Annotated in this window: 58 protein-coding genes (1 of these 58 running past the window's edge); 31 read left to right on the forward strand and 27 right to left on the reverse strand. The window is 50.1% G+C overall.

Features of this window, described 5'->3' with window-relative positions:
* The 5 genes from DEALK_RS00005 to DEALK_RS00025 all read left to right on the forward strand — a co-directional run.
* Window positions 1-514 (forward strand): tyrosine-type recombinase/integrase (locus DEALK_RS00005; RefSeq protein WP_058437515.1); only part of this gene is annotated, 514 nt, incomplete at its 5' end.
* Window positions 507-812 (forward strand): hypothetical protein, encoded by a 306-nt coding sequence (locus DEALK_RS00010; RefSeq protein ID WP_058437518.1) that lies wholly within the window; start codon window positions 507-509, stop codon window positions 810-812. The genes DEALK_RS00005 and DEALK_RS00010, both read left to right, overlap by 8 nt.
* Window positions 812-2,287, forward strand: coding sequence for an ArdC-like ssDNA-binding domain-containing protein (locus tag DEALK_RS00015; RefSeq protein WP_058437521.1), 1,476 nt, complete (start codon window positions 812-814; stop codon window positions 2,285-2,287). The genes DEALK_RS00010 and DEALK_RS00015 overlap by 1 nt, the downstream gene beginning before the upstream one ends.
* 15 nt (window positions 2,288-2,302) lie before the next feature.
* Window positions 2,303-2,830 (forward strand): hypothetical protein, encoded by a 528-nt coding sequence (locus DEALK_RS00020; protein WP_225973756.1) that lies wholly within the window; start codon window positions 2,303-2,305, stop codon window positions 2,828-2,830.
* Entirely contained in the window at window positions 2,827-3,531 is a 705-nt protein-coding gene (locus DEALK_RS00025) for a tyrosine-type recombinase/integrase (protein ID WP_058437524.1), read from the forward strand. Before DEALK_RS00020 ends, DEALK_RS00025 begins: the two co-directional genes overlap by 4 nt.
* Before the next feature lie 325 nt (window positions 3,532-3,856).
* Here DEALK_RS00025 and DEALK_RS10385 read toward each other — a convergent pair whose 3' ends face one another.
* The 19 genes from DEALK_RS10385 to DEALK_RS09675 form a co-directional block, all read right to left on the reverse strand.
* Entirely contained in the window at window positions 3,857-4,207 is a 351-nt protein-coding gene (locus tag DEALK_RS10385; RefSeq protein ID WP_083496287.1) for a DOMON domain-containing protein, read from the reverse strand.
* Window positions 4,208-4,400: 193 nt separating this feature from the next.
* On the reverse strand, window positions 4,401-5,174 hold the full coding sequence (locus DEALK_RS00030; protein WP_065128646.1) for a carbon-nitrogen hydrolase family protein: 774 nt from the start codon (window positions 5,172-5,174) through the stop codon (window positions 4,401-4,403).
* Window positions 5,168-5,617 (reverse strand): cob(I)yrinic acid a,c-diamide adenosyltransferase, encoded by a 450-nt coding sequence (locus DEALK_RS00035; protein WP_076004829.1) that lies wholly within the window; start codon window positions 5,615-5,617, stop codon window positions 5,168-5,170. The genes DEALK_RS00030 and DEALK_RS00035 overlap by 7 nt, the downstream gene beginning before the upstream one ends.
* 22 nt (window positions 5,618-5,639) lie before the next feature.
* Window positions 5,640-6,335 carry a precorrin-6y C5,15-methyltransferase (decarboxylating) subunit CbiE gene (gene cbiE, locus DEALK_RS10185; RefSeq protein WP_225973681.1) on the reverse strand — a complete coding sequence of 232 codons (696 nt, stop codon included), beginning with the start codon at window positions 6,333-6,335 and terminating at the stop codon, window positions 5,640-5,642.
* Window positions 6,328-7,215, reverse strand: a complete 888-nt coding sequence (locus DEALK_RS10190) for an ABC transporter substrate-binding protein (protein WP_225973682.1) — start codon at window positions 7,213-7,215, stop codon at window positions 6,328-6,330. Before DEALK_RS10190 ends, cbiE begins: the two co-directional genes overlap by 8 nt.
* Window positions 7,215-8,030 carry an adenosylcobinamide amidohydrolase gene (locus DEALK_RS00045; RefSeq protein WP_225973683.1) on the reverse strand — a complete coding sequence of 272 codons (816 nt, stop codon included), beginning with the start codon at window positions 8,028-8,030 and terminating at the stop codon, window positions 7,215-7,217. Before DEALK_RS00045 ends, DEALK_RS10190 begins: the two co-directional genes overlap by 1 nt.
* On the reverse strand, window positions 8,024-9,181 hold the full coding sequence (locus DEALK_RS00050) for a cysteine desulfurase family protein (RefSeq protein WP_225973684.1): 1,158 nt from the start codon (window positions 9,179-9,181) through the stop codon (window positions 8,024-8,026). The genes DEALK_RS00045 and DEALK_RS00050 overlap by 7 nt, the downstream gene beginning before the upstream one ends.
* 48 nt (window positions 9,182-9,229) lie before the next feature.
* Window positions 9,230-9,481 (reverse strand): hypothetical protein, encoded by a 252-nt coding sequence (locus DEALK_RS00055; protein WP_058437531.1) that lies wholly within the window; start codon window positions 9,479-9,481, stop codon window positions 9,230-9,232.
* A gap of 17 nt (window positions 9,482-9,498) precedes the next feature.
* Window positions 9,499-10,449: an adenosylcobinamide-phosphate synthase CbiB gene (gene cbiB / locus DEALK_RS00060; RefSeq protein ID WP_058437533.1), complete on the reverse strand. Its 951-nt coding sequence runs from the start codon at window positions 10,447-10,449 to the stop codon at window positions 9,499-9,501.
* 25 nt (window positions 10,450-10,474) lie between these two features.
* The gene (locus DEALK_RS00065) at window positions 10,475-11,008 is read right to left on the reverse strand and encodes a cob(I)yrinic acid a,c-diamide adenosyltransferase (protein ID WP_058437535.1); all 534 of its coding nucleotides are present in this window, start codon (window positions 11,006-11,008) and stop codon (window positions 10,475-10,477) included.
* Window positions 11,008-12,771 (reverse strand): adenosylcobalamin-dependent ribonucleoside-diphosphate reductase, encoded by a 1,764-nt coding sequence (locus tag DEALK_RS00070; RefSeq protein ID WP_058437537.1) that lies wholly within the window; start codon window positions 12,769-12,771, stop codon window positions 11,008-11,010. Before DEALK_RS00070 ends, DEALK_RS00065 begins: the two co-directional genes overlap by 1 nt.
* Before the next feature lie 3 nt (window positions 12,772-12,774).
* Window positions 12,775-13,515, reverse strand: a complete 741-nt coding sequence (locus DEALK_RS09885) for a radical SAM protein (protein ID WP_058437538.1) — start codon at window positions 13,513-13,515, stop codon at window positions 12,775-12,777.
* 5 nt (window positions 13,516-13,520) lie between these two features.
* Window positions 13,521-14,294, reverse strand: a complete 774-nt coding sequence (locus tag DEALK_RS00080) for an adenosylcobinamide amidohydrolase (RefSeq protein ID WP_058437540.1) — start codon at window positions 14,292-14,294, stop codon at window positions 13,521-13,523.
* 11 nt (window positions 14,295-14,305) lie between these two features.
* Window positions 14,306-15,118, reverse strand: a complete 813-nt coding sequence (locus DEALK_RS00085) for a radical SAM protein (protein WP_058437545.1) — start codon at window positions 15,116-15,118, stop codon at window positions 14,306-14,308.
* 202 nt (window positions 15,119-15,320) lie between these two features.
* Complete coding sequence (locus DEALK_RS00090) at window positions 15,321-16,061, reverse strand: cobalt-precorrin-7 (C(5))-methyltransferase (protein WP_058437548.1); 741 nt, start codon at window positions 16,059-16,061, stop codon at window positions 15,321-15,323.
* The gene (locus DEALK_RS00095; RefSeq protein WP_058437551.1) at window positions 16,039-16,779 is read right to left on the reverse strand and encodes a radical SAM protein; all 741 of its coding nucleotides are present in this window, start codon (window positions 16,777-16,779) and stop codon (window positions 16,039-16,041) included. Before DEALK_RS00095 ends, DEALK_RS00090 begins: the two co-directional genes overlap by 23 nt.
* Before the next feature lie 2 nt (window positions 16,780-16,781).
* The gene (locus DEALK_RS00100) at window positions 16,782-17,540 is read right to left on the reverse strand and encodes a Dph6-related ATP pyrophosphatase (RefSeq protein WP_225973685.1); all 759 of its coding nucleotides are present in this window, start codon (window positions 17,538-17,540) and stop codon (window positions 16,782-16,784) included.
* 264 nt (window positions 17,541-17,804) lie between these two features.
* Window positions 17,805-18,221, reverse strand: a complete 417-nt coding sequence (locus DEALK_RS00105; RefSeq protein WP_058437556.1) for a pyridoxamine 5'-phosphate oxidase family protein — start codon at window positions 18,219-18,221, stop codon at window positions 17,805-17,807.
* Between the two features lie 100 nt (window positions 18,222-18,321).
* On the reverse strand, window positions 18,322-18,846 hold the full coding sequence (locus DEALK_RS09675) for a hypothetical protein (protein ID WP_076004830.1): 525 nt from the start codon (window positions 18,844-18,846) through the stop codon (window positions 18,322-18,324).
* A 607-nt stretch (window positions 18,847-19,453) separates the two neighbouring features.
* Between DEALK_RS09675 and DEALK_RS00120 the strand changes: the two genes are divergently transcribed.
* Window positions 19,454-20,568, forward strand: a protein-coding gene (locus DEALK_RS00120) for an IS3 family transposase (protein WP_099092355.1) whose coding sequence is annotated in 2 segments (ribosomal slippage) — window positions 19,454-19,718 and window positions 19,718-20,568 — 1,116 coding nt in all. Because the reading frame shifts where the segments join, the coding sequence is not laid out codon by codon here.
* Here the strand turns inward: DEALK_RS00120 and DEALK_RS09680 are convergent.
* The 4 genes from DEALK_RS09680 to DEALK_RS00135 all read right to left on the reverse strand — a co-directional run bounded on the left by DEALK_RS09680 (window position 20,561) and on the right by DEALK_RS00135 (window position 23,968).
* A complete protein-coding gene (locus DEALK_RS09680; protein ID WP_076004831.1) occupies window positions 20,561-21,172 on the reverse strand; it encodes a DUF1638 domain-containing protein in 612 nt (203 codons plus the stop codon). The genes DEALK_RS00120 and DEALK_RS09680 overlap by 8 nt on opposite strands.
* A complete protein-coding gene (locus DEALK_RS00130) occupies window positions 21,169-21,753 on the reverse strand; it encodes a hypothetical protein (RefSeq protein ID WP_058437567.1) in 585 nt (194 codons plus the stop codon). Before DEALK_RS00130 ends, DEALK_RS09680 begins: the two co-directional genes overlap by 4 nt.
* A 129-nt stretch (window positions 21,754-21,882) precedes the next feature.
* The gene (locus DEALK_RS09685; protein WP_076004832.1) at window positions 21,883-23,226 is read right to left on the reverse strand and encodes a reductive dehalogenase; all 1,344 of its coding nucleotides are present in this window, start codon (window positions 23,224-23,226) and stop codon (window positions 21,883-21,885) included.
* A 16-nt stretch (window positions 23,227-23,242) separates the two neighbouring features.
* Entirely contained in the window at window positions 23,243-23,968 is a 726-nt protein-coding gene (locus DEALK_RS00135) for a Crp/Fnr family transcriptional regulator (protein ID WP_225973686.1), read from the reverse strand.
* Between the two features lie 289 nt (window positions 23,969-24,257).
* On the opposite strand from DEALK_RS00135, the gene DEALK_RS00140 reads away from it, so the two are divergent.
* A complete protein-coding gene (locus DEALK_RS00140) occupies window positions 24,258-25,841 on the forward strand; it encodes a reductive dehalogenase (protein ID WP_058437571.1) in 1,584 nt (527 codons plus the stop codon).
* A gap of 281 nt (window positions 25,842-26,122) precedes the next feature.
* On the opposite strand, the gene DEALK_RS00145 is transcribed toward DEALK_RS00140, so the two are convergent.
* From DEALK_RS00145 to DEALK_RS00155, 3 genes are all read right to left on the reverse strand, one after another.
* A complete protein-coding gene (locus tag DEALK_RS00145; RefSeq protein WP_083496288.1) occupies window positions 26,123-27,628 on the reverse strand; it encodes a B12-binding domain-containing radical SAM protein in 1,506 nt (501 codons plus the stop codon).
* A gap of 43 nt (window positions 27,629-27,671) precedes the next feature.
* Entirely contained in the window at window positions 27,672-28,886 is a 1,215-nt protein-coding gene (locus tag DEALK_RS00150; protein WP_058437577.1) for a bifunctional 3,4-dihydroxy-2-butanone-4-phosphate synthase/GTP cyclohydrolase II, read from the reverse strand.
* A gap of 166 nt (window positions 28,887-29,052) precedes the next feature.
* Complete coding sequence (locus DEALK_RS00155; RefSeq protein ID WP_058437579.1) at window positions 29,053-29,472, reverse strand: pyridoxamine 5'-phosphate oxidase family protein; 420 nt, start codon at window positions 29,470-29,472, stop codon at window positions 29,053-29,055.
* Between the two features lie 301 nt (window positions 29,473-29,773).
* Between DEALK_RS00155 and DEALK_RS00160 the strand changes: the two genes are divergently transcribed.
* Entirely contained in the window at window positions 29,774-30,511 is a 738-nt protein-coding gene (locus DEALK_RS00160; protein ID WP_225973687.1) for a class I SAM-dependent methyltransferase, read from the forward strand.
* 66 nt (window positions 30,512-30,577) lie between these two features.
* Here DEALK_RS00160 and DEALK_RS10390 read toward each other — a convergent pair whose 3' ends face one another.
* A complete protein-coding gene (locus DEALK_RS10390; protein ID WP_065128649.1) occupies window positions 30,578-31,024 on the reverse strand; it encodes a helix-turn-helix domain-containing protein in 447 nt (148 codons plus the stop codon).
* A gap of 146 nt (window positions 31,025-31,170) precedes the next feature.
* Here DEALK_RS10390 and DEALK_RS10180 point away from each other — a divergent pair, with 146 nt between their 5' ends.
* The 23 genes from DEALK_RS10180 to DEALK_RS00280 all read left to right on the forward strand — a co-directional run.
* Entirely contained in the window at window positions 31,171-31,329 is a 159-nt protein-coding gene (locus DEALK_RS10180) for a hypothetical protein (RefSeq protein WP_158513505.1), read from the forward strand.
* On the forward strand, window positions 31,326-31,808 hold the full coding sequence (locus DEALK_RS00170) for a response regulator (protein ID WP_058437584.1): 483 nt from the start codon (window positions 31,326-31,328) through the stop codon (window positions 31,806-31,808). The genes DEALK_RS10180 and DEALK_RS00170 overlap by 4 nt, the downstream gene beginning before the upstream one ends.
* 1,257 nt (window positions 31,809-33,065) lie before the next feature.
* Window positions 33,066-33,755, forward strand: a complete 690-nt coding sequence (locus DEALK_RS00175; protein WP_186007558.1) for a hypothetical protein — start codon at window positions 33,066-33,068, stop codon at window positions 33,753-33,755.
* A 27-nt stretch (window positions 33,756-33,782) separates the two neighbouring features.
* A complete protein-coding gene (locus tag DEALK_RS00180; RefSeq protein WP_244881558.1) occupies window positions 33,783-35,132 on the forward strand; it encodes a DNA polymerase III subunit beta in 1,350 nt (449 codons plus the stop codon).
* Window positions 35,133-35,328: 196 nt separating this feature from the next.
* Window positions 35,329-35,631, forward strand: a complete 303-nt coding sequence (locus DEALK_RS00185) for a hypothetical protein (protein WP_058437586.1) — start codon at window positions 35,329-35,331, stop codon at window positions 35,629-35,631.
* Window positions 35,632-35,661: 30 nt separating this feature from the next.
* A complete protein-coding gene (locus DEALK_RS00190; RefSeq protein ID WP_058437588.1) occupies window positions 35,662-35,958 on the forward strand; it encodes a hypothetical protein in 297 nt (98 codons plus the stop codon).
* Window positions 35,959-36,021: 63 nt separating this feature from the next.
* A complete protein-coding gene (locus DEALK_RS10030) occupies window positions 36,022-36,495 on the forward strand; it encodes a hypothetical protein (RefSeq protein WP_058437590.1) in 474 nt (157 codons plus the stop codon).
* Window positions 36,496-36,988: 493 nt separating this feature from the next.
* A complete protein-coding gene (locus DEALK_RS00200; RefSeq protein ID WP_058437592.1) occupies window positions 36,989-37,225 on the forward strand; it encodes a helix-turn-helix domain-containing protein in 237 nt (78 codons plus the stop codon).
* A gap of 53 nt (window positions 37,226-37,278) precedes the next feature.
* Entirely contained in the window at window positions 37,279-39,930 is a 2,652-nt protein-coding gene (locus tag DEALK_RS00205; protein WP_058437594.1) for an N-6 DNA methylase, read from the forward strand.
* Entirely contained in the window at window positions 39,920-41,272 is a 1,353-nt protein-coding gene (locus DEALK_RS00210) for a restriction endonuclease subunit S (RefSeq protein WP_058437596.1), read from the forward strand. Before DEALK_RS00205 ends, DEALK_RS00210 begins: the two co-directional genes overlap by 11 nt.
* Window positions 41,269-42,261, forward strand: a complete 993-nt coding sequence (locus DEALK_RS00215) for a DUF3644 domain-containing protein (protein WP_058437598.1) — start codon at window positions 41,269-41,271, stop codon at window positions 42,259-42,261. Before DEALK_RS00210 ends, DEALK_RS00215 begins: the two co-directional genes overlap by 4 nt.
* Window positions 42,262-42,263: 2 nt before the next feature.
* Complete coding sequence (locus tag DEALK_RS00220) at window positions 42,264-45,758, forward strand: type I restriction endonuclease subunit R (RefSeq protein WP_058437600.1); 3,495 nt, start codon at window positions 42,264-42,266, stop codon at window positions 45,756-45,758.
* On the forward strand, window positions 45,755-46,489 hold the full coding sequence (locus tag DEALK_RS00225) for a M48 family metallopeptidase (RefSeq protein ID WP_058437602.1): 735 nt from the start codon (window positions 45,755-45,757) through the stop codon (window positions 46,487-46,489). Before DEALK_RS00220 ends, DEALK_RS00225 begins: the two co-directional genes overlap by 4 nt.
* Window positions 46,490-46,496: 7 nt before the next feature.
* A complete protein-coding gene (locus DEALK_RS00230) occupies window positions 46,497-47,543 on the forward strand; it encodes an HTH domain-containing protein (protein ID WP_058437604.1) in 1,047 nt (348 codons plus the stop codon).
* Window positions 47,544-47,609: 66 nt separating this feature from the next.
* Entirely contained in the window at window positions 47,610-49,010 is a 1,401-nt protein-coding gene (locus DEALK_RS00235) for a 3'-5' exonuclease (protein ID WP_058437606.1), read from the forward strand.
* The gene (locus tag DEALK_RS00240) at window positions 49,007-49,702 is read left to right on the forward strand and encodes a DUF4433 domain-containing protein (protein WP_186007560.1); all 696 of its coding nucleotides are present in this window, start codon (window positions 49,007-49,009) and stop codon (window positions 49,700-49,702) included. Before DEALK_RS00235 ends, DEALK_RS00240 begins: the two co-directional genes overlap by 4 nt.
* Window positions 49,692-51,458 (forward strand): ADP-ribosylglycohydrolase family protein, encoded by a 1,767-nt coding sequence (locus tag DEALK_RS00245; protein WP_058437610.1) that lies wholly within the window; start codon window positions 49,692-49,694, stop codon window positions 51,456-51,458. The genes DEALK_RS00240 and DEALK_RS00245 overlap by 11 nt, the downstream gene beginning before the upstream one ends.
* Window positions 51,459-51,886: 428 nt before the next feature.
* Entirely contained in the window at window positions 51,887-52,189 is a 303-nt protein-coding gene (locus DEALK_RS00255) for a PadR family transcriptional regulator (RefSeq protein ID WP_058437614.1), read from the forward strand.
* A gap of 8 nt (window positions 52,190-52,197) precedes the next feature.
* Entirely contained in the window at window positions 52,198-52,914 is a 717-nt protein-coding gene (locus DEALK_RS00260) for a sulfite exporter TauE/SafE family protein (RefSeq protein ID WP_186007561.1), read from the forward strand.
* A gap of 109 nt (window positions 52,915-53,023) precedes the next feature.
* Window positions 53,024-54,499 (forward strand): M1 family metallopeptidase, encoded by a 1,476-nt coding sequence (locus DEALK_RS00265; protein WP_058437617.1) that lies wholly within the window; start codon window positions 53,024-53,026, stop codon window positions 54,497-54,499.
* Window positions 54,500-54,644: 145 nt separating this feature from the next.
* Window positions 54,645-55,142, forward strand: a complete 498-nt coding sequence (locus DEALK_RS00270) for a hypothetical protein (RefSeq protein WP_058437619.1) — start codon at window positions 54,645-54,647, stop codon at window positions 55,140-55,142.
* Window positions 55,143-55,176: 34 nt separating this feature from the next.
* A complete protein-coding gene (locus DEALK_RS00275; RefSeq protein ID WP_058437620.1) occupies window positions 55,177-57,330 on the forward strand; it encodes an exo-alpha-sialidase in 2,154 nt (717 codons plus the stop codon).
* A gap of 76 nt (window positions 57,331-57,406) precedes the next feature.
* A protein-coding gene (locus tag DEALK_RS00280) for an ABC transporter substrate-binding protein (protein WP_144437039.1) crosses the window boundary here: on the forward strand, window positions 57,407-57,671 show its beginning. It continues 2,285 nt past the right edge of the window; only the first 265 of its 2,550 coding nucleotides appear in the window; the start codon lies at window positions 57,407-57,409; the stop codon falls past the right edge of the window.

A 57,671-nucleotide genomic window follows, 5' to 3' on the forward strand; every position in this document is an offset into this window, starting at 1 on the left:
GCGAATCCAGTTGTCATGCCCCGGCTGCAGCGCGCGCCTGGGCAAGGCACACAGGTATTGCCCGGGCTGCGGGCAGCCGGTCGAGAAGGCAGTCGCCCAAGAGAGAGAGCATCACCGTTACCGGACGCTGCCGGTGGATAAGACCACGCTTTCCCTACTCAAGGAGTACCTCGGTCGCGGCGGCGCTGTCGAGAGAAATGGCGAAAAGTGCCTTTTTGATCTTCGTCGTAACCGTGCCTGGCAGATCGTGACAGAGTGTGCCGAGCGCGCAGGCCTTCCGCGCCTGGTGAACGCCGAAAGTGGCAAGACTCACAATGTCAGCCCCCACCGGCTGCGGGATGCTTTTGCCGTCCATGCGGTGAAGGCGGACGACTCGGGCGACGGGCTGCGGCTGCTGCAGGAGCACCTGGGCCACCGGAGCATTGTCACCACTATGAAATACCGCAAGGTTTCCGGTGAAGAGCAAAAAGAGTGGTATCGGAGACTGTGGAATGGAGGAAAAGCAAATGGGTAGGTATACCAACCATGAAGAGTTCGGGGTGAACGCCCCGATCAACTACCGCGAGGACACGACCAGCGATTCTTTCCTTGAAGGCATGTCGGCGATCGCGCCTCCCGGCATGCGACCGAAAAGAAGCCGCGGGGAGAAGTTCGAGGAAAAGACCGATTTCAAGGCCTCGGCCAGGTGGCACCGCAACTTCGACCTGGCCATGTTCGGCGGATCGGATATCGGGGACACCGACTTTGAGAACAAGCAGCTGGGTCTTGAGAGCAAGCGGAACGGCATCAAACGGATCCCCGGGAGGCGGTAATGGCCGGCCAGGTGAAAATAACTATCAAAGACAGAGAATGGATCGCCGCCGTGGCGGCCGCCCCCTGGGAACTTACTCAGGGCTTGGGTGGTCTGCCTGGGCTGCCCGCGGCGACCGGGATGTTCTTTGATTTGGGATACTCTCGGATTGTTGAAGTGACCACGGCACCGATGTTTTTCTCACTCGATATCGCTTTCCTTTCCGAGGATTTCGTAGTGATTGACATCTACCGCGACATTTTGCCCGGGTACCTGGTGACTTCGGCTTTACCGGCACGGTTCTTCATCGAGGTGAATGCCGGCGAGTTGGAAGGAATCGAGGTTGGCGACAAGGCCTCGGTCAGCTGGCTTCCACTCCAGGAAACGCCGCCCATGGCGCCAGATTGGGCAAGTTCCATTGCTCTACTCGGCGGTTCCCTGGCAGCCGGGGTGTTTCTGATCGGCTTGTCCCGCCATTTCGCCGATACTGTTGTCGGCTCTTCAGGATCAGAATTGCCGACAGCCGCTGGGGACCAGTCAGCCAAATGCGAGATCGTGAAACCTCGGAGCTACGACCTGATGAGCTGGGTCGGCGCGCCGGTGCCGGACTACAGCTTTTCCATCGAGCCGGAAGCCAAAGAACGCCGCATCGATGAGGTCTTAAAGCAACTCAAAGATGGCGTCGACGGCATCCAGTCAAGCAGCCATTTCCGGAACTTCCTGCTTACCATGTCGAAGTTCCACGACTACTCCATCGGCAACCTGATTCTCATCGCCTCTCAGAATCCTAACGCTACCCGGGTGGCCGGCTTCAACACTTGGAAAGATCTCGGCCGCTGGGTGATGAAAGGTGAGAAGGGAATTGCCATCCTGGCACCGTGCCTGCCATCGAAATCGAGTCTGAAAACCGAGCCATCAGGCGAAGATGAATGCCGGAAAGATGACGAGGAAACAGAGAAGCGGGAGCTGCTGCGGCCAATCTATTTCAAGGTGGTCTATGTTTTCGATGTCAGTCAGACCGAAGGCAAACCGCTGCCCGAATTCGATGTTCCGGTGCTCACCGGCGAAGCCAATGAGGAGCTATTCGACGATATTACGCATCTCGTCAGGAGTGAAGGCGTGCACGTCGGGTTTGACTCTAAGCCGTACCAGGATCCGGCCATAAAGGGTTTCTTCTCCGGCAAGGAAATCTGGGTCAGGCCTGAGGAATCGCGGGCCCAACAGTTGAAGACGCTTATCCACGAGGTGGCTCACTACTATTCCGAAGGAGTCTTCCACATTCCGAGGCGAGATGCCGAAACCATCGCCGAAAGCGTTGCCTTTGCCATCGGCGCCCACTTCGGCTTCGATACCGGTACCAGGTCCTTCCCCTACGTCGCTCTCTGGGCGCAGGATAAGAAGGTCCTTGAACGGAATCTGGCCTCGATCCGCCAGGTGACCACCAGAATCATCGAAGGCCTCGAATCCCTGGCAAAAAAGCCGGCAGGGGTGGTATAGGCCGCGCCAATGGAGATGGAGTTGAGACCGAGTCGGGGCGGTTTCCTTCGGCCGTTCGGCTGCGGTTGGTTCATCCGGGAGTACCTCCTGGGAAACGGGCCGGAGGGTTCGCCGCGGATCGACCGGGAGCGCGGCGCGCCGCAGGCAGACATCAACTACGAATACAAGGAAGCGCTAGCCAGGGCGACGGCAAGGGAGAGGTCCGAACGGATCATCAGCAAGCAAGTGGTCCGGGGCGTAGATGTCACCGAGGAATATGCCGAAGAAATCTACCAGAAGCAGCTCAAGAGGGTTTCACGGAAGTTCACCCACATGCGGTATCACTCATTCTTGATGTATTTCGGCGTGCTCAAGAGGTTGGGGTGGGTGGAGGCGACCGAAAGGATGGAACCGTCGGCAATTCAAGACAATTACCCCGATGCCCCGGAGCGGACATATTACCGACTGACCCGGGTAGGAATCTCGGCCGATGACCGGTCTTGGGCGAATCCACTATTCACTTTGTATCCCGAAATCGGACCGAACCACCTGAAAAACAATTGACCACAAAAAGCTATCTCGAACCGCAAGATATTGGCTGCTTGATTAGCGCCGCCGACAATTTACGCGACAGGCTGCTGGCCACCATGTTATTCCATCTTGGCTGCCGGATTTCAGAAGCGTTGGGAATAACGGTCGATGACATCGACCTCGACGGTAGGGCCGTCACGATTAAGCACTTGAAATCCCGCATCAAGCTGAAATGTCCTAAATGTGGCTCTGCTCTCGGCCTGGCAACCGTTTTCTGCCCGAAATGCGGGGACAAGGTAGAGGCAGCGGTCAAAGAGCTGAGAGAGCATCGCAGGCAACGGGTGCTGCCGCTGGACTGCGACCTCGTCACCCTGCTCCGGGAATATATCTCCAACGGGAGCCTGGTATGTCGAAACGGGAAGCACCTCCTTTTCGGAATCAACAGGCACAGAGCCTGGCAAGTTATCAAAACCCTCGCCGAGAAAGCTCAGTTGCCGAGGATCATCAACAACGAATCAGGCAAGGTTCATCACGTTTCACCGCACAAGCTTAGGGACGCCTTCGCCGTCCACGCAGTCAAACACAACGACACCGGCGACGGTCTGAGAATGCTTCAGGAACATCTTGGTCACCAGAGCTTCAACACTACGGCACGGTATCGTAAAGTCGCCGGTGAGGAGCATCGGCGTTGGTACGACGACCTCTGGAAGGATGGTGACCCTGCTAAAGCCTAAGTGGGGCACTTCCTTTTGAGCATCTCGCTGGGGGATGCTGCACATTCGCAGATATTGTTGCGAGGCTATTAAACAAACTCTTGCTTGCCTAGCAATTGTTCGAGCCAATTTTTATGAAACATCGGAATAAAAACCTGCGCGTACCACGTTGAACACAAAACCACGTAACATCTTTATTACGAGTAAATAGCATGTTTAAATCACAATATCCATCAGTCCCACGGTGTTGTGCTCAGACAGGAAAGAGTCATCCGGACCAAATGCCCACATAACCTCGTTGTTGCCCTTAACCAAAATGCGGTGTGTTAAGTCTCCAGGATTTGATTTACGTTTGAATTTCAATTGTAGTAATACCATCATTTTCACTTCCTGACACCAAGACACCGGTAGGATTAGTATCCAATGAATGAGTTCCCGTGAAGTCGATATGCATAAATTCATTGAAGACGACTTGCCCATTTTGAACAAACCCAATAAACGTGTCAGAATCCCCAGCATGTGCATCGGAAGAAAGTGACAACGCGGCCCAGCCAGTTGTCCGAGCTTTGAGTCCAATATATACGTAGGTGGTATCAGAGCTCCAACTAAGGTTAAATATATCATTGTAAATCTGGGTCTTTTGGTATTTACCTGGTGGAAAATCGAGCGATCCAGAAGATGCACTTGTCGTAAGGATGGGTTGGCTGTTGGTATCTCGGGTGTTGTGCTTGAGCTATTACAGCCGGCCAAAATTGAAACCGAAATGAGCGATGCTAATGCGGCGAGAGTTGTTGGCACCAGGGTTTTGAACACGAGTGCGACTTTATTGCCATTATTCTTTAAACCTCAATGAGTGTTAGATTCGAGTTTTCACACACTCTAACCGTAGGCTACCCTATTAGTTGGTATACTTGGAAGTGCTTAGATTCCAATTCCATCAGGCTCATATCCCAATCAAAGATGAGCAAACTATTTTGCATTCCTGAATGACTCAGAAGTCGTCGCCCATCTTTGGAAACGACACTTTCTCCACCGATCCAATCAACGTTCTTTTCAGTGCCGGTGCGATTGCATACCCAGAGCGGGATACTGGCCTCTAATGTTCGCCTCTCCCAGCGGTCACCCGGACCATATTTCGCACCCCATGCGGCGGGACATATTAACAACTGGGCGCCTTTGTCCTTATGTTGCATCGCTAACTGACCTTCATAAATATCCGCGCAAATTAGAATACCAACATTCACTCCGTCTATTAAGACCGGTTGAATCGTCTCTCCTGGAGTTGACCAGCCTTCTTCTAAACCTGGATGAACCATAATTTTCCGGTGCTTTCCGGCAATCTTTCCCATTGAATCGATGACATAAGCCGTGTTATGTAAGTTCCCAGTTGCAGCGTCGCGCTCCGGTTGGCAAATGATAAGGTTCAACTTCCTTGATGATGCTAGGGTTTGCAGCCTTCCTAACCATTCATCCGATGCGGAAGGTATCCAGTCGGTGCCGACAACATCGGAGAAAAAGTAACCGCAAACGGCTAATTCAGGGGTAATGATCCAGGTGGCTCCCAAATCGGCCGATCTCAGTATTCCCATTTCAATTAGCTTTCGGTTATGGGTTATTTCGCCCGGTTTAGGACTTATATGCAACAAACTCACACGTGTCAACATTTCTCACACTCGCACCCGGTAACCAGATCGGCAACCCCAATTACCTTTTCGTTGGCGTAGTTTCCAGTCAGGATGATTTCGGTCTTGCCATGATCAACTTTCAACAATTCCAAGATTCGTTCCCCTGAAATTCTTTGCTCGCCCCTGCTTAAGACTTGGTCGAAAACCACCACATCGAAATTCTCGCCCCCAGCATTCAAGAATGTACTATCGGAGTCGAGAAGAGAGAATTTGTCGCTTGAATCTACCAAGTCAACAACGACACCAGGCAACCGATTCAGTGTTCCCGACCTGGTAATGTCTTCGGCAGAAGCGCTACCAAAAAAGACGATATGCACTTTAAGACCGTAACCTGCTGCCCTGATCGCGGTTCCGATGGCCGCCGAAGTCTCAACATGACCTTCACCGAGAAACACCTGGATCATGCCTTTCCGTTCGGTCATCGCCACATCTCAATCAAGGAGTTTATTCCCATATGCTACCCTCGTTATAGACAACCATGACCGACAGCCAGTTGAACTTCATTCCAGCCACCGTGCCAAGTGAAGTCTGAGTAACGTGCTCATCTTCCAACGTCAGGTTTTCGAATACCGTCACTCTAGAAGTCGGCTTGACTTCTTGGGCCAACAAAAAGCGAGCCGTTAGCGACGGCATCTGACGGACGCCAGACAGGATGATCAGGTTCAAGCCATTGGACAGCGCCTGCACCATCCGTTTCCGTTTCAATCTAAGGTCTCTGCCGCCATCCCTGGGCAACGGATGATAGGTGATAATGGCTGAATCAGCCAGGGATATTTTGGCCTTGGCCGCTGCCAACTGGACAGAACTGATCCCGGGAACGACTTGAACGTCGAAACCGTCAAAAGTCGAAAGCAACTCGTTAAGACCAGCCGGCGCCACCAATGGATCTCCGGTTTTAAGTACTACCACCGTCGAACCGTTTTTAGTCGCCTGAATTGCTGCCTGGTCGGGAATCTCCAAGTAATTATGGCATTCCTGGAGGAATATCCTTTGATTTCGTACCAGGCTCGCTACCGGCCTAAAATCCTGTTCCCAGCCGACGAGGATATCGGCAGAGATCACCAGTTCCCGCACTCTTCTTGAGACCCAATCGGGTGAGCCCGGTCCGACACCAACGATATATACTTTGCTTTTATCCACTAGGGATTCCTTTAAAAGTCGCCGTCTTGTTGAATATTTCAGGATAGAATAATTCAGCCAGCTTTTCGATTCCCTCCACCATCCGGGGGCCGGGGCGACTGATCAGGTCGCTGCTCACACCATAAATACGGCCTGTCTGCCTCGCCTTGGTCCCGGCAATAGCAGGCTCTTTACGAGCAATCTCTAAAGGTTCTTGGGGATTTGCTAAGTATCCCGTCTCTGCAATGATAATATCCGGATCGCTTTTAACAACGTCAGTAAACGTCGGGTAGGGATAATAATCGCCGAAATCCCGACCGACGTTGTAGCCACCGGCAATATCGGTAAGAGTGTCTCCGATAGTTTTAGCGCCGAAGGTTTTCCAAGTGCTTGATTCATGCAGATAAAAAACCCGAGGCCGGTCCTTTGCTTTCACCCGAGCGACCTTTGAGCTCACAAAGCAGAGCCGGCTTCTAATCGATATCTCAAGTCCGGCAGCGGCTTGGTCTTTACCAACACACCAACCAATGATTCTAATAGCTTTAATCATCTCTTCAATGGTGTTTGCCTCAAGAACAATCACCGGGCAACCTATTCTTTCAAGATCAGACAGCAAACCTTTTAAATGGATAGCAGCGGCGATGATCAGATCGGGTTTGCTTTCTCGGATGAGATCAAGGTCAACCGTGCTAAAGCCGCTGACTTTAGGTTTGGACCTGGCATCCAACGGATAGTCACAATAATCGGTAACCCCGTACAGGTTATTTTCGGCCCCGAGCGCGTAGACGATTTCGGTACTGCTGGGGGCAAGCGAGACAATCCGGGTTTTGGGGACTTCCAGCCACATCTGACGGCCGGCCTGGTCGGTGATCACAAGCTGGTTATTTAAGACTGTATTCATTATTTTTTCAGACCGCCTTCCAGATGATAGTTGGGGTCCTTGGCCAGTTGTTTTCCAAAGGCTATTTTACAGGCCTTGGTAACCGTGCTGGCCATAAGTTCCCCTAGTTTGGTGTGGCCGCCGGCGTACCGGCATTTGAATTCGCTGCCCGAAACAACAATTATCTGGTCGGTGCCGGTGCCGGTTGCCTGGAGGGTGGGATTGAATGAACTATGGATACCCAAATCCTGCAAGGCGACGTCTTTGGCTTCGGTGGCCGTAATAAAACTCGATGCCATAGTTCCCAGGGATAGTCTGGCGTTGGTGGTTAGAACGATATTGATCGTACCGCACGGCTGATATTTGCCTTCTACCTCTGTACCGCAGGCTTTGTCTACTCCAGCCCGCATAGCATTGTGGCGGAAACCCGCGGTGACCCAGGAATGTACCCAAAAGTTCTGAAAACTCTCGGAGGCCTGTGACATGTCTTTCATGTCCACCCCGGTGGCCAGCGTCGTGACTTCCCTGGTGGGCACACCGTAACGATCAGCGATCACTTTTACCAGATCCTTCAGGTAGTTATCGTAGCTCAGGTCATGAAAATGTAGGTGATCGCACAGATCTTTGGGCATATAGGAGTTGCAGACAAGTTTAATGCGCCGATATCCCCCATCACCCGAGAGGGACGCGTGCGGTTCATCAAACCGTATCACCAGAGTGTTGGCATCGGTATTCCAGGCTCGGTGGGTTACAATTTCGGTTGAGCCACCAGGAAAAACACCTGCCTCGGCGGTACCAGTAACCATCACTGAAGGTCCGAAATTGGGGTTTACCATCGCGAATAAACCTCTGATTCAGCCCGCACTTTTTGGACAATTTCGGAAAGCGTCTGCACTGCCCTTTTGATATCCTCGTCCGTAGTGTGTTTGCCCAGCGATAATCTTATGGAACAGTTGGCCAAATCACGGTCGAGCCCGGTTGCCAGGAGCACATATGGGGCTTCGTGTGTCGCCGAGCTGCAGGCCGATCCTGTGGACACGCAGATGCCTCGCTTGGCTAGTTCCCCCGAGAGATACTCTCCCTCCATGCCCTCAATGCTGACATTCACATTTCCGGGCAGACGCTTATCGGGATGGCCGTTAAGGCGCGAGCCGGGAACAGAAGTCATGATCCCGGCTATAAGATCCCGGCTCATCTTTCTAAGGCAAAATTCCTCTCCGGCTGATTCATACCTGGCGATCTCGGCAGCGGCGCCCATGCCTACGATCGCCGGGACATTTTCGGTACCCGATCGGAGCCCTTCCTCCTGACCACCTCCGAAAATAATCGGCGACAGCGCCACGCTTCCCCGGGCATACAGGGCGCCAACGCCCTTCGGGCCGTAAAACTTATGGGCGGACAGCGACATCAGGTCGATATCACTTCTCTCGACATCGATAGGAAGATGCCCTACTGCCTGGACGGCATCGGTGTGAAACAGGACCCCAAGTTTCTGACAGATGGCGCCAATCTCAGCTACCGGCTCGATCGTGCCGATGACGTTGTTGGCAGTCATGATACTGACAAGGATGGTGTCTGGCCTGATCGCATCCCTGACGTTTTCGGGAGCCACTATTCCGAAAGGATCGACCTCAAGATAGGTCACTTCAAATCCGTTTCGCTCAAGATTCCGGCAGGCTTCTAGCACAGCATGGTGCTCGATTTGTGAAGTGATGACATGCCGCCCCTTAGATACGTTGGCTCCCGCCACACCCAAAATGGCCAGATTATCTGCCTCAGTGCCGCCGCTGGTGAAAATAACTTCGTTTGGTTGGCAGTTAATGAGCTGGGCAACTTGTTCCCGCGCCCTCTCGACCGCTTCCCTGGCCCGGCGGCCCAAGGGATGAATCGAAGACGGATTGCCGTAATCATAGTAAAAATACGGTAGCATCGCTGCCACCGCCTCAGGATCGACAGCCGTTCCGGCGGCATGATCAAGATAGATCACGTCGTCTAAGTGCCTATCGGGATTATTTAATCGGATATCGTTTTCCTTTTAACAGGCACGAGGCCGGGCCTGAGATTTTTTAACGTTATAGGCAACGACCGCCGCGTCGATGTCCTTACCAAGGCCTTCCACTTCTTTCAACTGATCCTGGGACAGTTTGGCGTATTCTTCATTCATCGCCGAGAAAGCGATGAGCTGTACCCCAAGTTTGCGTTCGAGCGCCCGGACTTTATCCAGCGCAGCATCATCAAGGGGTTTGACCGGGATCTTTACGAAGCAATGGGCTAATTCTTTGGCCATTTCCAACCTCCAAGCGCTTAAAATACGTAAAATGCCAGCCAGAGGACACTTGCACTGAGTGCGATATCGGTGGCGGCCATGAACCAGAAGAGATGCACCGCATGACCGATTACACCTGGGGCCAGGGGCAGATCGGCATCTCCCAGGGCGTAGTGGGCGTTTCGATCGAGTCTGACCTCAAGGGCACCGGCAGCAGCCGCCATCGGCCAACCCCCGTTCGGGCTTTCGGTTTTAGCGTGGTCCCGCATCGTAATGTGCCAGGCCTTTTTCGAGTTCAGACCGGTAAGCCAGGCTGCGGTGATAAAGAAGAATGCAGTCAGCCTGGCCGGGATAAAGTTAACGACGTCATCGAAAATGGCGGCGAATTTTCCAAGGTATTCGTACTGCCCCCGGTGGCCCAGCATGCCGTCAAGGGTATTGGCTACCCGGTAGGCCACGGCGCCGGGCACTCCAAGGATGAGAAAATAGAATAAGGGAGCAACCAAAAAATCCGATGCATTCTCGGCCAGGGATCTGACGGTCGAAGACACGATTGGTGGGACTGTTTCATCAAGCGATCCTCGTTCAACCGTGGTAAGCAGATAGCGGATCTTCTTGTCGGCGTTCTCAATCTGTAAGTCGCTACCCTTGAGATATTTTTCCACTAACAGCGACATCTGGCCATTGAATTTAAGGCAGAATGTCGGCTTCAGGATGATTACCCCGATTAGGAGATAAAGGACGATATTTAAACCTTTCAACAAGCTCAAGAGCCAATAGGTGATGCCACCAAAAAAGGCGATCAGGATAAGGGAAGCAAACATGCCAAAAACGAATTGCAGGGTGTGGTTCTTGATCCCAAGCCCGATCTTTTCTACGACAGAGATCGCTCGCCCGATCCAGACGGTGAGGTGGACGGCTGCCGGGGGTTCGGCAATCACCAAGTCTAACAGCACCGCACCTAAGAGAATCCAGATGTCGTAACTCACGGATATATCCCTGCTTCAGCTGCCTTCAGAAATCTATGCCTTTCCTGGCAAAAATACCTTTGTCGTATGGATGCTTGATTTTGTGAAAAACACACACCTGGTCAGCGCGTTCTAGAATCCTTTTATCGGCAGTTTTACCGGTAAGAATCATTGACATCCCGTTTGGCTTGGAAACCATCAGTTTCACAATGTCGTCGGCTAAAATCAGACCGTAATACTGGGCATTGATAATCTCGTCGAGAATCACCAGGTCAAAACGGCCTGACTTTAAAATAGCTCCGGAGTATTCTAAAGCCTGCCGGGCTAGCACCTTGTCCTGGGTCTCGGCATCAGCACCGCTTAAAAAGCCGCTGCGGCCGAAAACGGCGTATTCGACCCCCAGGTTTTCCAGGGATCTGTATTCCGCACCTTTCCGTTTGCCTTTCATGAAGAAAACGACGCCTACTCTTTGCCCCAGAGCCTTGGCTCTAAGCACCTCGCCCATCGCTGCCGAGGTCTTGCCGCGCCCGTCCCCATGAAACACGTGTATTTTGCCAACCGTAGTCATTGGATTCGGCATCAAACCGCCTCAACCATACCATTGCTTTGGAAATATCTCTGGGCTACCTCGACGCACTCCGGCCCGGTGCACAATACCTGAGCATCGCGGCTGGTGTCGCGGTAGGCAGTGACTCCTTTTAAACCTAAATCATAGGCTTTCAAAAACATGGACTTGATGTCTTCCACGGTAGCACTTTTTGGAAAATTAACCGTCTGAGAAATGGCATTGTCGATGTGTCTCTGGAAAACTGCCTGCATCCGAATGCACCACTCTGGATCAATGTCCCGGGCAGTAACGAAAAGCTGGCGGAAAGGCTCGGGGATTCTTTGGCAGTTGACTGGGCTCACCCCGGACAGGAGTTCCTCAACGAGTTTGGAGTTGAAGAACCCAAATTTTTTGGCGATTTGTTCAAAGGCTTGGTTAATATCCAATAGACGCTCACCGTCGAGAATATTGCGTACCATGACCATGGCGTATATTGGATGAATGCCGCAAGAAGTATTGGCCAGGATGCTGGTCGTACCGGTATTGGTGAAGGTCAGGCAGGAGGCATGGCGCATCGGGTGACCATCCTGACGATCAAAAACGCTCCCAGTGAATGCCGGAAAAGTCCCCCGTTCCCTAGCCAGGTTCTCGCTGGCTTCGTAGGTTTTTGTGCGGACAAACCACATTAGTTCATCGGCTATTTCCAGCGCTTGGTCAGAATCGTAACGGATGCCAAGTTTGATCAGGAGTTCTGCAAAACCCATGAGCCCTAAGCCGATTTTCCGAGTGGCTCTCGATGCCTTTTCGACGTCGCCAAGCGGATAAAGATTAACATCGAGAACGTTGTCCAAAAACCTCACCGCTTTCGGAATAACATCTCCCAGCCGCAGGTAATCGATCGAAGGTTTCTCACTATCCTCTGAAACCATGAGCGACAGGTTTATCGTTCCCAGGGTAGCGGATTCGAAAGGCACCAGGAGCTGGCCACCGCAGGGATCCGTCGTCTCGAAATTACCCAACTGGGGGGTGGGGTTGCTGTCATTTATCCGATCGATGAACATGATCCCCGGGTCTCCGGTCTCCCAGGCGCCTTCTGCAATGCTGTCCATAATTACCCTGGCAGGGATTTCTCCAGTTACCACACCGTTACGGGGATTAATCAGTTGACAATATTTTCCATGCCTGACCCGATCAACAAAGTCATCAGTGATCTCGATATTCGTGGCAAAATTGGCTGAGGCCGACCCATCTCGCTTAGCCTGAATGAACTTGAGGATATCTGGGTGGTTGACCGGTAGGCTTGCGGAGTTACAGCCACAGCGCACCCCCGCCTGTCGTATGTAATTGGTCGCTTCGGAAAACACCTTGATCAGTTTGACCGGCCCTCCGGCAGAGCTCAGATTTCCGGACACCAGGTCACCTTCCGGCCTGATGTGCCCGAAGGAAAACCCGGTACCACCGCCGAATTTATGGATGGTCATCGCTTTAACCAAGGCACAACTTATACCTTCAATCGAATCCTCAACAGGCAGCACGAAACACGACGATAACAGCCCCCTTTCGCGACCGGCGTTTAAAAGGGTCGGCGAATTGGGCAGGAATTCAAGTCCGGTCATCATCCGATAGAACTCATCCGCCCATGCCGTTTCGTCTGTCTTATAACGCCTTTCTACCGAAGCGATGACGTTGGCTACCCGGCGGAACATGTCCTCGGGCGTCTCGATAATGTTTCCACCCTCATCCTTTTTAAGATAGCGCTTGTTTAAAATAATGCGGGCGTTTTGGCTAAGTTCCATCTTTTACGACACCACCACTGGTTTCCATTGGCCGCTTTTCTCTTCTGAGGTGACCGTTGTCACGTTGTTGAGATAAAGTTTTGCCATTCTGGCGGCGTTTTCAACCTGCTCGCGGGTCGCCGAATGCCACGGCGCCTTGGGTACGGCGAAATAAGATGTCACGCGGAAGAGAATGTTCTTATCGATCCCGGCAATAAATTTTGCCAGTTGCTTTATATCAGGCTCTTCCACGATACCCGGAATGTACGCTATCTCGGCCTGTAACTTCTTACCGTTGTCAAAAATGTGTTTGAAATTGGTCATGATCGTTTCGTTCGTTTGCCCGGTATATCTTTTGTGGGCTGCTTTGAAGTAAGTTTTGAAGCTGAATACTACCTCATCGATATCTTTCAGGTCGCCCACCTTAAGCCCGTTGGTTAGAAGAATCTGTTGACTATGGTCTCTCTCATGGAGGGATGCCGCCAAGGCCGGCAGTTCGGGATCCATGATAGCCTCTTGCCCCATAAAAATAGTGTATTTCGGATCGAGGCCTTGGGTTTTATGCAGGACCTCTGCCAGAGTAAAAAAGTGGGTTGGCGGCTCGGCTGGGGCGGCATGAGACAACTGTTCAACCGCATTCTCATTCAGTCCCAAGTCATGAATCTCAAAATTCTTGTAGCAGCCAAGGCAATGGAGATTGCAGCCCCAAAAATGGAGGTCTAAAATCCGAAAAGATGGTTCATAGGTGATGTGGTAGACATTCATAACGCTTAACAGGTTTCTTTGGAATTTCGGATGCTTGTCGCTATTGCCTCCTGGGTCGAACGGATTACAGAAAGCGCCATCATCTCACCCATAATCGTATGGCCCTGGACGTACTGGCACTTTTCTCCAAAACCTGAAGCCACAATCACCTGGTCGGTGCCAGTCCCGGTAGCCAGCCACTCCGGGTGCTTGGAACTCCTGATGTCGAGTTCCTGGAGAGCCACATTTTTGGCTTCGGTAACGGTGATGACCGACGACACCAAAGCCCCAGGGTCTAACGTCCCATTGGTCACCATGACGTGGCAGATCGTGCCAAAGGGAATGAACTGTCCTTTCCTCTCCATGCCCACTGATTTATCGCGGCCAATCCGGACAGCGTTGTGGCGTACACCCGCGGTGGTGAAACAGGCGACCCACAACTCCTCGTAGCGCTCTACCGCCCACGCTAAATTCCCCATCGGCACACCGGTGGAGAGGAAGGCAGTGTCCCTGATGTCCACCCTGTGTTCTGTGAGGATGTCTTTCAGCAGTTGCTCATAGTAGTAGAAATGATCTTTACTCTGATCATGCATGTATAGTCCGAGTTCGTCGGGGATGTGGCAGTTAAAAAGTATTTTCGCTTTGACTAACCCATGACGACTGCTGATGACATTTCTAGCCTCGTCAAATTTTATGGCAAAGACATTGTTGGGTACGCCAAGCGCCGTATAATAAATGGTCTCGGCAGAAAGACCTTCGAGTTCGGTTACAGGGCGTCTTTCGATCGCTGAAACTGGCATAAATACCCCTTTCAATACAGCCGGATTACTTCATATAGCAGGTCGGCTTTGGTGAGTTCTCTTTTGGTCTGCTGAGTACTGTAGACATTGGCAAGGTGTTGTTTGGCGATGCCGACCGCTTCTTTCATCTCTGCCGGCTCAGGTGCCCGCCAGGGATTATCCCCGGATTCAAAATAAGCATCTATGCGGTATGGAATGCTTTTATCAACCGAACTAATGAACCTGGCAATCTTCTCAGTCTCATCAAACCCAATATACCCGGGGATAAAGACGCTCTCGGCTTTCAAAAGGACACTAGAATCATGGTACCGCTTGAAATTTTCAAGGACGAACGAGTTCGAAAGACCGGTATATTCTTGGTAGATTCGAGGCGTCACCGCCTTGAGACTGACTATCACCTCGTCAATATTGGCCGTGTCCGCCTTGGCCACTCCGTTAGTATGAAGCACTACCCTTGCGTTCCGGCCCTTTAAATAGCGGCAGATCTCCGGTAGCGTCGGATCAAGCGATGCTTCCTGGCCTTCAAAGGCTACCTCGGCAAGTTCCACTTTTTCCAGGATGGTTATGAGTTCATCAAATGAAAGCGATCCCGCCGGAGTCTGCGGCGGCCTGAGCCGGGGATCCCGGAAGACCACGTCTAGGTTTTCCTCCAGTGCCATGCAGTTGATTTCTTTATGGCATAGACACCCTTTACATTTTAAGTTGCAGCCCCAGTGAAACAGATAAGCCTTTTTAATCGCCGGCGCGTAGGCGATGTGATAGACGTGCGTCAGGCTTCTTTTCAGGGCGCTTAAACTGGGTGTAAATTCGGTCAGGGTAGCCATGCGTTGTTCCTTATCGATAAAGATCTATGTTCTAAATCAGGTTTGTCCTAAGACTCATATTTAAAAAATTCGGCAAGCCCGGCGGTGAACCCCGATTACACCCGAGGAGCCCACGGGAAGGGTTTCACAGCTTATTAAGCCAGACTGAGTCGCGCAGTCAGGCACCCCGGTTTCCCCCACCACAAAGCTTGCCGCGGAATCATCAATTCTTTTCCTTCCTTACTACCATGCAGGATATCCAATGGAAATTGCCAGCGGCCACTTCTGATAGAGTAAGAGTGCGGACTTGTTCATCCGCACATCCCATGCATTCACCCACCACTGTTTCAGTGTTTTTCGAGATCCGATTCTTCAGAAGGAAAGATGCCGTCTGAGACAAGGTCTGTTCAATGTCACTTAAAACAATCAAATTGTAACCGTTGCGAAAAGACCGGATCATCCGCTGCCTTTTCCGCATCAGGTCATTTTGGTCTATATTGCCTTGGGGATCGGGAGCGTAAACCACCAGCAGCGAATCCTCGAGTGATATGCAAGCTGCCGCAGCGAGGAGTTGCAGGCTCGAGATGGCAGGAACTAGCTCGATTTTGTAGCAAGGAAACAGTTTTTCGAAATCATGACTGGCAGGGTAGGTAGTGGGATCATCCTGGATTAATACCGCCACATCTTGATTACTTATTAGCCCCAGTTCCCAACTTTGGTATTGAACATTCTGATAAGTCGACGCATCCTGCTGCAAAACGACTTTTTGCTTCAAATTAAGTCCGAGTTCTCTAAGCGACCGCGGCCATCCGATGACGATTTGGCTTTCATCAAGCGATCTCTCTGATATCGGAGTAATGAACTCACCATTGCCCGGGCCTGTGCCGATTATCGACACCCCAACTTTGTTGGGTTGAGACAGGTCCCAACAACCCGCCGCCTTAGACAACCCGTTCCACTTCATGCAGGATTTCCTTTTTCACACCCTGGCAGCCCGATACGTTGGTCAGGTAACGGCTTACTCGCTCAACAGCCTCTGCAACTTCTTCCGGTTTTGTTTTCCGCCACTTGTTTTCCCCTGCCGGAAAATAAGGCAAGACGTAGTAGGGGATATTCCGGTCGATTCCGGCGATAAATTGGGCGATACGCTCAATTTCGGCGATCTCCACTAGTCCAGGAATCAAAATCGAAGCCGCGGTTAGTCTAACCCCGGAACGGGCGTACCTAATGAAGTTATTCTTTACCGGCTCAGCTGATCTGCCGGTATACCACTGGTGAAGTTCCTCCGTGATGGCTTTGATACCCACTTCAACCGAATCAGTGTCGTCCATTGATGGCATCTTGAAGCCGTTTGTGTAAAGGACGTTTTCTGAGTTGAACTGCTCATGGAAAGCTTTGGTGATCGCCGCGTAATTCGGATCGAGAGTTGCTTCTTCGCCAGTGAGATATATTCGTCTGGGATTGAGTTCATCAAGTCGATCAAGCACTTGATCCAGGTCTAACAGGCGCTCCGGCGCATTCGGAGCATTTGCAAAGTATTTTTGGTCATCATCTTTAAGGAGGTGATCGTAGATACCTTCCTTGCACAAACATCCCAAACAGGCCATGTTGCAGCCCCAGAAACGTAGTGAAACACTGTCGGTGGCTGGAGTATGAGTGATATGGTAGATATTGGTTTTCAAATTTATACCATTGAGTTGGATAATAACGCGGTTTCTTCGCCATATTCGGGTTTATCGATAAGTGAACAATTGTCAATTTCGAGATACCAGAAGGGCGATACAGTTGGTTTGCCATCGTATAGGCCGCATTCTTTGAAGACAACCTTCTGTTGTCCTAAAGCAAGCCGCTTTTTAAAGATCGGCCCGTCAACAGTTAGTGTATGGTACAAACCTACCTTACCATCGGTTGAGGTGACATATAGTGATTTAAGTTCATCCAGCAAATCTCGGTCGAGAGTTCTCCCGAGCCAACTTCTACCTAATTTCGAATTATCCGCGGCGATGATCAGACTCACAAATCCGGAATCTATGAGATCGTTTATGATTGATTCACGATCTTCATCCCAGAGAGGTAAGATCGGTTCCATGTCTGCCGCTCGACAGACTCTTTCAATCCACATCCGGTGTTCCAGGGCATCGGGATTACCAAGGCTGACATCGCCAAAAACGGCACCTGTGATACCGTCTTTTCTGAAATTCTGAAGCATTTTGATGTAATTGGTGGTATAACCGGCTCCGTCAGTCCAATTGGCAGTCAGGGGGATATCAATGGCTTCTGCCTGCTGCTCAACTACTTTAAGGGTAAGGTGATGAGGATAAAGCCGCCCCACTTCACGCGTGAACATGCTGGCAACGCATCTAACGTTATGGCCAATATTGAGTGCTCTGAACAGAGATAGCGAACAGTCTTTTCCACCGCTCCAAGATACGAACACATCCATCGATTTCTCCTTGTCTACCATAACCAAGTCGATCCAGAACTAGTTCACTAGTTACTGTATCGGAATCCAACAGGAAGCATTTCGGGAGGCCATTCATCTTAAAATATATCAGTGTCGTTTCGTGGGTTTCAGTAATGTCCATTACATAGACCTAGGGACCTATTGAACCAATTTCTCGGAATTATTCTCGTACAGTATTCTCATAAAATAGTCGCATGCGTTGGGCTGGGGTTACCAGCCCAACGCATCAAATTGAGAACTGATCTATACTGCTTTACCTTTGTCTTGAGGAGCCTGGGAATAGACGGACTCTACCTTTACAGTACCAACTCCAGTAATGTTTACGCCCATGGCTTCCTTGATGGCTTTAGCAAAATTGTCAAATAACGGCCCACTCGTGTGATATTTTTGAAAACTTCCTTTTATTTGATAAGCCGTAAATGGAGGGGCTATTGGCAAATTGATGGCAACGATTGCAACTTTTTTCGTTTCTTCAAGATTTTTAAATGTCCTGGTCGTTCGGCCATACAGATCTGCGAATGCAAGAGTCTCGTCATCTACGGCGGTCATACTAGTTTTAGGTGTGACATTTAATTCACCCTTTTTACTTATCGTCGCAACCATTTTGGGAACGCTCGGGTTTTGGAACAGAGCAACCACTTCTTTTGTCATTTTGGCCATTTTATTTAAATCCTTTCACCTAATAATAATCACTAGACTCAGGTCACTTTGAATCTGCCCTATATTTGCATCCATTCCTCCAGATTCTTAAGCTGCAAATTCAGGAAGCGTTTTTTAAAAATGAATTTGCTATGACTAATTCGTTGTTCACTAAACCGAGACATACCCCAGTAATGGTGACATCTTTCCCGACCACATTATTTAATTGAGTGTCTGAAAGTATTTGGATTTGCACAATGCATTTTATTTTAAATAGATCACTTGGATTGTCAGACCCGACAAATAGATAATAACCGACAGAAGCACTGACAGCATCAACCTGCTTTTGCCATGAGATAAGCTTCCCGCTAAGAACCACATCCCGTTCGAGGTAGTTCTTGTTTGCATCTGAAGAATTGGTGGCATAAGCGGTAAAAAGTTTCGATGCGTCCAATATAATTGGAGTATTTGATCCGCTTGTCGTATTCACTACCACATGGGTCGTACTGGTTTTTGCATCTACATGATCTGTAATTGATATAACACTATAGGTCATGCTTATCACTGCACAAAGTACAATGGGTGAAGTAATAACGATACTGCGTAATAAACATTTACTATCGATTGACTTAATCATTTTTTTCATTGGAATATCAAATTAATTATCTTGTAATTTATGACGCAAGAATTGTCTGCAAGACAAATAGGGACCGGCTGACTCGATAATTATTTAAGTGATTCAGGTTTTAGCAGTCTGAGCCAGCCGGTCCCTATTTTGTTCTACACTTTTTCGTGAGTTCGAGATCGAACCATCAGCTGAGTCGCGATTCCCAATAGTATTAAGCCTGGAACCCCAAAGAGAAGAGCCGACATTGCCGCAGCTTTCGGATAGTGCTCTTCATATGTCCCAACGATGTTTTGAAGAGCGAATAGTGTTGAAAGCAATCCAATAGCAGATAGAACCCACACGTACCATTGAACCGCAATTTTATTCGTTCGAACCCAATAAATAATCGAGGTTAAAACGATCCCTAAACCAAGAATCCCTAAATACCAATACCACATTGTACTTTCCTTTCTCGATATTTACGTCTGATCCATACCAAAAATAGGCATTTCTTTTCCGAGATTCCACCAATCTTCATATTGTTCAACAGGTAGTTGGCCGAAACCGAAAGCATCATCCATTGACCTGACCCCCTAAAACGAGTCCAGTTTCATGTTAGACTGGAAAATAAGAAAGGGGGAAGCAGATGCCCAGGAAATCTTTCACGCCAGAGCAGATCATCAACAAGCTCCGAGAGGCTGAGGTCCTTATCAGCCAAGGTACTACCCTCTCCGTAATGCTCAAGAAGATCGGAGTCAGCGACTGCACCTATTATCGCTGGCGCCAGGAGTTCGGTGGCATGCGCATCGAGCAGGCAAAACGACTTAAGGAACTCGAACAAGAGAACGCACGCCTGAAGCGCCTGGTGGCTGATCTATCTCTCGATAAGGCCATCCTGGCCGAAGCCGCCCGGGGAAACTCCTAAGCCCGTCCAGGAGAAGGAAGGTGATTATCCGAATATCGGATGCACTTCATATCTCCCAGAGGCGGGCATGTATGGTATTAGGTCAGACGAGATCTACTCAACGGCGGAGTCACAACTCAAGTGCCGAAGAGGAGAGTCTGACGGACGATATCATTTCCCTGGCCACCAAGTTTGGCCGGTATGGCTACCGGCGTATTACGGCTATGCTCAAATCGGAAGGCTGGATGGTAAATCACAAGAGGGTGGAAAGAATATGGCGGCAGGAAGGTTTAAAGGTGCCCCAGAAGCAACCAAGGCGTAAAAGACTATGGCTTAACGACAACTCGTGCATCCGTTTGAGGCCGGAACACAAGGACCACGTTTGGAGCTACGACTTTGTTAAACGTAGGACAGAGAACGGCAAGGCTTTCAGGATACTGACCATTATCGATGAGTTCACTAGGGAGTGCCCGGCGCTGCTGGTGGCCCGCAGTATCCCTTCTCATGATGTCATAGACCAGCTTTTCCAACTCTTTGTGCTCCGGGGAATACCTGAGTACATCCGCTCCGACAATGGAACCGAATTCACCGCCAGGCAGATACGCAAATGGCTGGCCAGGATTGGAGTTAAAACGCTATTCATCGAGCCAGGGAGCCCATGGGAAAACGGCTACATTGAGTCCTTCAATGGCAAGCTCAGTGATGAACTCCTGGACCGGGAAATATTCAGTACGTTAACTGAGGCGAAGGTATTGATTGAGCAGTGGAGGAGGGACTACAATCAGATCCGGCCCCACAGCTCACTCGGCTACCGTCCACCGGCGCCAGAGGCCAAGATAGCTGCAATAACTACTTAAGAAGTGGTATCGCTATCGGGGGCAGGTCAAATTTAGCTACCGCTTTGGTCAACATTATTTTAAGATGTGAATTACTTACCTCTTGTATCGAATACGGTATCCCAACCTTGTCGGCAAATTCGCTTATTATTTGTTCTTCAAACTTGATTCCTTTAAACCTAAGCGCAACCATTTTTGTCACGTTGGAATCAAGGACAACTCTCCCATTTTTTGTGTTTAACCCAAAACCATCAATAACTTCCTTCCTCCATTTAGTCAAAAAGGGTTTACTCAACATCCATTCATTATTCCTTAAGCATTTTCGTAACAACGAAGGGGGAAGTGACATTTCCCAACAATTCTTCCCTCCCAGCATAGATATCGAGTAATCACGGTATTTGTTCATGAGTTTCTCAAGATCAGGATGGCAAGATCCGTAAATAATAATAGTTGATTCATTTGCTATTACTGACTTGTCAATCTGTGTTCTTAACGTTTGACTACCAACTGGAAAAAGGCAACAGGGTAACACCGGATATATAGAATAGGCGTTATCAGGTAACGTTTTTGTTACCAATCTTACTTGGTCAAGCATCGAAGCGCAGGTTAAAAGGCCGATTCTCATTCCATTTTCTCCAGCAACGAATCTTTAAGTATAGTAGGAAGGGCCAATATGCTGGGAGGGAAATTGCATGATGATAGGTAATTATCCATTAACTCCGGTTTTAGAATAAATATATTCCCCCCCAAGAGAACACGTATATCCTTACCACGTAACAATTTAAGAAATCTGTCTAATAGAATAATGTGGTTATATTGTGGCAAGGTGACTACGATGAACCTACCGTTTATGAATTCGGTTTTTTGTCTTTCAGGGTTTAGTATTGACGTGGGTCGAGCTCGAAACCCTGATAATGTCAACAGTAGATAAATTAGTTCAACGGATTTAGGTATGAACTCAGAAAAATAACAGATTGGGATAACTGTTTCAGATAAATGGTGAGACGCGATAAGCGATAATCCATGATTAACAAATTTCAATGCGGCATTTAATTCCGCCGCATTCACATTTCCTGCTTCCCATTGAGTGGTTAAGTCGCAAACAGTGGCGAGCAGTTCCTCACTCGAATATATTCTTTCAGCATTGAAGTCTTTTTCAAGAAGGTCGTTATAGAACTGTATACGGTTAACGCTGGTCGCTGGCATGTAAGAATTCCTTTTATTAACCAGGAAGTATTATAGCATGCCTCATGGTAACAAAATGGTAAAAATAGGTAACGGTATGGTTGGTTTGATCGGGAAAGTTTTATTCGTTTGAAACCAGTTTTCTCTGTCCTAAAATGATCGAGGAATATTGAGGAGGCTTGAGCAAAATGGGCATGTGGCCAAACATAAATTGCATTCACTCGATTGTTCGAGGCTGTGTTTCTTACACAAATGCGTCTTATTAAAAAACAATTTTTTACCTGGCACTGTATATTCGTTTGACATCCCCTCGAACGTAGGCGGTTCCCAACTCGCTTCAGAATGGTTCGAAATCGCGCCGCTCGGACATACGGTTGCACATTTAAAGCATGTATGGCAATAGCGAAACACCCCGGAATCTATTGGACCGGTGGGAGCTAACGGGAGATCTGTGATCATACTGAAATAACTCGAATTGTTCTGAGGCTTTGGACAAAAACAATAATTGTTATTCCTTGTGACCTCGGCTAGTCCTGACAATATCGCGGCGGCAGCGGCAGGCAACAGCCCCTGTGTATCATCCATGTACCCCATGCCTTGGTATCCGATAGCTCTCAGGAAATCCTGAAGACACGTTTGTACAGCTGTATGCGTCCTATAACTGTTATCGTAATAACGCGGTCCCCAGATCGAAGAATTTTCGTGAGTCGAACGAATCGGAGGCATCATGATACTGACAATCCAAAGTTTTTTCTTTGGTATGACATATCGGTTTGCCGACTCGTATGCCCGGGTAACATCCTCGAATACGATGGGTTTTATAATATCATTTGGTGGCGGCCAATCATGCGTGAAATCATTTGTTGTAGCTTTTGTCTTCCCATATTTTGCAGGAGGATTATTGTTTCCTCTCGGATAGGTAAAAAGCAATTTACGCTCGAGGCTGTTAAGCTCCATGGTCCCTATTGTGTATGCGCCAAAGTACCGAGCAGCAGCAGTTAGAATTCCAAGGTTTTCTTCCGGTGTACCTTGCCAAGTTATAGGTTCCCTGTAAGCGGAAGATGTTTCTGCATGTTCACGCCCCAAAAACGTCTTCGCAAAATACGGTTTGATCCTACTACCTTCGATTAAGGCTTGACGGAAAAGTGTTAGTCGAGAGTGGCGTATTTCGGATAGTAAAGCCCTGTGTCCCGAGTTGATTGAATCGTAAACTGCTTGGATTCCGCCAATATATTTAGCGAGACTATGGATCGTGTGCAAAGACTCTCGTCCGTCAAAACGGTGAATATTTTCCCAATTAATTTCACAAGTGGGGTGGTTGATTTCGAGAGGTGAAACCCACCAAGGTCGTTGATTTTTGGCTAATTGGGATGCCAGCACCTCGTCAAGGTCATGGAAAGTGTCACTAGCAATTGACTGTTGAAAAACATGTGAAGGGAGATCAAAGTGGGTTGTGAAGGCTTTTTCTGTGTGGGTAACATGATATTTGGTCATAAAACCACTGCATAAGTTAAGACTGAGATAGGCATTGGCAATTTAGATTCGGGACTAGTTCTTCAACTTCATTTCTGGGGTGCAATTCCATCTCTTTTAGGAACCAATTGCTTATGATAAATTTATGTTCCAAATCGTCCTTAACTATGCCAGCCTTTTTAAGATTTTTCAGGACGTTAGTTACCATTACTCTGGATGTCCCAGTCAGCGCTCCCAATTCATCGTGAGTCATTCTAAAAGCCAATCTTCGGCCATCCTTTGTTACTTCACCGTGTTCTTGAGCCAGACGGCCAAGCATCCGAGCTAATCTCGTCTGAGTATCACAAATTGCCATGTCAGCCAGCCGCTCATTCATCGTTCCCAAACGTTCGCTTAAAATTCGGATTGTTTTGATCGCTATTGACGAATTCTGAGCGATAAGTGATTCGAAATCTGTCTTATAACAGGCGCAAAGGCGGGATCTTTCCATAGCCTGAGCTGAAAGGGCATGAACACTATCGTTGAATAGGACTTCCTCACCGAAAAGATCGTGTGATGTCAGATAGCCCAAGACAATTTCTTTGCCCTCATCGGACGTCTTGAAAAGCTTAATTTTGCCCTCGAAAACCATGAACACCGCTGTCGAAGGCTCCCCCTGCATGAACAGGTATTCACCTTTACCATACATCGGTCGGCGAAACAAAGTCCGAACATATTCTTTCTCTGAAGCATTTAGCGATTCGAACAACCAAAAGTCAGACATACAACCTATCATTTCAATCCCACCCTCTTAACACTAGTAACAAAAATGCCTCTGCGCAGAAAAATCCCTATATCAAAATTATATCACTAGCCTAAGAGACGTGGTGTAATCCGTAATACATAATTTTGGGACAAATTTGTTTGAGGGAGATGAGATAAGTGTAAAAAGGGTCGGGTCGTTCCTAGCCACCCAGGATGTCATCCAGAATACAACTTCATTGTATTTATATTTACTGCCAAAGAAACGTGTTTGTATTAGCTTATGGTAAATAAGTTAAAAGGAGAATGATGTGAGCAAGTTCCATAGCACCGTGACCCGTCGTGATTTCATGAAGGCGATTGGCTTGGCTGGAGCCGGGGTTGGAGCCGCCGCACTGGCAAACCCAGTATTTCATGACTTGGATGAGCTGGGTGGAGCAACTGGAATTGGTAAAGCTAAACGCGCCTGGTGGGTAAAAGAGCGCGAGGCATTGGATTCAACTACTCCGGTGGATTGGGATATCTATAAAAGATACGATGGTGCGCTCAATACTGTACCGTTCCTTGGGAACATGGCTCCGGACGAAGCCAAGAAACTTACTGATGAAACGGGGATGATCGGTTTACTCGAAACTCTTCAACACGATTTAGGGAACACTGCAGCGATGATCAAGTTTCCCAAGTGGCAACCAGGTTCACAACACATTGAAGCTATGTTAAATAAGAAACCTGGTTACAGCGTCAGGGAATTTGCGTTTGGGCATGGTATGGTGACCTGGCCTTCAAAATTGTTGGAACCTCATGCAATGTTCATGGGGGATAGCCGGATTATGAGCCGTATTTGGAGCCCACAAGAATTAGGTGTTCCTCCTTGGAGTGGTACCCCTGAAGAAAACAGTGCTCTTCTCCGAACGGTTATCAGGACATTGGGAGGATCTACCATCGGTTTTGTACCTCTAAATGAGAAAACAAGGAGGTTTATCAACACTAGACCAATTGGAGATCCCGGAATGCGAATTGAATTTGAAGATGTGGATGCGCCGTACCTTAAGTATTCTGGTAAAGACAATTCAGAATCAAAATTTGTTATACCAAACAAATTCACGACTGCAGTGACTTTTAGTTGGCAAATGTCCAAAGCCATTATGAATGTTCCTGGTATGCATACAGCACAGCAATCTGGAGGTACTTGTATTCAAATAGATGTCCCTCGACATACTTTACTGCAATTTTTTAAGGCCTTGGGTTGGCACGCAGCTTCGACCGATGCAATAGGTAATCATCTGTTTCCTCCTTTTGGGGTTATGGGGGGGTTAGGCGAGATGGGGCGCATGACCATGGTTATAACTCCGGAAAGAGGACCCCAAATACGAGCCACAAGTTGTGTGTTCACTGATCTCCCACTCGCTTATGATAATCCGATTGAATTTGGGGCTCGTCGCTTTTGCTTTACCTGTAAAAAATGCGCTGATGTCTGTCCAATGGGAGCAATAAGTACAGAAAAAGAGCCATCATGGGACATCACCAAGAAATATGATAATTATGTTCAACCCGAGACATTCAACAATGCTGGATTAAATGCCTGGTATCTGGATCACAATAAATGCTATCAAGGCTGGAGAAAATCCCTTTCGGGGTATTGCGGACTTTGCCAGCCCAACTGCACTTTTTCGAAATTTGATCAAGCAGGAATTCACCAGGTCATCATGGGGACTGCATCAACTACTCCAGTTTTCAACGGGTTCTTTAGGAAAATGGACGATTTCTTCGGTTATGGGTCCAAAGCCAAAGGTTGGGGAGAAACAACGCAAGAAGAAATTGATGCGTTAATGTATTCTGGAGAAAACCTCAGTGAATGGGGATATGACGGAACCTACGGGCGCCATAGGTTATAAGGAGATTAGATAAGATGGTGCGGGGACGATTTTCAGAAATCGTCCCCGTCTTTCTTTATATAATAGGTCGGTCGCGGAGATAGAAGACGCGGCTCTTTTTCTGCCTAGGTAACAACTTCATCTATGCCTTGGGTATCGGACGGAGTTAGGTCTGTCGTCGGTGATGAAGTAGGGAAGCACCACATGGGGATGTTGGGATCGGGCAGGGCAGCGTAATTAGTAACCCGCCGAGAAGGGATCAAATATAAGGGCCGGTATTCTCCAACCAGACTTTCATTACCTTACCTCACCTCTCCACCGCGTGTAATACCCTTGGCTTCATCGAGCTTTTTGTTTTCCTTACCTACCCAACCCATCCTTTTAAACAGTTTGAACATCCATGAATCGGAACTGTTGGTTTGGTCCATCATAATGTCGATGTAATACTTTCCCAGGTCCCAGACCGAACGGAAGAATTCACCTGGACGTTTGACCGCGGTCAGGAAGAACGCCGGGTTATGTCGCATCATGAAGCGCACTCGCCTCGTGGCATAGCTGCGGCGAAAGCTGGCCATGGCATCATCCATAGCTTTTTGAGGTACAGAAGACAGGTTCATCTCGTTAGCACACCGGAGAGGGAAATCGGCCCATTCTATTAAGGTCTTGGGTTGAGCCAGGAGTCCGTGCTCGACACAATAATCGAAAAGCTTAGTACCGGGGTAGGGTACGAATTTCATGTAGAGATAGGGCGGATCGTCAAGTCGCTTCAACAGGTCCAGGCTTTCCCTGAAATCGGCGAGAGTCTCGTTGGGGTACCCGTAGTACATGAAGATGGTCGGGATGATGCGGTGTTTGACTAAAAACCAGAATGTGGATTCCATTTCGGCCACAGTGCCCTTGTCCAGAAAGGTCAGCATTCGTTGGCTGCCGGTTTCAACCTCGAGCAGCACCGAGGTACAACCGCTCTTAGCCATGAGCTTAACCGTCTCTTCGTCAATGCCACCTGAGACTGGAGCGTTCCAGGTCAATTTCCATTTCTTGGCGATGACAAGATTACAGAACTCCTTGAGCCGCTCGCGGTTGATGACGAACCGCTCCCCAGAAAAATAGATGTGCTGGGTTCCAAACTCCTCATGCAGCTTCTCCATCTGCGACACGATGCGCCTGGCGGAAAGATCACACATCTGGCCGCCCCAGAAATTTGCATCGGAGCAAAAAGTGCATTTATAAGGGCAGCCCCGGGAGGTATTCAGAGTGACGTCAGAATATTTGTTGACATCTATCAGATGCCAGGCCGGATCCGGCAGGCTGTCGAGATCGGGCATGAAAGATCTGACTTCATTGATTACCGCTTTGCCTTGAGGGTCCTTGTAGGCCAACCCTTTAATCGATGAAATCTCAATATCACCATTCTGTAAGTAGTCGGTGAGTTCGGCGATAGTGAATTCACCCGCCCCTATCACGGCATAATCGACGCAGGGCTCGGCAAGAACATCAGCCGGATAGGCACTGGCGTGCCTGAATCCCCAGGTGATCTTAACTCCAGGCAGCAGTTTTTTATATTCCGCTGACTGAGACAGGGCGCTGGCGATATTCGGGCCCGTAGCCACGCCAAACCCGATAAGCGCGGGGGCAAATTCGATAAAGTCTGCCGGCTGACTTTTCTTATCCAGGTTGCAATCGATTATTTTGACTTCATGTCCGCAGCTTTCCAGCATGCCGCCGATAGACAGCATCTCATCCGGAAATTTGGTGTAACCCGGCATATTGCCGTACGCCCTGGATGGGATAACGAGTAATATTCTCATGAATCCCTTGTTGCTTTACGAAGGACCGATCAAGCTTATCGACCTAGGGATCCGCCACCAATTCAAGGTGGTGCCCAAGTTTGTTTTTCTTGGCGTTAAGGTACTTTTTGTCGTAAGAATTTGGAGGCGCCTGGATATTCAAAACTTCTGTTATTGTTAATCCGTATCCTTCAAGTCCAACCACTTTTCGCGGATTATTGGTCATCAATTTGATACGAGTCAATCCTAAATCGGATAGGATTTGAGCGCCAATTCCATAATCCCGAAGGTCATCTTCAAACCCCAGCTCATGATTTGCTTCTACCGTATCCAACCCTTGGTCTTGCAAGGCATAAGCTCGTAATTTGTTGTGGAAACCTATGCCTCTGCCTTCCTGCCGCATATATAGTAGCACCCCAGAACCCTCGTTAATAATGGCTTTCATCGCCATGTCCAATTGTTCACCGCAATCGCACCTCAGGCTGCCAAATACTTCCCCGGTAAGACATTCGCTATGCACCCGGACCAAAACAGGTTCATCTCCGTTGATCTTTCCCTTCACCAAAGCAACGTGTTCACCGCTTTCAACTTCACTACGATAAGCGATCGCTTGAAATTCCCCATAACGGGTCGGCATTTTGGTTTCTGCGACTCGTTGAACCAGATGCTCGGTTCTTCGGCGATATGCAATTAATTCGGCAACACTGATCATGGTGAAGCCCCATTCTTTGGACATTATTTTGAGTTGGGGAAGACGCGCCATAGTCCCATCAGGGTTCATAATCTCGCAGATCACTGCGGCCGGATACAATCCTGATAACCTTGCCAAATCTACTGAAGCCTCAGTGTGGCCAGCTCTCTTCAATACGCCACCCTTGAGGGCTTTCAACGGGAAAATATGCCCGGGTTTCACTAAATCATTTGGTTGAGTTGAGGGATCGATCAAAGCCTTCACCGTTGCCGCCCTATCGGCAGCCGAAATTCCTGTAGAGACTCCAAAACGAGCCTCTACTGACACTGTGAAAGCGGTGGAATGTTTTGAAGTGTTGTCATGAACCATTAGCGGAAGATTGAGCATCTCCAAACGATCCGGATCCATGGGGACACAAATTAGACCGCGAGCGTTTTTAGCCATAAAGTTGATTGTTTCAGGTGTAATTGCCTCAGCAGCTATTGCCAGATCACCTTCGTTTTCGCGGCTGTCATCATCGACAATAATGACAAATTTCCCTTGCCTAAAATCAACTATCGCCTTGTTAAGATTATCCGTATTTAACATTCAAATTCCTTCAACCGATTGGTAGATGTGGTACAGGTAAATACCGGAGTTAATGTTTTGCCAGATTTGTTTTCATACTTCTATTGATACGAAGTCTTATTGTGAAGGACACGAGAGCGAGTGAGCCGGTTGGGCTCACTCGCTCTTTGTAAGCAGTCAATCCGAATTACGCTAGTTTCTTGCCCTTATCCTGTGGAGCTTGAGAGAAAATCGAATCCACGTGGACAACTCCCACTCCAGTGATATCTACACCCATCGCTTTCTTCAGACCTTCGGCAAACTTATCAAAAAGTGGACCTGAAGTCTCATACTTCTGGAAAGTCCCTTTAACTTGTATTGTGGTGAAAGGAGGGGCGATAGGAATCTTTACAGCGACGATCGCCACTTTTTTGGTTTCTTCAAGGTTCTTGAATGTCCTGGTAGTTTTGCCATATAGGTCGGCAAAAGCCAGGGTCTCTGCGTCCACCGCGGTCATGCTTGTTTTTGGAGTGACGTTGAGCTCTCCCTTTTTGTCGACTGTAGCCACCATCTTAGGTACCGAGGCATCTTGGAACAGATCGATAACTTCCTTGGGCATTTTCGCCATGTGTTTTCCCTCCAACAATTTTTCTCAATGAAAACGTATTCTAGTTTTCATTGGAATGGCTGAAAGTTTATCATCACCTTACGTCACTGTCAATACCATACGTCAGTGTTTAATTCAAAACGAGATTGCTCTGAAATTTGGGAAATGCCAAATGTAAATCGGGTTCATCGCGATAGTCAACTACGAAAGTCTGCATCATAAGTTAGAACCGCCTTGTCGTTATCTAGCCGAATTTGTTTGAAGGCTTAGAGAATGGTCTGTATAATCCAGGCCATCTATTTTTGGATCGGAGATAAACTCTGTGGCGATTCAAAACGGCAATACGCCGTCCAAACAGAAACCATTCAATGCTGCAGTGCATTTTAATACCGATCTTGCTGAGAAATATGATGAAAATATCCGCTTATTCTGCACCTCTTACGATGTTTTACACGAGATGGTTTTGAATTGGCTCCGAAACCAACCTGAGAGGTCTAAATTCCTTTCATCTGGTGCTGGGACCGGAACTGAAATACTCTGTCTCGGAAAACATTTCCCTTTATGGCAGTTCACCGCTGTTGACGTTTCTGCGAGTATGATTACAACCTGTCAAAAGCGGGTCACTCAGGCAGGAATGGACAACCGAGTAAAGTTCTCAATTGGCAGGGTGGAAGATTTTCATTCAACCTTCCAGTTCGATTCAGCATCTTCGATTTTTGTATCCCACTTTATCAAAGAGCGCGAAGATAAATTAAAGTATTTTGGCTCTATCGCCGCTAATCTAAAATCTGGTGCCCCGTTCATTCTCGCTGATCTGTTCGGTGCTAAAGATTCAGATGAATTCCAGTGTTTGTCAGCGGCTTGGTTAGTTTCATGCGAATCACAAGGGTGGTCCGCAGAGGTCCTAATAAAAAACGAAAATCATATTGAACGAGATATTTCTTTCATTCCAGAGACCGAGTTGTTCGCAATATTAATAGAGGCGGGATTTGAGGTCCCTGTTCGTTTTTATCAAACATACTTATTTGGTGCGTGGATTACATGGAAACGTAGTCAATGAAGCGGAGCTCGACTTATTCCATCGACATTATGTTAGAGATCAGTGACTAGCAGGTTAGTTGGGGATCTACGAAAAAATATAAACACTTTGGGGACAGTCCTTGCAACTAGAAGCATCACACTTTAGACAATTTTGAACCGATTCCAAAGCGATTGAGTTATTTTTTCGGAGTTCGTTTAAAATTTCCTGGTAATCGTCGATTTTTTGTTGGGCAAGGGTAAAAGCACTCAAGGATCGATTCAACACTTCTGCCTTTGTCCCAGCAGAGGAGCTGTTAACCCCTAGGATTGTCTTGATGTCATCAAGAGAAATATCGAGACGCCTCAGTGTGTTAATGAACCGCAATCTGATAACGTCTTTATTATTGTAAAGCCTGAGCCCCGATTGAGTGGTTGCGTACGGCTTTAGAAGCCCCGACTCTTCGTAAAATCGAACCATCCTGAGACTGACGCCAACCGCCTTGGCGATGTCACTAATTTGGAGAATAGATTCGTGTACTGTCTCTGATTTCATACCGTGATTGTAACGCAATGTTATATCTTTTTCAATGAAGGTACGGGATAAACATTACTATAGGGATTGACATTGACGCTACGTGATATTATACTCCGCCTAAACTTGGGAACCGTTCGAGATAATTGATTCTGAGGAGAGGCACTTTGGCTTCAATGCCCCAGGATGTGGTTGATCGAGTCCAGAATCCCTCACTCCCCAAAATGGTGGCCTTCCAAGCCTTGAAGGAAGCCATGATCGTCAATATTGCTGGTGTGGGCACGGTTCGAGTCGATACCGTCCTTTCGCAGGCTGTCTGTTTATGAAGTTAGTCATAATTGAGAACTCCCCCGAGGTATCGGATCTTGTGTCCTTGGCTTTTAGTGTCGGCCGGCCTGATACCCAGATAATTGCCGTTACGCCTGAGGTTGATATGATAAGTCTAATACGGGGGACTAATCCGGATGTTGTATTCGTTGACCTTGGGTTAAAAAAAATGGCAGGGTTCGAGGCTATAATAAATATAAGATCTTTTTCTGAAGTCGCAATAATAGCCGTGGCGGACCTGAAAACAGTAAACGATATTCCTAAGGCAATCAATCTGGGAGCGAATGAGTCCATCGAAAAACCATTAGATTTGATGGATATTCTAGTAAAAATTTGTAGGTTGACTGAAAAACGGGAGACTAAAAAACAACAACCGACAAGTCAAAACGATGGGCCCCCAGGCCAGACGGAACTCATTTCAAGCACTAAACCCATTTGCATTCGGACCCCCTCTTTGCCTAGAACCCTAGCTTCGTAGGGTCGTTGTGAGTTTCTGCACATATTTGTGTACCCTCGATTGAGGCGACCTATGGATTTTCAACCTGTAATTATTGTACAGGTCAGATTTAGACAAGGCCGAGGTGATGGTAATGGTTGGTACCGTGCTGTATGCAAGACATGGATTAACAGGACCGAATCGTATGCCGTTGCAATCGCGCCTATCAGTTCAGGCGAGCATGGAGATCTGGACAATTGCGCGATCGTGTGTCCACGTTGCCACGAATGGATCAGGCTAGATCTAGAAAATGATCCTCACAAGATTTTAAAAGCTGGCGACGTTCCTTACAAGATAATAAAAACCACGCCAAGAATGAAAAACCAGCTTTCTAGAATGTTTATACGTCGAGAGCACTCTCCCATCCCACTACATCCATCTTAGCCCGGGTTGTGATTTTAGTTAAATTCAGATATATTCCATTAGAGCTCAACAAAATGACGATTAGTTCAATTTCACTCGGATCCACGACCCAGCTTATATTCAGAGGCTCTAAATCACCTGAAGGATATAAGGATAGTCTTACTTTGGACGCATTTTACCGGGGGTAAAGTCTCCATCGATCCAGCGGACAAACCGTTCAGCGTAGCGAATGTATGTTTCCCGTGATATACCTGTTCCGAGGTTCGCCCAGCAGGTTTCACGATATTCTTGAAGTGCACGCTTAACCTCATCCATCGCTTTAGTACCTATTCTTGCTGACATGCAAATGAACCTTCTCCTCTTATTTGTTGTGGGTATTCAACAGCTCTTCCTTTTAAGAGTCAATATTGATGATATTCTGCCGAAATTACACTTTGATAAGGGTAACACTTTCCAACGGCACAATAACACGAGAGGGTGAACCTTCTGATCTAACATAGTCAGAGTCACAGAGTCAGGCCAAACACCAGAAAGGGAGCTTCAGGCTCCCTTTTTCATTTTCTGACAATTACTTCGCCCCGGGGGAGGGGTGAAAATCGTGCTAGTTCTTGAGGATGAACAAAGTGACTTTTTGTTTGACAATGAAGCTGGAAAAACGCGCAAACGCACCTTAAAAACTGAACACGAAAAGCCTTGACCTGAACGCTTGCCCGAAAGGGGGAAAGCGTGAGTTCAAGCGTAACAGTAACGGGGGAACAGAACCGGCCTGGGGGCTTCTGTAGCCGGTGTCACAGGGTTTGGGTACTAAAAGAAAGGCAAGGCGTTTGCCGATGGTGCGGAAAGGTCGCCACCTGTCAGACCACTAAAACAAGCGCCTTGCGTAGCTTCAAGTCTAATCGAAGCACAAGACCAAAGCAAGCCGACACCTTCGGGAACGGCTATGACCATCTTTCCGGCAACTGGCTTACCTTCTATACCATCGCCTCGAAGTTCAGCCACAAGGCCAAGCCGGACGAAAGGGATGACCTACTCCATGACATCATCATCACCCTTGCCGATGTGGAGCGGAACAACGGACACCATCCGTTCACCGAAGCCGCCATGTTTCGTATCGCCAGCCGCGCCCAAGCCCTGTACTGGCGGAAGCGTTACCGGATAGACAACGGCCTTACCTGCGGGGACTGTAGCAAGGCGCAGCGCCGGAAGTGTAAAGAGGACTGGCTATTTTCGGCCTGCCCCAAAGCGGTCAAGCTCGATAGCCTCAACAGGCCGGTTACGGACGACGAGGGAAACACCACCGAACTCGGCGATCTGATTGCCGACGACAGGGCATTGGACCTCGATGCCTGGCTGGATGCCAATACTTTCTTGCTCCAATGCCCCGACAGGCTAATCGCCATCGCCGAAAAGCGGCGGGACGGACAGTCTTTGACGCAAGTTGAGCTTAACTACCTTTGCCGGTTTCGGAAACGGGAACAAAAAAGACTGTTTGAAGGTGTTATAAATCAGGCCAATTTCGCAACTAATACAGTGGGAGCTTCGGCTATGCCAGCGGTTTGCGGGTAGCTAGGAGCTTACTACTAAGCGAAGCCGATGGAGTTGCCCACCTATCGGATAGCAAGAGGGGGTTGGACAATCGAACAACTGAATATCGAGGGCAAGCGTTCAGGTCAGGGCTTTTTAGCGCACAAGGCGGTACTGGTTAACGCCTTATCGAGAACACTCGCCGAAAGGGCGATGCTTCTTGACCTCACTATCGGGCGGAAAGGCTTTCTCACCTACCTTAAGTCTTTAGGCGGGAGTAACATCGTCAAGATTGTCCCGTCTAACGGCGATGCCAGCGTATCGCGGGTCGCCGGAAAATGCCTCAAGGTGGTATGCGGAGCCAACACCAGCTACCTCGAACACATGGCCTGGGTCGGCGAAAAGACACCCCTTACCCTGTGCGACATCAGGGTAAGCCCCTCGAACTCGGTCAGCCCCAACCTCGGTGCGACGGAGCTATCGGACGCCCTTTCAAGGGTACTGCCCTTCACCTCGGATGAGACCGCCCGCCCCATTCTCCAGTGCGTTCTCTTTCAGGTGAAAGACGGCAAGCTCACCCTAGTGAGTGCCGACGGCTACCGACTCGCCATGATGAAGCTACCCTTCGACGGGGATGAGGGACAGGTGCTTATTAGCCGCGATGACCTCAAAGGCGTCACCGGCGCTCTCAGGCGGGCGCGGCGGGTAAGGCTGTCGCTGGAAAAGAACGGCGACAAAGACCCAATGAGCCTAGTCCTCGACACGGAGCTAATCCGCTACACATGGCGGGGATGCGCCGGCAACTTCCCGGACTACGAGAAGCTCATACCCGCCGACACCGGCATCCGCGCCAGCTTCGACACCAATGAGGCAACAAAGGCGGTTAGCTCGCTCAAGGTCGTCGCCAACGTCAAAGCCTACGCCTTAGACCTCACCATCGGGGACGGCAAGGTGGTCGTCGGGAATACCGACGACAAGGGGACGGCGGAAATAGCTGCCGACACTACCGGCGAGCCTATCAAGATAAGGCTTGACGGCGGATACCTCGCCGAAGCTCTACGGGCTTGCGGCGGGATGGTGGAGCTTCGGGTCAAGGACGCAAGGTCGCCGATGCTTTTCACCGCGCCGGACTATGAGTTGGTGGTCATGCCGATGCTTTTGCCGGAAGGGAAAAAGCCGACGGACACGGCCAAGACCGCCGAACCCGCTAAGGCCGAAGCAAGCCAGCCGGTCGAACCCGCCGAGCCGAAGGTCGAGACTGTCGAGGCCGTTACGCCGGAAGCAACAGCCGAGCCTGTACCCGCCGAGGAAGTCGCGCAGGCCGTCGCCGAAGCCGAAGCCATCACGAAACCCCCGACTGGATCGGGGGCGAAGGCCAAGAAGCATAGCAAGGCGAAAGAACCAGTCGCCGTAGCCTGAAGAACCTGATACTTGAACGCTTGAACTCGCAAAACAGCCGCACATGAAGGGGCCTAGTGCCCCTTTTTGTGCTTTCTTTTTGTAAGGGGGATGTCCTGCCCCAAAGCGGCGGGAGCATCCCCCTTTCGTTTTGGCTGGAAACGGGCAAACCAACTATGAAAGGAGAGACGGACGGTAAAGGAAGGGGGTGATAAACATGGAAGCACTACTGGTAATCAATCCGACTGTCCCGCTTGGCCAAGTGGTGGCCACCCGAGGAGTTTTCGCCCTGGCCGGTGAGAATCCCAAGTTTGCCGAGTTCATGCGCGGTTCCCTGAACCGCCATGCCAAAGGTGATTGGGGTGATCTCGATGAGGCGGACAGGCAGGAGAATGAGTTAAGCCTGAAACAGGGCTTCAGAATACTCTCCGCATATAAGACTGACGATCTGCCCAAAATCTGGATCATCACCGAGGCCGACAAGTCCGTAACAACGATTCTGTTCCCCGAAGAATATTAGGGCTTATCATGCCCGAATGGAGGTGTAACTGTGCCTATCAAATGGAGCGCCCTCAAAGTCAGCGAGGCGATGGATATGGTTCAAGAGTTCATTGACCAGGCTGCGGAGCCGTTGGAGCAGGCTAAGATAGTGGCCGCCGCGGCTGGAAAGATACCTGGAATCCCTCAATACGTCGAAGGACGTCTTTTATCCCTCATCACCAACATCGATCGCCTCGACACGATAAGGAGCTCTATCGAGGCCGTCCGTGGATCTCTACCCAGCGGTGCCGCGGCGGAAGAACAGGTGCGAATCGAAAGCGGCAGCCAACTCGTCCTCGTAGCTTAATCAACCGCTGAGTCCGAATTCAAACGGGTACTCATGTCAAAATCTTTCGGAAAGGAGAATGTAATGATAGGCCAACTCGGCCTGTTTCAGGGAACTAGATTGTCCGAGCCGGAGCCGAAAACGACGGTGAAGCTCGGCCGGAGGGCCGCCCAGATACCGTTACGGCAGAAGCAGAGGGAAGCCGCAAGACGTCTCATGGAAATATTGAAAGAATTGAAGGGTAAAGACATCTTCATTGGTTCATACAGCGCCAGTGGCGGTCACTTCTGGCTCGACAATTTGAAGATATCCAAGCTTCGAGTCGAAGCGTTCAGGACGGAGCGCGACGAAACCTGCCCGCCATCGGTTATCGTCTTGTCAGGCAATAAAGGGGCTTGTATCAGGATATTCGCCGATGACTTGCTGACAGTTCGGGAGCAGGAATACCCGGATTATCATCACTATCTCCTGGACTTCTGGAATGGTTTCGGGCAAAGCCCTATTAACAATTATCGATCACACTACGCTTGTCTTGCCATAACAAAGTTCAAGGAGTGATCCGAATAAGGGCTACAAGTGAATAACCCACCACCCACCATTTAATATACGGAAAAAGGGCTGGGTAAAATTCCCAGCCCTTTTTTTGCCTATACAAACTGCGTATATTTCTTATATTAGGCAGCCAAATGATAACGACATGAGGACTCGTGGGCCTAGGCGTACAGAGAACTGGCCGAAGGGCTTAATAGCATGTCCGATTAGGCCGCCTGGAAGCATTCACAATGACTATGGTTCTATCTCTATTCCCGTAACCACTACACGCTTCTAAAAAACGAGCCCCCAGATGCTAAGCCTATACCTATTGGACCTTGCAATGGTTACTCCCGTGAGCGGACTTTTGCGGTCTTATCCGGACGAGAGCGTTTGACAATCGGTTCCCACCTTAATATATTAGAGGAATGCTTTTAGGCCGTGGAAGCAGGAGTACCCAATATCCCCGTTATCGCCTCAGGCGTGACATAAAGCATATCGCTCATGAGGAGCTAAAGAAATGGCTGAGATAAAAGATCGTTGGTTGTCAGTGGATGAAATATGCAACTACCTCGGGGTTAGTAGTGATACCGTGTACCGCTGGATTGACCGATTCAGTATGCCAGCACATCGAATGGGCAGGCTTTGGAAATTTAAGAAGGATCAGGTTGACGATTGGGTGAAAGCCGGCGGTGCTGCAGAACAGGGTAAAACGACCTCCAGAACCACCGCTGCAACAGCAAAGAACAGCGAATAGTTTTATGAGAACACAAAAATGGGGTTTTAACGGAAGAATTCACGAGGTGCCGAATGCCTAAGCTGTCCTTAGCCAAACTCGAACGACACCTCTATGGCGCTGCGGATATTCTCCGCCGTGAAGGCATGGATGCGGCCACTTATAAGGACTTTATATTTGGGATGCTTTTCCTCAAACGTTGTTCCGATGTATTTGAACCAGCTTATGAAAAGCTGGTTTCGCGTAAAGTCTCTCCAAAGATGAGCCGGGAGGACGCCCAATCAAACTATGGCGAGAATCCTGATTTTTATGACGAATTCTTTGTCCCGCCGCGGGCTCGTTGGTCCCATTTGCAGAGCAAGCTGAATGATGCCACGGAGCCGTTTGGTGCTGTTCTTGACAAAGCTTTGGCGGCCTTGAGTGGAGCCAACGGATCGCTTCAGCACGTCCTGGACCATATTCAATTCATGAAGGTCCAGAGTAACAAGCGTATTGTATCCGATGAGGCATGTAAGGAACTGGTGCGGCACTTTAATCGGTACCGCTTGCGCAGCGAGGATTTTCAATTTTCTGACCTTCTTGGTTCGGCCTATGAATTTCTCATCAACATGTTTGCGGAGTCGGCTGGCAAGAAAGGGGGGGACTTCTATACGCCAAGGGATGTGATCCGGTTGATGGTGCGCGTATTGAATCCCGCGCCGGGGATGAGTATCTATGACCCCACTTGTGGTTCCGGCGGCATGTTGATTATCAGTCGTGAGTATATTGAGCAATCCGGCGGAGATCCGACCAATCTCCGCCTCTGCGGCCAGGTGAATGATGCCTCGGCCTGGTCCATCTGCAAAATCAATATGCTTTTACATGGTGTGAGAGGCGCTGATATCAAACTTGAGGATACGCTTCTTCACCCGATGCATCGCGAAGGTGGGGAACTCGAGCGTTTTGATCGGGTAATCGCCAATCCGCCCTTCAGTCAGAACTACACCCGTAGCAACATGGAATTCCCAGAACGTTATCGCTGGGGATGGTGTCCTACTTCAGGGAAAAAGGCAGACCTCATGTTCGCCCAGCACATGCTGGCAGTCTGCAAACCTCGTGGCATGGTGGCGACCGTGATGCCGCACGGTGTGCTTTTCCGTGGCGGCGTGGAAAAGGAGATCCGCAAGAGGTTCCTCCAACAGGATTTGATCGAAGCCATCATCAGCCTGCCGCAGAATCTTTTTTATGGCGCCAGTATTCCAGCCTGCATTCTAATCATGCGTTCCAACATCACAGGGCAAGCTCTCAACCCCAACAAACCCGAAAACCGACGCGGCCGGTTACTTTTTATCAATGCGGACGCCGAGTACCTGGCCGGCCGTGCCCAAAACTACCTGCGGCCTGAAGATATCGAAAAGATCGCAGCTACCTTCGAGCGTTACGACGAGGTCCCCGGATATTCCAAGATCGTAACGTTCGACGAAATTGCGGATGGAGCCAATGACTTCAACCTCAACGTTCGTCGTTATGTGGACAATTCTCCATTGCCGGAACCTCATGATGTCCGTGCGCATCTTGCTGGTGGTATTCCGGTCGCCGAGATCGAAGCTAACGAAGCCCTTTTCCAAGCGCTCGGTTTCTCGCCAGATGTCCTCTTCGCGCATAGGCCTAACGATGAGCGATACCGTGACTTCAAGCCGAGTATTACCGAACGGCCAGCTATCGCCAGGCTGATTGAGGCGGATGCCGGATTACTCGCTCGAACAGGAGAGTTGAGGGATGATCTGACATCGTGGTGGGCCTCTCATACTGGCAGCCTGATCGCTCTCCCCCAGGGCCGCAATCTGAATGCCGTCCGTTCGGAATTCCTCCAAGGATTTACCGATGCACTGCTACCGGTCGGAGTGCTGGGCAACTTCAAATTATCCGGCGTTGTTGCCGCTTGGTGGAGCGAGACACTGCCGGATCTTAAAACCCTTATTGAAAATGGCTTTTGCGATGTGGTTGATGGATGGGTCGACGCCATTGCCGACGCCGTGGAAGATGATGACAACGTGGGACCTGCCTTTGATCCCTTCCGCCACAAACTGGTGAAACGGACCATGGCCGATTACCTCCAGCAGATCGACGATGCAAAATTGGAGATCGCCCTTCTAAAAGGTGAAAAGGAAGCTTTCGAGCGGAGCAACCCGCCGGACAATGCAGATGATGAAGAACTCGCTTCCTGGAACTATGCCAAGGACCTTGAACGCCAGGTAAAAGAGCTGAAGGCTGAATTTAAAGACGCCATCAAAGAGCTGACCAGGCTTGAAAAGGCCGCGACGAAAAAGAAGGCTACCGATGCCGATCGCCGGACCGCAGAGACCGCCAGGCGCGAACTGCAACCCTATTTTGATCAGATGGCTGCCCTTGAGACGGAGCTGGCTCCCCACGAGCAAATCAAGACAGACCTTGCCGCAGCCAGAGCCACTTTTCGCGTTCTCACCAACGCCTTTGTCGACAAGCTGAAAAACCGGTGCGCAGCAATGGGCAAAGGTGAGAAGCAGACGCTGGTACTAGAACTTTTTGCTCAGGACCTCCAAGTCGGCCTGGATGGCGCATTAAGAGACAAGCAGCAGGAACTGGTACGTTTCACTGAAAACCTGTGGGACAAGTACGCTTCCTCATTGAAGGTGCTCATCAAGAGCCGGGAGCGTCTTTCGTCGCGACTCCACGATGCTTTGCAGGAGCTGGGTTATGCCTATTAGCCAAACGGGTGCAAGCATGGAAATTGAGGCAGACGAATACCTGAATGAATGGCAGGAGGTATCACTCACCTCCATTGCCAACATCCGTTTCAGCAGTGTCAACAAGGTTTCGCAACCGGGCCAAGAGCCTGTTCGCCTCTGCAACTATACCGATGTTTACAATAACGATTACGTTACGGCGGACATGGACTTCATGCGTGCCACCGCCACCAAATCGGAAATTGAGCGTTTCGGGCTACAGGTCGGTGACGTCATTATTACCAAAGACTCCGAAACACCGGACGACATCGGCATACCGACAGTCGTAGATACTACCGCGCCAGATCTTGTGTGCGGCTATCATTTAGCCTTGCTTCGCCCCAATCAGGACGAGGTTGATCCGACCTTTCTTGCAAAGCAATTGGCGCATCACAGAATTGCCCGATATTTCGGCCAGCAAGCCAATGGAACAACCCGCTATGGCCTGTCTATCGCCGCCATAGCGAACGCGCCTTTACATCTCCCAAGACCAGAGAACCAACGATCCGCAAGCGCCTTGATGCGCATGGTGGACGCGCAGATTGCCCAGATCGAAGCCGTGATCGTCAAACTCAAGCAGGTACGAGCGGGCATGCTGCGCGACCTGCTGAGCTACGGCCTGGATGAACACGGCCAGCTTCGCGACCCCGTCGCTCACCCGGAGCAATTCAAAGACACCCCGTTGGGGCAGATCCCAATGAATTGGGATGTTGGTCCGTTTAGTGAAATCGCAAATGTTAATCCACCAACTCCCGCTACGGGACAGAGCCCATTTAATTCTATTTCGTTTATTCCAATGCAGGATGTTGATGAGGAAGGCAATTGGGTTTATCGACAAACTAGGAAACTCATTGATTGCAGCGGCGGATACACACCATTTATTGAAGGCGATGTTCTTTTTGCGAAAATTACACCCTGTATGGAAAATGGCAAGGGATGCCACGCAAAAGATCTCGTAAATGGTATTGGTATGGGATCGACCGAGTTTCACGTTTTACGACCAAAATCCAACAGATCGGCCAGATTTGTTTTTCATTGGTCGTTGACCAACTCAATGCGAATTAGAGCTCTTGCATATATGACTGGATCGGCAGGACAGCAGAGGGTCGAAGCTGGGTTCTTCAATTATTTTCTGATCCCCATCCCTCCCACTCATGAACAGGGATTAATAGCCAATGTAATTGACTGCGCAGATAGGAGAATTGAATCAAGTAGGAATGAGCTAAAGAAACTCAAAAAGCTAAAGTCCGGTCTTCAAGATGATCTTCTCACCGGCCGGGTGCGTATTCCGGAAACACTGATGGAAGGAGCCGAGAACGCATGAAGTCACGGTCGAAGGAGCTCCTGGATCGGGCGATAGCTGCGAAGGTGGCGGCCATCGAAATCTATAACAAGCCCGGTTTCCCTTATCGGACAGAGTCGTTTGCCATCCTGGCAATTAACGGCTGGGAGCTTCTGCTGAAAGCCAAATGGCTCGCCGACAATCGCAACCAGGCCAGCAGTCTGTACGTTTACGAGACCAGGGAAAACGCAGATGGGACAAAGAGCAAGAAAAAATACGTCAAACGAACCGACGCGGGGAATCCTTTCACCCATGGCTTGTGCTATCTAGCAAAGAAGTTGGTCGAAGACAAAAAACTCGATGCCCTCGCCTGGGACAATATTCAGATTCTGCTGGGACTCCGGGATTCAGCTGTTCATTTCTACAACCAATCTCCGGCTTTCCGGGTTCGCTTGCAAGAGATCGGAACGGCTTGTACCAAGAACTTCGCCAGCACCGTTCACGACTGGTTTGATCGACAATTATCGGAATTTGAACTCCACCTGATGCCTCTAGCCTTTGTGGATCTGCCGACAAATATGGACGGCTTTCTGCTTAACGCCGAGGAGAAGAACTTCCTCTCCTTCCTTGAGAATATGGACAAGTCTCATGCTGATCCGGAATCAGCCTATTCCGTCACGGTAAATATTGAATTCAGGTATACCCGTTCGAAGGCAAAAGAGGCACTTCTTGTTCAGAACACTAATGACCCTAACGCTCCTGCGGTTCGTCTGACGGAAGAACACGTCCTTGAGAGGTATCCGTGGGACTATTCGACACTCACAGAGAAATGCAAAGAGCGTTATCAGGGATTTAAGGCAAATCAGTATTACCATAATATTCGCCGCCCGCTTCAAGCTGATCGACGATACGGGATTACACGTTATCTTGACCCAGCTAACCTCGAGAGTAGTAAAAAAGCGTTCTTCAGCCCCAATATATTTGTTGAACTTGACAATCATTTTAGGAAGAAAGCAACAACCAAGGGGTGACAATGAGCAAAATCTACTGGGAAACTAATCTGGTCGAGAGAGCTTTCTGTGAACAACTTCAAAAAATGGGGTGGGAGTGGACAGAAGGTGATGTGGATGTTGCTGAACTCACTGAGCGGGAGAACTTCCGCGAGGTTTTCCTGAAGAATCGGTTAGTGGAAGCGCTGAGGCAAGTCAATCTTCGGGATGGGCAGCCTTGGCTCGACGATGCACGAGTGGAAAAGGCCATTCGCGATCTGAAACAGGCTCCGGGTCATCAGCTTCTGGAAATCAACCAAGCCGCGACCGAGCTTTTACTCAAAGGAACCGTGGCGGAAGGACTACCGGATTGGGACAACAACAGACCACAACCGATCCGCTACATCGATTTTGAAACCCCTGAAAAGAACGACTTCCTGGTCGTCAATCAATTCAAAGTCGAATTGACCAGTGGCCGGGGACATGTCATCCCAGATGCAGTTCTGTTCGTCAACGGTATTCCAGTGGTGGTAGCCGAGTTTAAAAGCCCGGGTATAGAAAATCCGATTCATGAGGCAATCAATCAGATCCTCCGCTACTCGAATCAGCGTCGTGAGCTGTTTCCTACGCTCTATACTGATAGCGAGGGCGTGGAAAAACTGTTTTATACCAACCAGCTCTTGATAGCCAGCGATTTCTTTGAAGCCCGGGCTGCAACCGTTGGTGCTCCTCCGGAGGCCTATTTGGAATGGTCCGATACCAGCCCGATTCCCATCAGCGCAGTTACGGAGGATCTCGGGATTGGGTCGACCAATGGTGACCTCGAAGAGGCCAAAGGTGAACTGTTGTCTGTCGGACCGGAGCAGACAGAGCGTGTAGGCACGCCTCTATTTTTCCGGCGCACAGAACAGCGCCCTGAGGCATTGGGGATTGGTCAAGGTGCGGCTCTGCAAAGTCAGCAGGTTCTCACGGCTGGCATGCTGCGTCCGGCGCATTTGCTAGATTTGATTCGTAACTTTACTATTTTCCAGCAGGTTGATGGTAAGACCCGCAAGATCGTGGCCCATTATCAGCAGTTCCGAGCTATCCAAAAAGCAACCCTCAGACTTCAGGAGGGACGGACGAGATCACAGGGCGCTGAACGGGATGAAAGAGGCGGTATTATCTGGCATACGCAGGGGTCCGGCAAGAGCCTCAGTATGGTATTTTTGGTTCGTAAAATGCGAACACTGGACCGGCTCAAGCGTTACAAAATCGTCACTGTTACTGACCGCACCGATCTGGAAGGACAGCTTCGTGAGACAGCTCGACTTTCGGGTGAGGCTGTGCGACCCACGGACAAGGATCGTAGCACCCGGGAATCTTCGACCGCAATGACCCAACGAATACTTTCCGAATCCACACCGGACATCGTCTTTGCCATGCTGCAAAAGTACCAGGATGTTGACCGGCAGGCTAAGAGTGATGAGAAGATCGCCATGACTATCGTCCGCAAAGAGAAAAAACCAGGCAAAGACGAACCGGTCGTGGAAAAAGAAGTGACCTTCGAAGAGAGCATTCACTTTGAAGAGTTTCCTGTCCTTAATGAGTCAGATGAGATATTAGTATTGGTCGATGAAGCTCATCGTTCCCATTCCCGGTCTCTGCACAGAAATCTGCGCAAAGCTTTGCCCAATGCGGCGATTATCGGCTTTACTGGTACGCCAATCCTAAGCAAGGATAAAACGGAAACCCGGGCAATCTTCGGCGACTTCATCGATAAATATCTGCTTCAGGATGCCGAAATGGATGGCACTACAGTGCCGATCCTCTATGAAGGCCGAACGGCCGATGGACTCGTCAAGGACGCTTCTAACCTCGACCAACTCTTCGAGGATATGTTCCGCACCTATTCCGAGGGAGAACTGGCGGTTATCAAGGCGAAGTATTGTACTGCCGGCGATGTTCTGGAGGCTCCTTTACTGATCGAACAGAAGGCAGCGGACATGTTGCGGCATTATGTGAGCGTTGTCTTACCTGAAGGCTACAAAGCCCAAGTTGTTGCAACCAGCCGCCGCGCCGCCATCTCTTATCGCGAAAAACTTCTGGTTGCCCGAGACAAACTTGTCAGAAATATTGAGGCTCTGCCGGCCTCTATCCTCACTCTCCAAGACCATGAGATTCAGCAACTTGATCAGCAAACAAGATTCCTTGTTCGCGCTCATGTACTCCTTCCACGAATCAGGGCTTTGGATGTGGCTGTGGTTATCTCTGGAAATCACAACGATCCTGAACCATGGTGGGATTGGTCGAACAAAGAGAAACAGGATGAATACACGAAACGGTTCAAGCGGAAATTGGCTGTTGAAAGAACAGAGAAAACTGATCCGCTGGCGTTAATGGTTGTCAACAACATGCTCTTGACGGGATTTGACGCTCCAATCGAGCAGGTAATATATCTGGACCGCAAAGTCATAGCTCATGATCTCCTGCAAGCCATTGCCCGTGTCAACCGAACCCATGGGCATAAGAAATGCGGTTACGTCGTGGATTATATAGGCGTGGCGCGTCACTTAAACGATGCCTTGAAAGATTATGATAGAGAAGACACCAGTGGTGCGCTTATCGATATAAATGTGGAGCTGCCTAAGCTGATTGACCGCAGAAATCGGGCTGTCGCGGTTTTCATCGACCGGGGTATAACAGATCTTCAAACTGAGGTCGAGGTTTGTGTTGCTCTTTTGGAGGACCTGAAAGTTCGCGCCGGATTCATCAACAAGCTCCGTATGTTCTATGAGACGCTGAACATTTTAGAACACCGGCCCGAAGTGCCGAGCGGTGTATTCCGAGATGCGAAGCTTCTTGGCTTCATCAACAAGGTGGCGGCGAACCTCTACCGAGACTCTGCACTGAATCTTCAAGGTGTTGCCGAAAAGGTCAAGGCGTTAATAGATTCTTATATATTGGCCCGGGGTGTTGATCCCAAGATTCCGCCAACGACGATTACTGATACTGAGTTCGAAAGGGTTCTTCAAGCTCAAAGTGGGAGCCGTGCAAGAGCAGCGCAAATGCAGTATGCGGCGAGGTATCACATTATCGGATTCACTAATCAGAACCCGGCCTTTGCTCGCAAGATGAGCGAAAAGTTGGAGGAAATCCTGAAAAGGTTTAAGGACGACTGGGACGCCTTGGAAAGGGAATTAAGAAAGTTCATCGACGAACTGCGCCAAGGAGATCGTAACGATTTCCCTGGTCTTGATCCTTATATTCAAGTGCCCTTTGTTCGCCTGATCCTTGAAGCCTGTTCCGAAGGCCGAGATTTGGATGATGCACAAAAGAAAGCCGCTATCAACACAACCCTCGATATTGTCGAGAGAATTCGCCAAGAGGTTGTCAAGGTTGGGTTTTGGAAGAACTCAGACCGTCGTGAACTCCTCACAAAACAAATCGTGAGGGACCTCGATGCTTCCGGTGTGTGTCCTCTGGGGAAAGAGCGGGATATCGCGCAACGGCTCGTTGCTCTTGCTAAGGAAAACCACGAGAATTTGGTAAGAAAATGAGCGAAATGATTGTAGTCGATGACTTAAAGTTCGAGGTGAGACGGAGCCTACGCCGTAAGACACTTGGGTTAACCGTTGATCGAGGTGGTGAGCTCGTTGTTCACTCGCCGGAAACTGCGAGTAAAACGGAACTCCATAAATGGGTCAATAGAAAGTTGCTCTGGGTCCACGAGAAACTGCTTCGCAAAGAACTACATAGCCATAGGGTTCATAGGCTCGAAATAGTGAGCGGTGAATGTATTGCTTACCTGGGCCGGAATTATCGACTCAAGATTGTTAAGAATCAATCCACACCAATTCAGTTCGATGGCCAATGGTTTCTCCTGCGGGAGAATGATCGACTGGATGCCCAGAGGCATTTTCAGACATGGTATCAAAATACCGGTGCTGAGTGGCTGAACGAGCGTGTCCGGTTTTGGGAATCCAAAGTTGGTATGACTGCTTCAAAGATAATCGTCTGTGATTTGGGCTTTAGGTGGGGGTCATGCGGTAAATATGGCGCCCTGTACTTCAATTGGCGTCTTCTACAGTTGCCTGTCTTCCTCGTGGATTATGTCGTTATCCATGAACTTGTCCATCTTCACGAGCGAAATCACACTCCGACGTTTTGGCGAATATTGGGCCGAGTGCTTCCAGAATGGAAGGAACGCAAAGAGGAGTTGAGCTACAAGAAGGCTCAAATGCTCTGGTGTACTTACGGGGATGATGCAAATACCAGGATTGAGGAGTAGAAGTGCTATGTTCGTGAAAGCCGCCGCTACTGAGGTGCTGAAAAAAGCACAATCCCCTTTGCACTCTAAAGCAATTGCTGAGCGGATCATCGCTGCTGGGTTCTGGACTTCAGACGGCAAGACCCCGGAAGCCACCGTGAGCGCCAGTTTATATTCGGATATAAAAAAGAATGGCGACAAATCAGCCTTTGTGAAGGCCGGTCCTCAAACCTTCGCGCTTCGGGATTCCTCTGTAAAACAGAACGACAACGGGGCGATTCCTCCGGACGTCGGAGACTCTCGAAAACCTACTCCCACAAACGCGGGCTTTTCCTTCACCGACTGCGCTCAAAAGGTGCTCGAGGAGTTTGGTGGCAAGAAGCCGATGCACTACAAGGAGATCACCGAGAAGGCGCTGGCGAAAGGATGGCTAGTAACAGGCGGTAAAACGCCCGAAGCCACCATGTACGCCCAGGTAATTACCGAGATTAAACGTCAGCAAAAACGCGGCAAACGGCCTCGATTCGTCCAGTACGGCCGTGGCTACGTTGGCTTGAGCCAATGGATGGGGCGCGGCCTTGCGTTCCAGATCGAGCAGCACAACCACCAGGTTCGGCAGGCACTGCGCGAGCGCCTGCTGGCCATGAAACCCGCCAAGTTCGAAGAACTGACATCGCAATTGCTAGCCGAGATGGGTTTCGAAATGGTCGAGATTACCAAAATCAACGGAGATGGCGGTATAGATGTCCGGGGCACCTTGGTGGTGGGCGATGTCGTCCGCATCAAGATGGCTGTTCAGGTCAAGAAATGGAAGCTTAAGAACAATATTCAAGCCCCAGTCGTGCAACAGGTACGCGGCAGCCTTGGGGCGCACGAGCAAGGTTTGATCATTACCACTAGTGACTTCAGTCTAGGCGCCATCAAGGAAGCCGCACAGGCTGATAAAACCCCCATCGCCCTGATGAATGGGGAACAACTCTTGATACTCCTTATGGAGCACGGCATCGGCGTCCATCGCTCCACGCCTGATCTGTTCGAGATAGATGAGGAGTATTCGATGGGAGTAGTGAAATGAAAACTGCGGATAGTTCTCTAAAGTATAGCCATAACCCTATGTACAACGATCAAAGGTAAAAACGTGATGAGGGGAAATCTACCAAAGCCAATCAAGAAGCAGCGTGAGGTGTTGTACATGCCCTCGGTTGGGCACTCCGCTGTGCTCGGGACTGCTGGGAGCGGCAAGACGACACTCGCTCTCTATCGGGCTGCTTATCTCTCCGAGCAGTCGTTGCCCCACGCAGGAAGAACCCTGCTTCTGACCTTCAACAAAACGCTGGTCACCTATTTAAACTATCTTAAACCCACTGAGTTACAGAATGTACGAATTGAAACTTATCATACATTCGCCAGAGGGTATCTCAATAACCGTAGCAAAATGAGTTGGAACTGCATTTGCGATCCTGAATCCCGAAACTCATTTATTTCTCAAGCAGTCAAAGCTGTTGAAGCTGGCTACGAGCCATCGAAGTTCTTCAAGAGACCCCTCGATTTTTTCTTGGACGAGATCCAGTGGATTTTCGGCCATGGGATCACTTCCCTTGATGAATACGTGGAGGTGGAACGTGTTGGACGTATCGATACAAATCTCTCTCGCAAGCTCAGACCAGTTATGTATAAAATTCTCGAGACGTATGTCGAGATTCGAACTGCGAATGGGAAGCTGTATGACTGGGATGATATTGCGATCAGTGTACGAAAAGAATTCGAGGAGGATAGTTCTCCCCGCTTATATAAACACATAATCGTTGATGAAGGGCAAGATTTTTCCCCTGAGATGATTCGTTCCTTAGCGGCAGCAATCCCTGAAGATGGTTCAATTTCGTTTTTTGGGGATGTTGCTCAACAAATATATGGACAGCGAATGAGCTGGCGCTCTGCGGGGTTGAACATCCCCCAGCAGTGGCTATTTAAAGAAAATTACCGAAACACTAAACAGATTGCTCAGTTGGGATTGGCCATTTCCAAGATGACTTTTTTTCAAGGTATTCCCGATCTGGTTGAACCTTTGTCACCAAAAGCCGATGGTGCTTTACCTACATTAGTGGAGTGCAAAGACAGGGATCAGCAGATCGAAATCGCGCTTCGGGCGGCAAAAAGTGGTGGAAAAACACAAAGTGTTGCCATCCTCGTTAAAGATAGAGCACAGGAAATGATTTTTAGCTCCGTCCTGGGAGCAAACGCTACCCGGCTGCACCGCGACCTCCAGGTATGGAACGACGGTCCTGGAATCTATCATGGTACGTTTCATGCGGCTAAGGGGCTTGAATTTGATGTAGTGATAATTCCTTTCCTGGACGCGGACAATCTACCGGACCAGGACTATATAGCTTCTCACAGTGAAGAGGATGGTCTTAGGCATGATGGCAGGCTTCTATATGTGGCGGTAACAAGAGCAAAAACGAGCTTGGTCCTGCTTTTCACCGGGGAGCTTACGCCATTGCTACCCGTTGACGAATCACTCTATCAGAGAGTCAAACCGTGAACCTGATTCAACAGGAGTGCGTCAACCGTGGGATCACCAGGATCTGCCATTTTACGCAGTCCAGAAACCTCGCACATATTTTTGACGATACTCTCGGGCTTTGTTCAAAGAGGACACTTCGGCAGCTTGATATGCCACACAACCCGACCGACCCAGACCGATATGACGGGAGGGACGATCTAATCTGCTGCTCCATTGAATATCCGAATACTTACTACTTCGCGAAAGTCCGGGAACAAGATCAACTGTTTAAAGACTGGGTAGTATTGATGATCGAACCAAGTTACCTGTGGCACATTGAGACTTGCTTTTGCCCCTGCAACGCAGCCCGATCCCGTGGGGCTTATATCCAAACGGGGATAAGCGGGTTTCGCTCGCTTTACGCCGATACATCCCCCGGGATCCCTTTTTCCCGTCCACAAGGTCACCTCCCAGCTGCACCGACCGACATTCAGGCAGAAGTTCTTCTCAAGGATCCAATTCCACTTGATTCAATTACCGGCATCGCTGTCCGGTCAGAAGAGCAGGCTCAGCGGGAGATGGTCAGATTAGAACTTCAGGGGATCGCAATCGACAAACCTATTTACATCGCTCCGGACTTTTTTGATAGAACAGCTCTCTCACGGTTGATTCAACGCGGAGTTCGAGCGACGGAAACGCTCTACGAAAACGGAGGTTTAAATGGCGGATAACAACACAATTAAGTTAAAAGCTACCAAAGCCGTCGGAGCCATGCTTGGAGCAGCATATGGCGATGCGCTTGGTTGGCCTAATGAGCGAGTCACCAAGTCAAATGCCTCAGGGCAAACACAAGGCCGACTTCACGATTTTAGAAGATGGACCTACCGTTTAGGCGGGCGCTATTTTCCCTATGAAGAAATCATTGAAGCTGGCGAGTACAGCGACGACACCCAACTTATCCTATGTCTCAGCAGGTCTTTGCAGAAAGGTGAAGTATGGTGGGATTATTTTACCCAGGTTGAACTGCCCTTTTGGTCCGTTTATGAACGTGGAGGCGGCGGTGCAACAAAAAGAGCGGTTGATTCATGGCTGGATGGCGTCTCTCCGTGGAGTTCACTTCGGAAACCACAAGATCTGAAGAAGTATTTTGATGCCGGAGGAAATGGCGTAGCAATGCGGGTTTTACCCCATGTTTTGCGCTTAGCCGAAAAGGGTTTTTCCAAAGTGGCCGCCAATATATTCCTTGATGGTGTCGCGACCCATGGGCATCCCAGAGCGCTTCTCGGTGCTTTGGCCTATGGCTTCGCACTATGGACGGCTTTTCGGAAGGAGTCAAAACTGACATATGGTGAACTAGTTGAAGAGCTAATCAGTAACGTGACTGTCTGGTCTGCTATTCCTACCACTACGTCCATCTACCCCGCATGGATGAACCAGGCAGATAAAATTCTGCCAGGATATTCGAATATATGGGATTCGGTCAAAGCCGAGGTCCTAAGGTATCTTGATGTCTGCCGTGGTGAGCTCGCAAAAGGAGCATTGATTTTCGATGAAGATGTACTGAAAGAACTCCACTGTTTTGATAACAAGATAAGCGGTGCTGGCACTGTAGCTGCAATAGCCGCAGTGTATCTTGCATCGCGGCACGCCGCAGACCCGCTTAATGGAGTCGTGAAGGCAGCATTCGCCATAGGTTCCGACACAGATACTATTGCGTCAATGGCTGGGGGACTTCTTGGTTGTGTCCATGGATCAGACTGGCTTTCACCGGTAAAACAAGGCATCCAAGACGCCGCCTATATCGAGAAAAGCGCATTTCGTCTAGCAAACGGGCATATTGACGACAAGCCTGATGTTGAGGGTATTAAGAGATATTTACTCAAGAAGTGGATTGACGGTGTTGTAACCGCGCCTGATTCTAGCGAAGTCGAGCTCCCTGATCACAGGAAGGCTAGAATTAATCATGATCTTGATTACATCGGACGCAACGGTACGTACAGAGTCGAATTCAGACGATTGACTGTTGACGATGGGCAAAGCATCTACCTGGATAAGGTTTCAAAGGGTAATTTTGGGCTAATGACTCATACCCCGAAACAAATCATTATGCCTCTCCAACAGACCCTTTCAAATAGTCGGGGATGCGGTTCAAAGATTCCTGTCGTGTTATTTGAAAGAGCCATTTGGTTTTATCGTGAATGTCTTGGCTTAACCGTGAAGAAGCAGAGCTCGGATGCTGTTGTTTTCGATCAAGGGCTTGTTTTGGTTCCTTTGAACTACGCAAACAATTTCCCTCAAGGAATTCAACTTCGAGCGTTGATTTACGTTCAAGCCACGAACATCACTGAGCGTTTCAGGCGGATTAAAGAGAGCAATTTGCAAATTATTTCAACACTGGCTCCGTGGGGAAAATCAGGAATGCTTTTTTTCAGAAGTCTTGATCCGGATGGTAATATTGTTGAGGTCTTTTCGGCAGATGGTCAATAACTTGAGCAAACCATCTTTGGTTAACATATACCAAAATGGGAAGCACCACCCGCATCGGCAGGAGTTGAGCAACAGCGATGGAAAAAGATCCAAAGGGATTTATCTCCTCTGGAAAAGCACGCTTTCAATCCTAACGCCCATACGGAGGACTCGAATTATCATGTTGAAGTTAAAGGTTAAGGCCGAAACTCACCTCGTATTCATGGCCGGTTCTACCTATTGATACTCCGGCTCCACCAATGGTGACGATGCCGAGAACCGTCCGTTAGCTGGCGCTTTATCATCCACTCAAGATTCTAAAACTCCTTTCATTTACCTTCTCATGGACTGGTTCCATTCAAGTTCTACCTCATAATGAAAGTCAATGCATTTGACGCCCGGCTGATATCGAGTTATTATATCGTATATCAATATCGGGATATGATATTATGCTTGACCGCAATTTCTTCCTGGGTTTTATCCGTGTCCATATTCTGTATCACGCCAGCAAGGAACCGATTTACGGCGTCGAACTCATTGAGGAACTGAAGCGCCATGGGTACGCATTAAGCCCCGGGACACTCTACCCGATACTTCATCGGCTCGAGGAAGAAAGTTTACTCATCACTGAATATCGCATTGTCGGTGGCAAACGCCGGCGTTATTACTCCCTCACCGATAAAGGTCGTGAGATGCTGACCTCCGCCCGCAAGCAAATCGGTGAACTGATGAACGAGGTGATGCAGGGATGACCCCAATCATGTTCGCTTTCTTCGCGGCTTCTTTCGCTGCGGCAGCCGTAGCTTCAGTCACCGCCTTCGGAACTGCTACACTGCTGATCCCGGTTGCCTCACTCATCCTCGACCTGCGCCAGGCGATCGTCCTTGTGGCGTTTTTCCACTTTTTCTCCAACGCTTTTCGGTTGATGTCGCTGTGGCGGCACATAGACCGCCATACGGCACTTCTCTACGGCGTCCCGGCGGTCGTCTTTGCCTTCATTGGCGCCTGGCTCTTCGGCAATATAGAAACCGGAGCCTTATCTCTGATATTCGCCGTTTTCATCATCGCTTTCGCTGTATTTTCACTGATTAAACCCGATTTTCGGCTGCCTGATTCTGATCGGACGCTGGTTACCGGCGGCGTCTTATCAGGGCTTTCCGCCGGGCTGCTTGGCCTGGCAGGCGCAATCCGCTCCATGTTCCTGATTTCGACAAAAATGTCCAAAGAAACATATGTAGCTACCGCGGCGGCTATTTCCGTAGTGGTGGATATCACGCGTATTTCGGTCTACACCGCTAACCGGGAGCTGTCTGGCGAGAACTACTGGCTGATCTTGCCGTTAATTGCCATCGCCTTTGGCGGGACCTATGTCGGCACCCGCGTTCTCAAGAATATCAGCCACCGGACGGTGCGCTTTTCGGTCCTGTTTTTACTCATCATAATAGGGATTCAGACGATTCTTGCCGAGTTAAGGTGACTTTGATCTCCCAAGCAGACCGATACGCAGAAATTCCTCAATTACACTCCTCCCAGAACGACGGTGCTTATTCTCACCTTCCCTGCCCTCTCCGTGCTAGAATTGCTCCGTGAAAATACCCATATTCCTCGTTAGGCTTTTCACCACCGCCTGCATCATCTTGACGCTGGCCGGAGCATCAGCCTGCGGCCGGCCGGAGACCGCCCTCCTCGGCGGCAGCTGGGACGACCTTTCGGTATACCGCGACAACCTGATCCAGTCCGGAGAAGCAGCCCTGGACTCTCTCCAGGAAGCTTCGGTCTATCACATGGACCTGACCATTGACTCGTCGCTGCAAACCATCGGCGGCCGCCTGCAAGTCCGTTACACCAACCGTGAAGGCGAGGCTCTGACCGAAATCTATTTCCAGCTTTTCCCCAATTCAGCCGGGGGCAGCGTCACAATCTCTGAAGTGCGGCTGGACGGCCGGCCGGTAGAAGCCGCGGTTATCTCCGGCGGCACGACCCTCAGGGTGCCGCTGGTCCGGCCGCTTCAGCCTGGGGCGGCGGTCACGGCCCAGCTGGACTTCACCGTCGCCATCCCCCGCAGCCTCGGCGGCAATACCGGGTTATTCGGCTATTTCAACGGCATTCTCACCCTGGATTGCTTCTATCCGGTCATCCCGGTGAACGACGATTCAGGCTGGCATATCGGACCGGCACCCGGCGGCGGCGATCATACGTTTCTGGACACGTCTTTCTATCTGGTCAGAGTCAGAGCGCCGGCGTCATTGACTCTGGCGGCCTCCGGAGTCGAAACGGCGCGCTCAGTTGACGGCGCCGACCAGGTAGTCACGTTCGCCGCCGGCCCGGCCAGGGATTTTTTTCTGGCCGGAAGCGATAAATATGCCAAAGTGAGCGCGACATCCGGAGAAACAACGATCAATTCATACTACCTGCCGGGGCTGGAGGGCGGCGCCGATACCGCTTTAAAAACCGCTGCTGAGGCCCTTGAAACCTTCAACCGGAGACTGGGCGAATACCCGTATACCGAATTGGATATCGTGCCGCTGCCGCTGCAGGGCGGGGGCATCGGTATTGAGTACCCCGGGATTTTCGGTGTCGCCGCCAGCGTCTATCCTCTCGAGCTTACCCTGAAAACAACTGTCGTCCATGAAGCGGCGCACCAGTGGTTCTATAACGCCGTCGGCAACGACCAGATCAATCAGCCGTGGCTTGACGAGGCGGTCAGCCAATATTTCACCGGACTATTCTTCCTCGACACCGAAGGCCCGGCCGGCTGGAACAGATCCCTGACCGAGTGGCGCAATTTCTGGAACCGCGCCGGCTCAACACCGATTCCAATCGGGTTGGCGGTTGGCGATTATAGCCTCAACCGCTACGGGCCGATAGTCTATGGGCGCGGCCCGTTATTCCTTAACGCCCTGGCTGCCGAGATCAGCCAGTCGGCGTTTGAGGAGTGCTTCCGCGGCTACTACCAGGCTAACATCTGGGGCATTACGACGACGGCATCCTTTCAAGCCTGGTTTGAAGCCTGCTCCGGGAAAGACCTGGATGCCATTTTTTCAGTTTGGGTGTTGCCGTAGCCGTTCCGCCGGGGCTGGCGCAAAGCCGAAATCCAACGAATTCCACGTTAACAGGTGGTTGTAATTTTCCCTGATTTGCATTAAGCTTTCATATATTTCCCGGTACCCCATCTCGGTTGCGGACAGTTTGTCCGGGGAGAATGAGATGAAACGCTGGCGCTGGCTGCTCCCAATCGTAACGTTGGTAATGCTGTTACCGGGATGTACCTCAAACGCCAAGTACCAGGAAGCTCTGGATCAAAACGCCGCCCTGGCATCACAGGTTGCCGACTTAAACAGCCAGATCACCAATCTCAGCGGCCAGATTTCAACTCTTCAAACGAACTACGAGAAAATCTCCAAGGTGTTTCCACCCCGTGATTTTGCCAGCCTGCAGGAACTGAAGGACTGGCTGGCCAAGGACAAAACCGACCAGCAGCCCGCTCCGGCAACCATCGAAGAATTATATTCCCGAGGTTTGAAGATGCAGCTGGCGGCTCTGAATGACGGCTTCATCATTTCGATCGATCAGGAATTCGTCACTGACGCCTTTTTCTTCATCTTCGGCATCGCGGTGGTTAATAATGAAATCTGGGTCTGGGACATTGAGGACGATGACCTTTACCAGCCGATCGGCTGGGGCACGGTTACCCGTAATTCCTGAGATGTAAATACTTGCCGTCTTAATGGAGGGGATAATGCGCAAAACAATTCTTACCGGCCTCATTGTGCTCCCGATAATCCTGATGGGATTCGCTGTGCCGGCAGCCGCGGCTGACCCTCCCAGAGAAGTCAAAACCATCCAGGAAACTCTCGGCGTCAACAACCCGAAGTTCCTATCGGGCGGGGCGTACCTCTATATTACCCACCAGACTCCTTCGCTGGTAAACCTGATCGACAGCGGCATGCTGACCAGCCCTATGCCCGGCAGCACCCAGGCGGTTGGCGGCGCCGCCGCCGCCCTCATTCCCTACCGCAGCCCGGTGGCAAGCTTCAGCCGCAACATTTTAATCTCCAGGGATTTCGGCAACATTACCTACCAGACTGAGCCTCACATCTCGGTCAATCCTAAGGACTCCAACAATTTGATCGTCGGCATGATCGATTACAACTTCCCGGGTGTCGTCACCTATTCCAGTTTTGACGGCGGCGCGACCTGGCAGGGGCCTTTCCAGCCTAAAATCCCGCGGCATCAGTTTGCCGGCGTCGGCGACCCGGTCACTGCCTTCGGCAAAGACGGCACGGCTTATATCTGCCAGATGACGGTGACCCAGGAAAAATTCGAAGTCGGCGGCGTCGTCGGCTACGCCGAGGTGTCTTCGATAATCGTCAGCCGTTCGACCGACGGCGGCCTGACCTGGAGCGAAGCCTCTACCGCCATCCCCGGGGCAGTGTTCACCCAGGACTACCAGGTTCCCGAAGGCGAGCGGGCCCGGGGCGACGTTTACAGCTTTTTTGTTGACAAGCCCTGGATGACGGTCGGCCCTTCGCCGACTAACCCGACCAAAGAGATCATTTATCTTACTTTCACCACCTTCATCGAGGTTGACACCCTGGTGTGGCTCGACGAACTGCCCGGGCTGATGGTGGCCGAGGAAGTAGCGGTTATCGAGATGGTCAGGAGCGAGGACGGCGGCAAGACCTGGACCGAACCGGTTGAGGTCAGCCCGTACGTTTACACCACCGCCCACGGCGCCGAGCAGGACCGCCTGGTGCACGGCTCTCAGCCGATGGTCGCCCCTGACGGCACACTTTATGTCGCCTACATGGACACCTGGCTGGACGGCGCCTGGGAGGGCGACGCCGAAATCATAGTCGCCACATCCAAAGACAAGGGACAGACCTTCACCCGGCGGGCGGCGGCCCATTTTGTGGAGATGGACTATCTGCCGCGGGGCGCCAGCTTCAGGGTTTGGGCTACCGGTTTCCCGCAGACCGCCATCGGCCCCAACGGCGAGATTTATATCGCCTATACCGCCTACCCGAGCGACCGGGCCACCGATTCCGGAGACATCTATATGGTTGCCTCAACCGACGGCGGCCGGACATACTCGCTGCCGAAGAGAGTGAACGATGACGTTTCGGATCACCTCCAGTTCTTCCCTTCCATCTCCACCAGCCCGGACGGCAAAGTCCACATGATGTGGGGTGATACCCGGGATGACCGCGGCGAATTGACCTACCATATCTACTACTCCTCTTCCACCGACGGCGGCAAGACCTGGGCGATGAACGCCAGGGTCACCGACTTCCCGTCCAATCCCAACCTCGGATTCCCCTACGGCGCCTTTATCGGCGACTATTTTTCGATGAAGGCCACCGGCTCCGACGTCTACATGGTCTGGGCCGACAGCCGCCTGGGCGAAGTCATGGGTTACAATCAAAAAATCGGCTTCGCGCGGCAGCGCGCCATGCCGACGCCCCAGCTTTTCCTTTCGCCGCCGGCCGGCGCGGCCGGGCGCGACGTCATCGTCCAGGGCAGCAACTTCCAGCCGGATTCCGAGATTTTCATCTCCATGGGCGGCGTAATCATCAGCACCGGTTTCACCGACCTTCAGGGCAACTTCATGCAGACCATCTATGCCCCGATTGCCGGCGAAGGCGCCCGCGACATCGCCGTCTCCGATATATCCGGCAACGTGGCACTGGCGTCATTTTTTACCGAGTTCGGCTTCGATACCTTTGAAAAAGGCCTGGCTGATCTGTCAACAAAAATTGACGGAATGAACGCCGCGCCGCCGGAAAACGAAGGGGGAAGCAACGACTGGCTGGTGGCCACGCTGGGCGGCGCGCTGTTCGTCAGCCTGCTGGCAGTCCTGGCCCTGTTCATCAGGATGAGGCAATCGAAATAATTCATCAAATCGAAGATAGAACGCGCTGCCGCCACGCTGCCAGCGACGGCGGTGAATAAAGGTGAGGAGGAGAGCCATGTACAGGAGACCGCGGATGGCCGGGAGAGGCTTCGCTATCGTCTTAAGCCTCGTGCTGGCACTGTCTTTCCTCGTCTCGCCGGTGGCAGCCTACACCCCGCCGCACTCCAAACCCGGCCCGGCGGCCGACAAGCTGATATTTAAGGCTTTCAACGTGGACATCGCCCCCGCCGCCCTCCAAAAAGGCGAAATGGATATGTATATCTATTCCCTGAAAACGCTGGCCGCCCAGGAGCTGGCCAAGGTTCAGGGCATCAAGATGT

The sequence above is a fragment of the Dehalogenimonas alkenigignens genome (assembly GCF_001466665.1).
In the GTDB taxonomy this organism is placed as follows: domain Bacteria; phylum Chloroflexota; class Dehalococcoidia; order Dehalococcoidales; family Dehalococcoidaceae; genus Dehalogenimonas; species Dehalogenimonas alkenigignens.

Excerpts from the sequence above, each read along its gene's own strand:
- DEALK_RS00205 (WP_058437594.1), top strand. The coding sequence starts at position 37,279 with ATGCCTAAGCTGTCCTTAGCCAAACTCGAACGACACCTCTATGGCGCT.
- DEALK_RS00035 (WP_076004829.1), bottom strand. The coding sequence starts at position 5,617 with ATGACCGAACGGAAAGGCATGATCCAGGTGTTTCTCGGTGAAGGTCAT.
- DEALK_RS00100 (WP_225973685.1), bottom strand. The coding sequence starts at position 17,540 with ATGGATGTGTTCGTATCTTGGAGCGGTGGAAAAGACTGTTCGCTATCT.
- DEALK_RS10030 (WP_058437590.1), top strand. The coding sequence starts at position 36,022 with ATGATAGGCCAACTCGGCCTGTTTCAGGGAACTAGATTGTCCGAGCCG.
- DEALK_RS00045 (WP_225973683.1), bottom strand. The coding sequence starts at position 8,030 with ATGGTAAACCCCAATTTCGGACCTTCAGTGATGGTTACTGGTACCGCC.
- DEALK_RS00030 (WP_065128646.1), bottom strand. The coding sequence starts at position 5,174 with ATGTTGACACGTGTGAGTTTGTTGCATATAAGTCCTAAACCGGGCGAA.
- DEALK_RS00145 (WP_083496288.1), bottom strand. The coding sequence starts at position 27,628 with ATGAGAATATTACTCGTTATCCCATCCAGGGCGTACGGCAATATGCCG.
- DEALK_RS00210 (WP_058437596.1), top strand. The coding sequence starts at position 39,920 with ATGCCTATTAGCCAAACGGGTGCAAGCATGGAAATTGAGGCAGACGAA.
- DEALK_RS00080 (WP_058437540.1), bottom strand. The coding sequence starts at position 14,294 with ATGCCAGTTTCAGCGATCGAAAGACGCCCTGTAACCGAACTCGAAGGT.
- DEALK_RS00015 (WP_058437521.1), top strand. The coding sequence starts at position 812 with ATGGCCGGCCAGGTGAAAATAACTATCAAAGACAGAGAATGGATCGCC.
- DEALK_RS10190 (WP_225973682.1), bottom strand. The coding sequence starts at position 7,215 with ATGAATACAGTCTTAAATAACCAGCTTGTGATCACCGACCAGGCCGGC.
- DEALK_RS00085 (WP_058437545.1), bottom strand. The coding sequence starts at position 15,118 with ATGGCTACCCTGACCGAATTTACACCCAGTTTAAGCGCCCTGAAAAGA.
- DEALK_RS09885 (WP_058437538.1), bottom strand. The coding sequence starts at position 13,515 with ATGAATGTCTACCACATCACCTATGAACCATCTTTTCGGATTTTAGAC.
- DEALK_RS00245 (WP_058437610.1), top strand. The coding sequence starts at position 49,692 with ATGGCGGATAACAACACAATTAAGTTAAAAGCTACCAAAGCCGTCGGA.
- DEALK_RS00020 (WP_225973756.1), top strand. The coding sequence starts at position 2,303 with ATGGAGTTGAGACCGAGTCGGGGCGGTTTCCTTCGGCCGTTCGGCTGC.
- DEALK_RS00105 (WP_058437556.1), bottom strand. The coding sequence starts at position 18,221 with ATGGCCAAAATGACAAAAGAAGTGGTTGCTCTGTTCCAAAACCCGAGC.
- DEALK_RS00255 (WP_058437614.1), top strand. The coding sequence starts at position 51,887 with ATGCTTGACCGCAATTTCTTCCTGGGTTTTATCCGTGTCCATATTCTG.
- DEALK_RS00275 (WP_058437620.1), top strand. The coding sequence starts at position 55,177 with ATGCGCAAAACAATTCTTACCGGCCTCATTGTGCTCCCGATAATCCTG.
- DEALK_RS00090 (WP_058437548.1), bottom strand. The coding sequence starts at position 16,061 with ATGAAGTGGAACGGGTTGTCTAAGGCGGCGGGTTGTTGGGACCTGTCT.
- DEALK_RS00260 (WP_186007561.1), top strand. The coding sequence starts at position 52,198 with ATGTTCGCTTTCTTCGCGGCTTCTTTCGCTGCGGCAGCCGTAGCTTCA.
- DEALK_RS00185 (WP_058437586.1), top strand. The coding sequence starts at position 35,329 with ATGGAAGCACTACTGGTAATCAATCCGACTGTCCCGCTTGGCCAAGTG.
- DEALK_RS00200 (WP_058437592.1), top strand. The coding sequence starts at position 36,989 with ATGGCTGAGATAAAAGATCGTTGGTTGTCAGTGGATGAAATATGCAAC.
- DEALK_RS00150 (WP_058437577.1), bottom strand. The coding sequence starts at position 28,886 with ATGTTAAATACGGATAATCTTAACAAGGCGATAGTTGATTTTAGGCAA.
- DEALK_RS00070 (WP_058437537.1), bottom strand. The coding sequence starts at position 12,771 with ATGGAACTTAGCCAAAACGCCCGCATTATTTTAAACAAGCGCTATCTT.
- DEALK_RS09685 (WP_076004832.1), bottom strand. The coding sequence starts at position 23,226 with ATGACCAAATATCATGTTACCCACACAGAAAAAGCCTTCACAACCCAC.
- DEALK_RS00215 (WP_058437598.1), top strand. The coding sequence starts at position 41,269 with ATGAAGTCACGGTCGAAGGAGCTCCTGGATCGGGCGATAGCTGCGAAG.
- DEALK_RS00010 (WP_058437518.1), top strand. The coding sequence starts at position 507 with ATGGGTAGGTATACCAACCATGAAGAGTTCGGGGTGAACGCCCCGATC.
- DEALK_RS00155 (WP_058437579.1), bottom strand. The coding sequence starts at position 29,472 with ATGGCGAAAATGCCCAAGGAAGTTATCGATCTGTTCCAAGATGCCTCG.
- DEALK_RS09675 (WP_076004830.1), bottom strand. The coding sequence starts at position 18,846 with ATGAAAAAAATGATTAAGTCAATCGATAGTAAATGTTTATTACGCAGT.
- DEALK_RS00225 (WP_058437602.1), top strand. The coding sequence starts at position 45,755 with ATGAGCGAAATGATTGTAGTCGATGACTTAAAGTTCGAGGTGAGACGG.
- DEALK_RS09680 (WP_076004831.1), bottom strand. The coding sequence starts at position 21,172 with ATGAGAATCGGCCTTTTAACCTGCGCTTCGATGCTTGACCAAGTAAGA.
- DEALK_RS00220 (WP_058437600.1), top strand. The coding sequence starts at position 42,264 with ATGAGCAAAATCTACTGGGAAACTAATCTGGTCGAGAGAGCTTTCTGT.
- DEALK_RS10390 (WP_065128649.1), bottom strand. The coding sequence starts at position 31,024 with ATGAAATCAGAGACAGTACACGAATCTATTCTCCAAATTAGTGACATC.
- DEALK_RS00170 (WP_058437584.1), top strand. The coding sequence starts at position 31,326 with ATGAAGTTAGTCATAATTGAGAACTCCCCCGAGGTATCGGATCTTGTG.
- DEALK_RS00230 (WP_058437604.1), top strand. The coding sequence starts at position 46,497 with ATGTTCGTGAAAGCCGCCGCTACTGAGGTGCTGAAAAAAGCACAATCC.
- DEALK_RS00270 (WP_058437619.1), top strand. The coding sequence starts at position 54,645 with ATGAAACGCTGGCGCTGGCTGCTCCCAATCGTAACGTTGGTAATGCTG.
- DEALK_RS00235 (WP_058437606.1), top strand. The coding sequence starts at position 47,610 with ATGAGGGGAAATCTACCAAAGCCAATCAAGAAGCAGCGTGAGGTGTTG.
- DEALK_RS00180 (WP_244881558.1), top strand. The coding sequence starts at position 33,783 with ATGGAGTTGCCCACCTATCGGATAGCAAGAGGGGGTTGGACAATCGAA.
- DEALK_RS00065 (WP_058437535.1), bottom strand. The coding sequence starts at position 11,008 with ATGCCGAATCCAATGACTACGGTTGGCAAAATACACGTGTTTCATGGG.
- DEALK_RS00130 (WP_058437567.1), bottom strand. The coding sequence starts at position 21,753 with ATGCCAGCGACCAGCGTTAACCGTATACAGTTCTATAACGACCTTCTT.
- DEALK_RS00135 (WP_225973686.1), bottom strand. The coding sequence starts at position 23,968 with ATGTCTGACTTTTGGTTGTTCGAATCGCTAAATGCTTCAGAGAAAGAA.
- DEALK_RS00055 (WP_058437531.1), bottom strand. The coding sequence starts at position 9,481 with ATGGCCAAAGAATTAGCCCATTGCTTCGTAAAGATCCCGGTCAAACCC.